The 50,980-nt window shown below is 43.0% G+C and carries 50 protein-coding genes, 1 riboswitch and 1 other annotated feature; of the genes, 39 read left to right on the top strand and 11 right to left on the bottom strand.

The window, feature by feature from the left end; translation table 11 throughout:
* Positions 1–124 precede the first annotated feature (124 nt).
* The 8 genes from GJU40_RS21375 (at position 125) to GJU40_RS14045 (ending at position 6,709) form a co-directional block, all read left to right on the top strand.
* Positions 125–628, top strand: a complete 504-nt coding sequence (locus GJU40_RS21375; protein WP_343031561.1) for a DUF3231 family protein — start codon at positions 125–127, stop codon at positions 626–628.
* A 9-nt stretch (positions 629–637) separates the two neighbouring features.
* Positions 638–1,144, top strand: a complete 507-nt coding sequence (locus GJU40_RS21380; RefSeq protein WP_343031562.1) for a DUF3231 family protein — start codon at positions 638–640, stop codon at positions 1,142–1,144.
* Positions 1,145–1,219: 75 nt separating this feature from the next.
* Positions 1,220–1,903, top strand: a complete 684-nt coding sequence (locus tag GJU40_RS14020) for a response regulator transcription factor (protein ID WP_154308697.1) — start codon at positions 1,220–1,222, stop codon at positions 1,901–1,903.
* The gene (locus tag GJU40_RS14025) at positions 1,900–2,952 is read left to right on the top strand and encodes a sensor histidine kinase (RefSeq protein WP_154308699.1); all 1,053 of its coding nucleotides are present in this window, start codon (positions 1,900–1,902) and stop codon (positions 2,950–2,952) included. Before GJU40_RS14020 ends, GJU40_RS14025 begins: the two co-directional genes overlap by 4 nt.
* A complete protein-coding gene (locus GJU40_RS14030) occupies positions 2,953–3,789 on the top strand; it encodes a TVP38/TMEM64 family protein (RefSeq protein ID WP_154308701.1) in 837 nt (278 codons plus the stop codon).
* A 90-nt stretch (positions 3,790–3,879) separates the two neighbouring features.
* Positions 3,880–4,692 (top strand): STAS domain-containing protein, encoded by an 813-nt coding sequence (locus GJU40_RS14035; RefSeq protein ID WP_154308702.1) that lies wholly within the window; start codon positions 3,880–3,882, stop codon positions 4,690–4,692.
* Positions 4,693–5,483: 791 nt separating this feature from the next.
* A complete protein-coding gene (locus GJU40_RS14040) occupies positions 5,484–5,816 on the top strand; it encodes an antibiotic biosynthesis monooxygenase family protein (protein WP_154308703.1) in 333 nt (110 codons plus the stop codon).
* Positions 5,817–5,926: 110 nt separating this feature from the next.
* A complete protein-coding gene (locus tag GJU40_RS14045; protein ID WP_154308704.1) occupies positions 5,927–6,709 on the top strand; it encodes a PhzF family phenazine biosynthesis protein in 783 nt (260 codons plus the stop codon).
* A gap of 126 nt (positions 6,710–6,835) precedes the next feature.
* Here GJU40_RS14045 and GJU40_RS14050 read toward each other — a convergent pair whose 3' ends face one another.
* The 3 genes from GJU40_RS14050 to GJU40_RS14060 form a co-directional block, all read right to left on the bottom strand.
* A complete protein-coding gene (locus tag GJU40_RS14050) occupies positions 6,836–7,063 on the bottom strand; it encodes a hypothetical protein (protein ID WP_154308705.1) in 228 nt (75 codons plus the stop codon).
* A 144-nt stretch (positions 7,064–7,207) separates the two neighbouring features.
* On the bottom strand, positions 7,208–8,242 hold the full coding sequence (locus tag GJU40_RS14055; protein ID WP_154308706.1) for a FecCD family ABC transporter permease: 1,035 nt from the start codon (positions 8,240–8,242) through the stop codon (positions 7,208–7,210).
* Positions 8,242–9,258 (bottom strand): FecCD family ABC transporter permease, encoded by a 1,017-nt coding sequence (locus GJU40_RS14060; RefSeq protein WP_154308707.1) that lies wholly within the window; start codon positions 9,256–9,258, stop codon positions 8,242–8,244. The genes GJU40_RS14055 and GJU40_RS14060 overlap by 1 nt, the downstream gene beginning before the upstream one ends.
* Positions 9,259–9,381: 123 nt before the next feature.
* Between GJU40_RS14060 and GJU40_RS14065 the strand changes: the two genes are divergently transcribed.
* The 8 genes from GJU40_RS14065 to GJU40_RS14100 all read left to right on the top strand — a co-directional run bounded on the left by GJU40_RS14065 (position 9,382) and on the right by GJU40_RS14100 (position 18,929).
* The gene (locus GJU40_RS14065) at positions 9,382–10,926 is read left to right on the top strand and encodes an AraC family transcriptional regulator (protein WP_154308708.1); all 1,545 of its coding nucleotides are present in this window, start codon (positions 9,382–9,384) and stop codon (positions 10,924–10,926) included.
* Positions 10,927–11,034: 108 nt separating this feature from the next.
* Positions 11,035–12,021 carry an ABC transporter substrate-binding protein gene (locus GJU40_RS14070; RefSeq protein ID WP_154308709.1) on the top strand — a complete coding sequence of 329 codons (987 nt, stop codon included), beginning with the start codon at positions 11,035–11,037 and terminating at the stop codon, positions 12,019–12,021.
* A gap of 99 nt (positions 12,022–12,120) precedes the next feature.
* Entirely contained in the window at positions 12,121–13,962 is a 1,842-nt protein-coding gene (locus GJU40_RS14075; protein ID WP_154308710.1) for an IucA/IucC family protein, read from the top strand.
* Entirely contained in the window at positions 13,907–15,622 is a 1,716-nt protein-coding gene (locus GJU40_RS14080) for an IucA/IucC family protein (protein WP_170289417.1), read from the top strand. Before GJU40_RS14075 ends, GJU40_RS14080 begins: the two co-directional genes overlap by 56 nt.
* A complete protein-coding gene (locus GJU40_RS14085) occupies positions 15,619–16,854 on the top strand; it encodes an AMP-binding protein (protein WP_154308744.1) in 1,236 nt (411 codons plus the stop codon). Before GJU40_RS14080 ends, GJU40_RS14085 begins: the two co-directional genes overlap by 4 nt.
* A complete protein-coding gene (locus tag GJU40_RS14090; RefSeq protein ID WP_170289418.1) occupies positions 16,851–17,117 on the top strand; it encodes a phosphopantetheine-binding protein in 267 nt (88 codons plus the stop codon). Before GJU40_RS14085 ends, GJU40_RS14090 begins: the two co-directional genes overlap by 4 nt.
* The gene (locus GJU40_RS14095; protein ID WP_154308712.1) at positions 17,118–18,077 is read left to right on the top strand and encodes a DUF6005 family protein; all 960 of its coding nucleotides are present in this window, start codon (positions 17,118–17,120) and stop codon (positions 18,075–18,077) included.
* Positions 18,078–18,095: 18 nt separating this feature from the next.
* On the top strand, positions 18,096–18,929 hold the full coding sequence (locus GJU40_RS14100; RefSeq protein WP_154308713.1) for a sugar phosphate isomerase/epimerase family protein: 834 nt from the start codon (positions 18,096–18,098) through the stop codon (positions 18,927–18,929).
* A 118-nt stretch (positions 18,930–19,047) separates the two neighbouring features.
* Here the strand turns inward: GJU40_RS14100 and GJU40_RS14105 are convergent, their stop codons facing one another.
* A complete protein-coding gene (locus tag GJU40_RS14105) occupies positions 19,048–20,700 on the bottom strand; it encodes a nucleoside recognition domain-containing protein (protein WP_154308714.1) in 1,653 nt (550 codons plus the stop codon).
* On the bottom strand, positions 20,694–21,818 hold the full coding sequence (locus GJU40_RS14110; protein WP_154308715.1) for an NAD(P)/FAD-dependent oxidoreductase: 1,125 nt from the start codon (positions 21,816–21,818) through the stop codon (positions 20,694–20,696). The genes GJU40_RS14105 and GJU40_RS14110 overlap by 7 nt, the downstream gene beginning before the upstream one ends.
* 141 nt (positions 21,819–21,959) lie before the next feature.
* Between GJU40_RS14110 and GJU40_RS14115 the strand changes: the two genes are divergently transcribed.
* The 7 genes from GJU40_RS14115 (at position 21,960) to GJU40_RS14145 (ending at position 27,839) form a co-directional block, all read left to right on the top strand.
* Positions 21,960–23,153: a GTP-binding protein gene (locus tag GJU40_RS14115; protein WP_154308716.1), complete on the top strand. Its 1,194-nt coding sequence runs from the start codon at positions 21,960–21,962 to the stop codon at positions 23,151–23,153.
* A gap of 23 nt (positions 23,154–23,176) precedes the next feature.
* The gene (locus GJU40_RS14120; RefSeq protein ID WP_154308717.1) at positions 23,177–24,130 is read left to right on the top strand and encodes a CobW family GTP-binding protein; all 954 of its coding nucleotides are present in this window, start codon (positions 23,177–23,179) and stop codon (positions 24,128–24,130) included.
* An 85-nt stretch (positions 24,131–24,215) separates the two neighbouring features.
* A complete protein-coding gene (locus GJU40_RS14125; RefSeq protein WP_154308718.1) occupies positions 24,216–25,187 on the top strand; it encodes a CobW family GTP-binding protein in 972 nt (323 codons plus the stop codon).
* Positions 25,188–25,369: 182 nt separating this feature from the next.
* Positions 25,370–26,326: a permease gene (locus GJU40_RS14130; protein ID WP_246188372.1), complete on the top strand. Its 957-nt coding sequence runs from the start codon at positions 25,370–25,372 to the stop codon at positions 26,324–26,326.
* A gap of 12 nt (positions 26,327–26,338) precedes the next feature.
* Positions 26,339–27,103, top strand: coding sequence for a TIGR03943 family putative permease subunit (locus GJU40_RS14135; protein ID WP_154308720.1), 765 nt, complete (start codon positions 26,339–26,341; stop codon positions 27,101–27,103).
* Between the two features lie 94 nt (positions 27,104–27,197).
* A complete protein-coding gene (gene rpsN / locus GJU40_RS14140) occupies positions 27,198–27,467 on the top strand; it encodes a 30S ribosomal protein S14 (RefSeq protein WP_154308721.1) in 270 nt (89 codons plus the stop codon).
* Positions 27,468–27,506: 39 nt separating this feature from the next.
* Positions 27,507–27,839: a hypothetical protein gene (locus GJU40_RS14145; RefSeq protein WP_154308722.1), complete on the top strand. Its 333-nt coding sequence runs from the start codon at positions 27,507–27,509 to the stop codon at positions 27,837–27,839.
* 481 nt (positions 27,840–28,320) lie between these two features.
* Here GJU40_RS14145 and GJU40_RS14150 read toward each other — a convergent pair whose 3' ends face one another.
* From GJU40_RS14150 to GJU40_RS14160, 3 genes are all read right to left on the bottom strand, one after another.
* Entirely contained in the window at positions 28,321–28,746 is a 426-nt protein-coding gene (locus GJU40_RS14150) for a GNAT family N-acetyltransferase (RefSeq protein WP_154308723.1), read from the bottom strand.
* A gap of 3 nt (positions 28,747–28,749) precedes the next feature.
* Positions 28,750–29,268, bottom strand: a complete 519-nt coding sequence (locus tag GJU40_RS14155; RefSeq protein WP_154308724.1) for a YjcG family protein — start codon at positions 29,266–29,268, stop codon at positions 28,750–28,752.
* Positions 29,269–29,334: 66 nt separating this feature from the next.
* Positions 29,335–30,057, bottom strand: coding sequence for an alpha/beta hydrolase (locus GJU40_RS14160; RefSeq protein WP_154308725.1), 723 nt, complete (start codon positions 30,055–30,057; stop codon positions 29,335–29,337).
* Between the two features lie 168 nt (positions 30,058–30,225).
* On the opposite strand from GJU40_RS14160, the gene GJU40_RS14165 reads away from it, so the two are divergent.
* The gene (locus tag GJU40_RS14165; protein WP_154308726.1) at positions 30,226–31,029 is read left to right on the top strand and encodes a nucleotidyltransferase domain-containing protein; all 804 of its coding nucleotides are present in this window, start codon (positions 30,226–30,228) and stop codon (positions 31,027–31,029) included.
* 4 nt (positions 31,030–31,033) lie between these two features.
* On the opposite strand, the gene GJU40_RS14170 is transcribed toward GJU40_RS14165, so the two are convergent.
* Entirely contained in the window at positions 31,034–31,195 is a 162-nt protein-coding gene (locus GJU40_RS14170) for a hypothetical protein (RefSeq protein WP_154308727.1), read from the bottom strand.
* Between the two features lie 237 nt (positions 31,196–31,432).
* Here GJU40_RS14170 and ltaS point away from each other — a divergent pair, with 237 nt between their 5' ends.
* Both ltaS and GJU40_RS14180 read left to right on the top strand, forming a co-directional pair.
* Positions 31,433–33,385: a lipoteichoic acid synthase gene (gene ltaS / locus GJU40_RS14175; protein ID WP_154308728.1), complete on the top strand. Its 1,953-nt coding sequence runs from the start codon at positions 31,433–31,435 to the stop codon at positions 33,383–33,385.
* Positions 33,386–33,538: 153 nt separating this feature from the next.
* A complete protein-coding gene (locus tag GJU40_RS14180; protein WP_154308729.1) occupies positions 33,539–34,201 on the top strand; it encodes a type 1 glutamine amidotransferase domain-containing protein in 663 nt (220 codons plus the stop codon).
* A gap of 126 nt (positions 34,202–34,327) precedes the next feature.
* On the opposite strand, the gene GJU40_RS14185 is transcribed toward GJU40_RS14180, so the two are convergent.
* Positions 34,328–35,155 carry a collagen-like domain-containing protein gene (locus tag GJU40_RS14185; protein ID WP_154308730.1) on the bottom strand — a complete coding sequence of 276 codons (828 nt, stop codon included), beginning with the start codon at positions 35,153–35,155 and terminating at the stop codon, positions 34,328–34,330.
* A gap of 963 nt (positions 35,156–36,118) precedes the next feature.
* Between GJU40_RS14185 and GJU40_RS14190 the strand changes: the two genes are divergently transcribed.
* The 8 genes from GJU40_RS14190 to GJU40_RS14225 all read left to right on the top strand — a co-directional run bounded on the left by GJU40_RS14190 (position 36,119) and on the right by GJU40_RS14225 (position 44,780).
* On the top strand, positions 36,119–37,396 hold the full coding sequence (locus GJU40_RS14190; protein ID WP_154308731.1) for an ABC transporter substrate-binding protein: 1,278 nt from the start codon (positions 36,119–36,121) through the stop codon (positions 37,394–37,396).
* Positions 37,397–37,462: 66 nt separating this feature from the next.
* Complete coding sequence (locus GJU40_RS14195) at positions 37,463–38,401, top strand: carbohydrate ABC transporter permease (protein ID WP_154308732.1); 939 nt, start codon at positions 37,463–37,465, stop codon at positions 38,399–38,401.
* A gap of 16 nt (positions 38,402–38,417) precedes the next feature.
* Positions 38,418–39,254 (top strand): carbohydrate ABC transporter permease, encoded by an 837-nt coding sequence (locus GJU40_RS14200; protein WP_154308733.1) that lies wholly within the window; start codon positions 38,418–38,420, stop codon positions 39,252–39,254.
* 42 nt (positions 39,255–39,296) lie between these two features.
* Positions 39,297–39,920, top strand: coding sequence for a YesL family protein (locus tag GJU40_RS14205; protein WP_154308734.1), 624 nt, complete (start codon positions 39,297–39,299; stop codon positions 39,918–39,920).
* Positions 39,921–39,931: 11 nt separating this feature from the next.
* Positions 39,932–41,275, top strand: a complete 1,344-nt coding sequence (locus GJU40_RS14210) for a GH1 family beta-glucosidase (protein ID WP_154308735.1) — start codon at positions 39,932–39,934, stop codon at positions 41,273–41,275.
* A gap of 265 nt (positions 41,276–41,540) precedes the next feature.
* Positions 41,541–42,578 carry a LacI family DNA-binding transcriptional regulator gene (locus GJU40_RS14215; protein ID WP_154308736.1) on the top strand — a complete coding sequence of 346 codons (1,038 nt, stop codon included), beginning with the start codon at positions 41,541–41,543 and terminating at the stop codon, positions 42,576–42,578.
* Positions 42,579–42,711: 133 nt separating this feature from the next.
* A complete protein-coding gene (locus GJU40_RS14220) occupies positions 42,712–43,416 on the top strand; it encodes an SDR family NAD(P)-dependent oxidoreductase (protein WP_154308737.1) in 705 nt (234 codons plus the stop codon).
* Positions 43,413–44,780 carry a GH1 family beta-glucosidase gene (locus GJU40_RS14225; RefSeq protein ID WP_212029844.1) on the top strand — a complete coding sequence of 456 codons (1,368 nt, stop codon included), beginning with the start codon at positions 43,413–43,415 and terminating at the stop codon, positions 44,778–44,780. The genes GJU40_RS14220 and GJU40_RS14225 overlap by 4 nt, the downstream gene beginning before the upstream one ends.
* 397 nt (positions 44,781–45,177) lie before the next feature.
* Here GJU40_RS14225 and GJU40_RS14230 read toward each other — a convergent pair whose 3' ends face one another.
* The gene (locus tag GJU40_RS14230) at positions 45,178–46,416 is read right to left on the bottom strand and encodes an MFS transporter (protein WP_154308739.1); all 1,239 of its coding nucleotides are present in this window, start codon (positions 46,414–46,416) and stop codon (positions 45,178–45,180) included.
* Positions 46,417–46,497: 81 nt separating this feature from the next.
* Positions 46,498–46,752, bottom strand: a binding site (T-box leader).
* 514 nt (positions 46,753–47,266) lie between these two features.
* Between GJU40_RS14230 and glpK the strand changes: the two genes are divergently transcribed.
* The 5 genes from glpK to GJU40_RS14255 form a co-directional block, all read left to right on the top strand.
* Positions 47,267–48,757, top strand: coding sequence for a glycerol kinase GlpK (gene glpK / locus GJU40_RS14235; protein WP_154308740.1), 1,491 nt, complete (start codon positions 47,267–47,269; stop codon positions 48,755–48,757).
* Positions 48,758–48,869: 112 nt separating this feature from the next.
* A riboswitch (SAM riboswitch) is annotated at positions 48,870–48,979 on the top strand.
* A 160-nt stretch (positions 48,980–49,139) separates the two neighbouring features.
* Positions 49,140–49,307 (top strand): Fur-regulated basic protein FbpA, encoded by a 168-nt coding sequence (locus tag GJU40_RS14240; protein WP_154308741.1) that lies wholly within the window; start codon positions 49,140–49,142, stop codon positions 49,305–49,307.
* Between the two features lie 104 nt (positions 49,308–49,411).
* Complete coding sequence (locus GJU40_RS14245; RefSeq protein WP_154308742.1) at positions 49,412–50,368, top strand: DMT family transporter; 957 nt, start codon at positions 49,412–49,414, stop codon at positions 50,366–50,368.
* Positions 50,365–50,559 (top strand): hypothetical protein, encoded by a 195-nt coding sequence (locus GJU40_RS14250; RefSeq protein ID WP_154308743.1) that lies wholly within the window; start codon positions 50,365–50,367, stop codon positions 50,557–50,559. The genes GJU40_RS14245 and GJU40_RS14250 overlap by 4 nt, the downstream gene beginning before the upstream one ends.
* Positions 50,560–50,908: 349 nt before the next feature.
* Positions 50,909–50,980 (top strand): helix-turn-helix domain-containing protein (locus GJU40_RS14255; protein WP_154306416.1); only part of this gene is annotated, 72 nt, incomplete at its 3' end.

Consider the following 50,980-nt stretch of genomic DNA (forward strand, 5'->3'; position numbering starts at 1 on the left):
TAAGGCTTCTAACCGTCGGTGCAACGGGATAGCCTAATCCATAACTAGCGGTTACGCTGGTGTTCTTAGGAATCCCCCACTTCAAACAGCTCGCAAGAGCAGTTAAGTGGCGGGTAGTTCAAGGATGACCTTTCAGCAGAAAACCTTAACGAAAAGGGTACTGGAATATTTAATAAACGTGGCTGATCATCCTCAAGCTAAGGAAATAATGACTTCTGCAAAGAATGAAATAGATGGTTATATCATACTGATTGAAAGTATTCTTTTGGAGGAAGGGGCAGCAGTGCCTGTCGGCTTTACGGAGCAGGATGTTCATATTGGGGCGGAAAAATTATATGATTTTCATTTTGATATCCTGTTTCTTCGCTTATTAAAAGAAATAAGCATGGGCCTGCACACACTTCATCTAAATATGTCCTATAGGTCGGATATGATAGAGCTTTACAAGGATTTGTCACGTTTTACACAAGGGGTTTTTACAGATTGCATGGATTATTTGTCAGAGCACAGCGCCCTTTCAAGACCGCCTTTGGTCACTCCGGAATACAGTGTTGAATTTGTGGACAGTACCAAATATTTGAGCGGCCTAAATCCTTTTAATCAAAAAAGAGTTCTTAATACTGTGTAAGTTGCGCATCTGTACTATGCAATAGAAACAAATATCTTCGGCATGCAGCTTATGACGGGATTTGCACAGTGTGCCAAAGATCCAGATGTAAAAAAGTACTTTGTGAAAGGCAAGAAGCTCTCTAAAAAAATTGTCTCCGACTACAGCAAGATCCTACTCGAAAGCGATATCTCGGTCCCTTCCAGTATCAGCGCCAAACCAACAGCATCCACAGCGGCTCCATTCTCTGATAAGCTGATGATGTACTGCACCAGCCTTTTTTGCAGCTTTGGACTTGGAAGCAATGCACTCGGGACCGCATTCAGCCTGCGCACCGATCTTCCGCTCTCATTGATTTCAACAGCAAAAGACATCCTGACATACGGACAGGAAGGCGGAAAGATAATGGCAGAAAAAGGTTGGATGGAGGAGCCCCCTCAAATGGAAGACAGGGTAAATCTAATACAAAAGTTTATATTCGCAGCCCTCGAGCATGTACGAGGGTTTTTTCTATCGGATAAAATTAAGGATTCTTAAGAAAATCTTTATAAATTCATTAGAATTTTCGTGTATGCTATTACCATTAGCTTAAGAAAAAAGGAGGCTGCTGCCATGACCAGCATACTGATAGTGGATGATGATGAGCAGATCCGCAACTTAATTTCTATTTACCTTCATAATGACGGCTATCGTTCCCTGCAGGCAGGCAGCGGCTTTGAAGCATTGGCAGTGCTGGAAAAAGAGAGTGTTGACTTGATTATCTTGGATATCATGATGCCCAAAATGGACGGAATACAAGCTTGCCTGAAGATTCGAGAAGAGCGGGAAATGCCGATTATTATGCTCTCCGCTAAGTCGGAAGATATGGATAAAATACAGGGGCTTGCTGCAGGTGCTGATGATTATCTCAGCAAACCTTTTAATCCATTGGAGCTGATGGCAAGGGTAAAGTCACAGCTGCGAAGGTATAAAAAGTATAATCCATCGGCAGGTGAGCAGCAGGCTGTTTTTGAAATTGGCGCGCTGAAAATCAATGCCCAGACACGGCAGGTTTGGTCTGATGGAAACGAAGTCAGACTGACGCCAAAGGAGTTTGATATTCTGGAACTTCTGGCGAAAAACAGAGGAAATGTGTTAAGTATACAAAGAATATATGAAAGCATTTGGAAAGAGAGATACTTTCAATCTGATAATACCGTGATGGTTCATATTACAAAAATCAGAGAAAAGATTGAACCTGTGCCTAAGCAGCCCATCTACATTAAAACCATTTGGGGAGCAGGCTATAAAATATGAAAAAGCTGAGCTTTAAGCTGCTGGCCGTAATTACCCTTAGTTTTTTTCTCTCTTTCGGTGTTATGGCCGCTTTGGTAAGAATGATCGTTGAATATTACAGGCTGGATGAAGGCGTTACTGTATGGCAGTACAACACGTTAACTTTTTTATTTTTATTTTCAGTCATTGCTACTTTTATCGTCAGCTTTCTTCTGTTAATTCGGCATCGCTTGAAATATTTACAGCAAATGACAGAGGCCGTACGCAGCATTGCTGAAGGAGATCTTGGTTTTCAGGTGCCGGTAAAAGGACAGGACGAGCTTGCACAGCTATCGGGCAGCATTAATATCATGTCACAAAAGCTGAAGGAGCAGTTTGAAAGCGAAAGAAAGCTTCAACAGTCAAAGAATGAATTAATCACAAATGTATCACATGATGTTCGTACACCCTTAACCTCCATTATCGGGTATTTGGAACTGCTGCGAAATCAGGAATATCATCATGAAGAGCAGCTGGCTGAGTATATTGAAACAACATATGGAAAAACAATAGAGTTAAAAAACCTTGTGAATGAATTATTCGAATATACAAGACTCAGCAGTCCTGATATGGTTTTGAATCAATCCATGGTAGACGTTTCAGGGATTCTAACTCAAATGAGCGGAGAGTATGTGCCTATTTTTGAAAACAGAAACATTTCTATTGAGCTTTCACTCTCGGAAGGTCTGAATTTGTTTATTGATGTGGAGAAACTCGTCAGGGTATTTGATCAGTTATTCTCAAACGCCCTTAAATACAGTGATGCTCCATCAAACTTGAAAATCAGTGCATATCGTGACGCAGCTTATGTTCACATAGCCTTTACCAATTCCGCAGCGGATTTTTCTGAAAGAGACCCTAACATCCTGTTTGAACGTTTTTACAGGACGGATACTTCAAGGCATTCGGAAGGGGCGGGACTCGGCCTTGCTATATCTAAAAGAATAATTGAACTGCACAATGGCAGAATGCATGCTGACTATCAACATAAATTACTGACCATTCATATTGAACTACTGGCAGGTGATTAAATGGGAAAACAAATGTTAAAATTAGCAGGATTCGCCATGATGATCACACTGTTGATCATCTGTCTGGCGAGTCTGCCGGATCTACTCACGGTGCCGCTGAGTGCTGTGGGAATATCGCTGGCTTTGCTATCGCTTTTAATGGTATCCGGCATGTATTCACCGAAAAAAACATTACCAGTATCCAAATTCAAGAAACTGATTTTCAGCTACTTTATTTTCGCGTTTGCCAGCGCAGGTGTTTTAAAGGTAGTGGAGTTTGCTGCAGCTATCAGGGAGACTGGCCTGCAGGCTTTCCTGGAACAAAACGGTGCGGCAGCCCACTATATTTTTTTTGCAATCTGCTTTCTTCAGCCCATAGCTCTTCCTTTTCCAGAAGCAATAACTGTTATAGCAGGCAGTGCAGTGCTCGGGCCCTTAGCGGCTTCCATCCTTTCCTTAACAGGTACAACATTGGGAATTATCGTTATGTTTTATGCAGCCCGGTTTGGAGGAGAGCCTCTTATAAGGAAAATTGTTGAGAAGGAAAAGATAGAGCGCTATCATTATTATGTGAGAAAGAACGAAACGCTGATTTTAATTTTGCTATTTATTTTTCCTCTGCTGCCGGATGAAGTCATTTGCATTGGAGCTGGTTTGAGCGGCATATCTGCTTCAAAGCTTATTCCGATTGCCTTTCTTTCTAAAGTGGTCACATCATTTTCATTAGCTTATTCTACTATTCTCGCATCTGTATTTAACATAGGGACAACTGAATTGCTGCTTCTGGTATTTGTCGTCTTTTCAGCGGGATACCTGGGCACAACCTACTATAAGAGAAACTTCAGGTCCCAAGGATAGAGCCTAAAATATGCTTGTCTGGTTGTTTTTTTCAAGATAAAATAGAATGGGAGAATAAAGAAAAAGAAATGATGAATGGGGCAGTGTTAAATGACAGCTTTGTCAAAGGTAGCATCCTATTTGATTGAACATTGTGAGATATTAGCGGGGGATGTAACAGAAGAGATTGTCGAGCGGTTTCCTTTTGAAGTTCCGCAGGCAGAAGTAGAATCAGCAAAGAGAATGTATAGTGAATTTTTATTTTTTCTTGGAGAATCTATAAATTGTACTGAAAATTCTGTGCCTGAAACGCTTCAAAGATGGAGCAAAGGCAACGGAGAACGGGCTGCTGCGTCCAATGCCAAAATTTCTGATATATTTATAAGATACCCGGATACAAGAATGGTTTTTTCCGATTTTGTCCTTAATCTTGGCAAGCAGTTTGATCTCACGTCAGATGAAATTGTGTTGATCCTGAAAAGAATCAATCATTTGCTTGACCTCAGTATAAATGAAACTGTTTTTGCATATGAAGCCAGAACAGATTTCAACCTGAAAGAGGCTCAGGAAAAAATTCGCGAGCTTGCCTCACCAGTCGTGCCCATTCAGGAAGGAATCGCAATACTGCCGCTGATTGGGAAAATTGACACTGATCGGGCTGAGCATTTGCTGAATAAAGTGGTGCCTGAGCTGCCTCACCTTGAAGTGAACTGCTTAATCCTTGATTTCTCAGGAATTGTCACGATTGATACAGATGTAGCTAGTCATATATTTAATTTATATAATGTACTGCGTCTCTTGGGCATTAACGTGATCTTTACAGGAATCAGACCTGAGCTGGCGACAAAAGTGATTCATGGAGGAATCGACTTTTCCAGCCATAAAATATATGCAAATGTTCGAGAAGCCATTAAGGCGTTATAAATGATGAAGGTGTCCGAAAGCTGTGCTTTCGGGCATTTTTTTGGTGTGGGTGGCTGGTGAACGGTGGAGAGGGGCGAACAGTGCCAGGCACCACCCGGAAAGGCGAACAGTGCCAGGCACCACCCGAAAAATCTTGTTTCACAGGGCGAACAGTGCCAGGCACCACCCGAAGAATCTTGTTTCACGACCTGTTTCACGGTAGAGAGGGGCGAACAGTGCCAGGCACCACCCGAAGAATCTTGTTTCACAGCCTGTTTCACGGTGGAGATAAAGCGAACAGTGCCAGGCACCACCCGAAAAATCTCGTTACACGGCTTGTTTCAGTAAAGAGGGGCGAACAGTGCCAGGCACCACCCGAAAAATCTCGTTTCACAGCTTTTTTCACGGTGGAGAGGGGCGAACAGTGCCAGGCACCACCCGAAAGATCTTGTTTCACGGTTTGTTTCACGGTGGAGAGGGGCGAACAGTGCCAGGCACCACCCGAAGAATCTTGTTTCACGACCTGTTTCACGGTGGAGAGGTGCGAACAGTGCCAGGCACCACCCGAATAATCTTGTTTCACGGCTTGTTTCACGGTGGAGAGGGGCGAACAGTGCCAGGCACCACCCGAAGAATCTTGTTTCACACTTCGTTTCACGGGAAGAGTGTCAGGCAATTTAAATGCTAGCCCCCAAAAGCTCTTTCAAACCAGCATTCGGGTAACCATTTCTTAGAAAATGACAGAAACTATAATTGAAATTAATTCTCATTATCAATTATAATATATGGGAGTAACAAAAGGAGGAGAGTACATGTTTATACAGCTGAAAACCATTACTGTTTTAGAAGGACATGCAGAGAGAATGACAGAAAGATTTGCAGGGGAAGGAATCATTGAACAGCAGCTCGGCTTTGTTGATTTACATGTTATGAAGAAGAAACAGAGACGTGGAGATGAGGAAGTCGTTGTGATGATTCGCTGGGAATCAGAAGAGGCGTGGAAAGCATGGGAAACGAGTGATGTTCATCTGGCAGGGCATAAAGCCAGAAGAGGCGTTCCACAGCCGGAGTTCATCCTGGACAGCAAGCAGGATACATATCATGTGATGGGTTCGAAAACATTTAAGGGTAGTGAAATAATATAGAAAAGAGTTCAGCTTCCACAAAACAAGGAAAAGATACAAGAAATTACTACTGGAAAGCGCTTTTGCAGGCCTAACCTTAAAGGCTGCCTGACATAAGGGGGTGAAAAAGAATGAAGTACTATGTGGTGGATGCATTCGCTGAGAGAATTTTTGAAGGAAATCCAGCAGGGGTTATGATTTTGGAAGATTGGATTTCTGAGCAATTGATGCAGAACATAGCGATTGAGAATAATCTTTCCGAAACAGCATTCGCGGTAAGGGAAGGAGAAAGATATGGACTCAGGTGGTTTACTCCCGGCGGTGAAATAGATTTGTGCGGTCATGCGACACTGGCAGCTGCTTTTGTTATCTTGAATTTTATAGAAGGTGAAAAAGAGACTGTAGAATTTTTGACCAAAAGCGGAATATTGATTGTGAACAAAAGAGGAGAACTGTATGAGCTGGACTTTCCGGCCATGAGCTCCAAGGAAGTTCCGATTACAGATGTTATGGAGAAAGCGCTTGGAGTTAGGCCGGAAGAGGCATACCTGAATAGAGATCTGATTCTTGTACTGAAGTCAGAGGATGCTGTGAAGAATCTTTGTCCTGATTTTGATCAATTAAAGAAGCTGCCGGATGGGCTTGGAGTCTGTGTGACTGCAGCAGGAAACGAAGTTGATTTTGTATCGCGTGCTTACTTTCCAAAACTGAATATTAATGAGGATCCCGTAACCGGTTCCCTGCACTGCAGCCTGATTCCATATTGGTCAAACCAGCTTGGTAAGAAGGAGTTATCTGCCAGACAGCTGTCTACACGAGGAGGCAGGCTATTCTGCAGCCTTCAAGGGGAAAGGGTTAAAATTGCCGGAAAAGCTGCTTTGTATTCTGTAGGAGAAATTATGATAGAGAGCTGACATTTATATTTGAATCATCCCCTTTCAGCAGCTGCTGAAAGGGATTTTTTGTGTGTAATTTTAAGCCAAATAAAATTAATATTCTCTGCAGGGCTTTTTATTTTATCATGACAATTGCGCAGCACATCAACCTTCATTTCCATGCTTAAAATGCCCTGTTGCTTTGGCGAGAAGCAGCTGTACTTCCTTTTCATCAGCGGCAGTACTTATGCGGGATACAAGTTTCCCAGCTTCACTGCCTTTCAAAATCTTAATCTGCTTGTTCTTATAAAAAAGAAAAACAGATTGATTTTTAGCAACTTTGTAACTGAAGGGCTGTTCATCCAGCCGGTTTCTTTTGTCTATATTCCCCATAACGTTCCCCCTTTTTGATATGTCTATTCGCTGCCCGAGATTCAATTCCTCTTAATCAGCCTGCTGCAAACTAACATTCATCCCGAAAAAATCCCCTACAGCCGCTGCTGAGGGGGATTTTTTGTGTATTTCTAAAAATATGCTTTAAGCATCAAGACCGTGACCTTTTCTCGTTAGCAGCATGTAAATAAAGTAAGGTGCTCCTATCACAGATACCACAATGCCGATGGGTATGTCGGCCGGTGCAAGCAGGTTTCTTCCAATCATATCTGAAAAAAGAAGAATGGCTGCTCCAATCATGGCTGACATGGGCAGCAGGCTGAAATAATTGGGTCCTGTCAGTCTTCTGGCGAGATGGGGAGCCAATAGGCCAATAAAGGAGATTCCTCCGCCTACTGATACACAAGAACCTGCCAGTGCGGCTGACAGGCACAGGAGCGTCCGGCGCTGTCTTTCAACATGAAGGCCCAAAGCAGCTGGAAGCGGTTCTTTTAGCTGCAATACATTCAAGGCTCTTCCTTTAAAAAACACAAGAGGCAGCAAAATGGCGATCCACGGTAGGAGCGCCCATACATATTTCCATTGAGTTCCCCAGATGCTGCCTGTCAGCCAGATGGCAGCCTGCTGAAAATCTCTCGGGTCCATCTTTAGCTGAAGGATGATAAGAAGTGCACCGCAAAGCGCGTTAAAACCAAGCCCCATCAGGAGCAGCCGATTTGGTTCAATTCCGTTTTTCCATGAAAATGCATAAATCAGGCCGGCAATCAGCAAAGCACCTCCAAAAGCAAAAACTGGCAGAAGAAATGGGCTGAGCAGAAGGCCTGAGCCGCTTCCTCCCTGTGTGATAAATATGATGAAAACGACGGCCAGCCCGGCACCCGCATTGATGCCGATAATTCCGGGATCAGCCAGAGAATTTCTTGATATTCCCTGAAGGATAGCCCCCGATACAGCAAGTCCCGCCCCAATCAGCATTGCAATGACCATTCTGGGCAGGCGGAGCTGATATAAGACAAGCTCCTGCTTAGCTGTGCCGCTGCCTTGCAGTACCGCCAGAATTTCGCTGGGACCTACAGGCATCACGCCTGTAGAAAGGCTGATTATGAAAATCGTAAAGATAAATAACAAAAAACCAATAAGCCAATATTTTGCAGAAATCAGTGCTTGTTTCCATTCCATTATAAGCTCCTCCCTCCCCGGCGAGATAACCAAAGAAAGAACGGTACACCTATTAAAGCGGTAATGGCGCTGACAGGTGTTTCAAATGGCGGATTGATCATTCGCGCACCTATGTCGGCCAGCAGCAGCAGAAAAGCGCCTGCCACTGCACTAAAAGGAAGAAGAATTCTGTAATCTGCACCAACTATGGAACGGACAATATGAGGGACCACCAAGCCGATAAAGCCGATAGCACCAGCAATGGCTACTGCGGCGCCTGAGAGAAGAATGACTGCTATCAAACCGATGATCCGCGTGTTTTTCTTGGATTCGCCCAGGCCGGCAGCAATTTCGTCTCCTAAAGAAAGGATGGTCAGTGATCTGCTGATGATAAGGGAGAGCCCAAGCCCCAGCATTGTGACAGGAAAAAGTATGTATACATGCTGCCACTTTACTCCTGACAGCCCTCCGGCAAACCAAAAGCTAATATCCTGGGAGACTTGAAAATACAGGGCAATCCCTGTGGAAAGAGCAGAAAACAGGGTCCCAAGAGCAGCTCCTGCAAGGGTGAGTGAGACAGGAGAAAGCTGGTCCTTAGACAGGACAGTAAAGGCCATGATCGCAGATGCGGCTGCAGCAGAACCAAGAAAAGACCATGCGAGAAGAATCCAGTAGGATCCGGACGAAAAGAATGCAAGATAAATTGCGATCGCAAGTCCAGCTCCCTGCGTAATGCCGATGATGGAAGGATCAGCCAGCGGATTTCTGGTCATGCCCTGCATGATTGTGCCTGTGACAGCGAGGGCTGCTCCTGTTAATGCTGCCGATAATGCCCGCGGAAGGCGAACCTCCTTTATAAGCTGATGCTCCATAAGCTGGGGATTAAAGCTGTAAAAAGCTTCAGCGATGACCTGAAGAGGGACAGGCACAGCACCAAGGCTGATGGAAAGAGCAAAACACAGGAAAACGGCAGCTAGTGAGGAAGATGCCCAAATGAACAAGCTGCCTTTTCTTTTTATATGAGATAAAACAACCATGACTACTTCATCCTTTAATATTATAATAGATAATGAGAATCATTTTCACTTTTTAAATCTACCTCTGAAGAAGAGGCTTTGTCAACTCAATTTCTGTACATAAACTAGAAAAGGTGGAAAAAGATGATAGACCAACTTGTGAAAACCTCCAAATTCACTTTGCATGAAGGAAGAGGAGAACATGTGAACAGCCACAGTGAATACAGTTTACTATATATTTCTGCCGGATCAGGACATCTGGAAATGGCAGACAAGAGAACTAGACTGAGAGAAGGGGAGGGGAAATGGGTGACGGGGAAAGCTTTTCTCTTCCCTGGCTCCGCTCAGCCGCTGCAAGGCTACGTACTCAGCTGGCAGGGTGATGTTCCAGCTCTGGAATCACTGACAGCTCTGGCAGGAGTTCCCCTCAGCAGCTGCCCTCCAGCAAAAACGACACCGTATTGGGAAGAGATGCTCCGCAAAAGTGGAGCAGGGGATATTTGCCATTCCTGCTCTTTTCAAGCAGCTCTCTGGGCTCTCCTTGCAATGTTAACAGCAAGTCCCCAAATATCGGATATGGAAGAAGTTCTGGATTATATGGAGAGAGACATGACTGCTCCCAGTTCTGTCGCGGAGCTTGCAGAGCGGTTTGGAATGACACCTACTTCTTTTTCCAGGGCGTTTAAAAAGAAGACGGGCATGTCTCCTAAGGATTATATGAACAATGTGAGGATTGCCGCTGCAAAAACGATGCTGCTGCAGGAAAAAGATATTACTGCAAAAGAGGTTGCGTACCGGATCGGATTGCAGGATGAGTTTTATTTCAGCAGATTGTTTAAAAAGAGAGAAGGAACACCTCCTTCTGTTTTTATGAAACGGGCTCAGCCCCGCATAGCCGTTGTGAGCCAGCTGTTTCTGCAGGATCACCTTCTGTCATTGGGTATCCAGCCCGTCGCAGCACCTGCTTATCCAAGTATCTATCCCGGCGGCAAAGGGCTTCCAGGTCATCTTGCCGAACACATGGAGGGATCCTTGCTTTTGAATGCAGAAAGAGCCTTCTGCTTAAAGCAGGTAGCTGGAACAAGTCCTGATCTTGTTATCAAAACGGACGCCCATCTGGAGCGGGAGCAGTCGCCGGTCTGGAGCCACAGAAATGAAGTATATACTATGCCTTTTCACACATCATGGAAGGGATATTTAAGAGAGATCAGCATTTTAACGGGACGAAAAGAAAAAGTGGCAGAAATAGAGTTTGAGATAGAAGCGTTGGAGAGAAAGCTGAAGAACAGGCTTCTTCACCAAAAGCAGAGGGAGGGCTGGGCAGTCATCTGGGCAAGACGTGATGAACTGCGTCTCTATGGGACCAGGAATCATGCTCTTCTGGAATTGCTCTTTGATGGTCTTGGCCTTCAGCCTGCAGAAAACCTTCCTGAGGAAACATATAAAGCTGTTTCAATTGAGGAGTTAGCCTCCATCAACCCTGAAAATATTTTGTTTCTCTGGAGCAATGAAAGTGACATCCTAAAAGCCGGGAATCATCTTCTGTGGAAAGAGATCAGCGCGGTACGCAATGGGAACCTTTATATGCCTAGTAGCCATTGCTGGGATCCATGGGGACCACTTGGCCGAAAGGTAATGATCAGGGATCTTGAGCAATATTTTCAAGGCAGGGAATTGCTGAAGGTATAAAAAAGATAAATTTGTCCATGCAAAAGGGAAGAAAAAGCCATGTTCTGTACAATGTATCACCGCTATCATTGAGAATGAGTTTCATTACTAATTAAGGAGAGATAAAATATGAAAAAGTTACTTGCTCCTTTGATACTATTACTTCTTCTGCTGATGGTATCAGCATGCGGTAATACAACAAACAGCGGTACAGAAGAAAGTGGAGAGGAACAGCAAGCTGCAACTGAAGAACAGGGCGGGGAAGAGCCGGCAGCAACAGAAGAAGAAACAGAGGAAACAAGAACAGTAGAGCATTTATTTGGCAAAGCAGAAGTGCCTGCAGAACCGAAGAAAGTTGTATTGCTCTCCCATGTATCATGGGAAGGCTCACTTGTATCAGTCGGCGTAAAGCCATATGCAGTTATGGCTTATGATAATGAATTTCCTCCTCATCTGACTGAAGAGCTTCAAGGAGTGACAGCTCTTCCATATGCAGATGAAATAAATTCTGAAGAAATTTTAAAGCTTGACCCTGATCTTTTAATCATAAGCGACCGCTATAAGCCGCTTTATGATCAGCTTTCCAAAACCATTCCAACAGTAGTTGTTGAAGTGGGAGGAGATTGGAAGGAAGATCACCTCAAAGTGGCAGAAGCTGTAGGAAAACTTGATGAAGGTGAAAAGGTTATAGAAGATCTGGAAAAAGAAGCAGAAGAGATAGGTGCTTCCATCCGTGAAAAGGTCGGAGAAGAAACATTTATGGCAGTGTCAATTAACAAAAAAGATATCAGAGTGTATGGAAGAAACAACCACGCAACCAATGCGCTGTTATTTGATGATATCGGGCTGAAGCCTGCTGAAAATATTCCTGAGGATTTTGGAGAAAACATTTCAATAGAAGGTCTGGCAAATTATAATCCAGATCACATCATTGATGTAACGTACTTCAACAGCGGTGAGTTTTATGACTCTGTTACAAGCGGTGAAGTATGGAACAGCCTGAATGCGGTGAAAAACGGAAATGTCCATACGTTAACAACAACATGGGGCTTCTGGGATCCGATCGAGCGTCAAAAAGGTCTTGAGGAAATCAAAGAGCTGCTAGTAAAAAACTGAACCATTAGGAAAAAACGAGGAGAACTCGTTTTTTTCTTATTCATGAATGAGAATGGTTCTCATTTACTAAGCACAAAGTTCTAGAAAGGAAGAAAAAATGTGCTGCTTTCTAAACAAATTGCAGAAAATGCTGCTTTCGAGGCATTTTTAAACAGTTATATCAGAGAGATTAATAGAGGAGAATGGTTTGCCAGAAATGAGTGGTTATTGAAAAACAAACCATCTGCCCTCATATCTGGAGAAGAAATTCTACAGCTGTTCCTTCCTCTTCAAGAAAAGGTGTTCGCGGTTTCAGTTTCCTATAAATCGCTCACAGGCTGCAGCAGATTTGCTAGCGTGTTTCAGTACGATTGTAAGGAGGAAGTATGGCATCAGAGTAATAAACTGTGTGTAATTGTCTCACTGATACAAGAACTGCAGCTTGGACAAAGTGGTGAAGATTTGCAAGGTAGCAGAGGGGAAGCTTACAGTGATCTGCTGTCAAGGGTGCTGGACAGCAGCAGATGTATTGAAAAATATGTTGAGCAAAGAGAAAAAGATGCATTCAGACTGTATTCCCCAAAGGCAAGCTTTATTGAAACAGAGCAATCTCTGCTGTTCGGACACTGGATGCATCCTTCTCCCAAAAGCCGGCAGGGTATGGCTGATTGGCAGCAGGAACGTTTTGCTCCTGAACTTCAAGGCAGTTTTCAGCTCCATTTCTTTTTGGCAGAGAATTCTTCTGTGAAGGAAGTATCTCTGCTGCAAGGTCGGCCAACATCATGGTTCCAGGAAAATATGGGTTCTGCATGCCCGAGCGGCTATTGTGCAGTTCCGGTCCATCCCCTTCAGGCACAATGGCTGCTGCAGCAGGAGTACGTGAAAAATGCATTGAGGGAGGGAACGCTCATAAACATAGGGCCGCAGGGAAGAGAGTTTTTCCCTACTTCATCAGTCAGGACCGTATACGCAGAAGATAAAGACTTTATGCTGAAGTTTTCTATACCTGTAAAACTTACGAATTCTCTTAGAAACAATAAGCTTTCAGAATGCTATGCAGGATTAGCAATGACAAAGCTCAGGAAGAAGATCCCTTTTTTATCAAGCCATCCTTCGTTCAAAATGATGGATGATCCCGCCTTTCTTACAATCATGTTTCCGGGAATGAAAGAATCCGGATTTGAAGTAATTATCAGGGAAAACCCATTTCGCCACTCACACGTGAACAGTGTCTGCTGTGTCGCTGCACTGGTACAGCAGCCGCTTCCGGGCCATAAATCCAGGCTGTATCAAACAGTGCAGCTTCTGGCTGAAAAAAGGCACCTATCCCTCAAAGAGGCGGGCATGCTTTGGTTTCAATCCTACTTTGACCGCTGTGTGAAGCCGCTGCTGGAGCTTTACGACTGCTGGGGTATTGCACTCGAAGCTCATCAGCAAAACAGCGTGATTGAATGCAGGGATTACCTGCCGCATACCTTTTACTACAGGGATAATCAGGGATACTACCTGTCTGAGCGCTGCAGGAACAAGCTTGTGGCAATGGAGCCTTCGTTAGCGGAACTTCAGGAGTTGTTTTACAACGAGTCTGTGATTAAAGAAAGGTTTTCATACTATTTATTCTTTAACCAGATTTTTTCAATACTTCACCGGCTCGGAGCTGAAGATGTCATAGAGGAAGAGGTCCTGATATCCTGGCTGCAATGCAGACTGGATAAACTGAGTACAGTCTTGAAGGCAAGCGGAAAAGATGTTGTTGCATATGTGCTGAATCAGCCAAAGCTTCGGGTGAAAGCCAATTTATTGACGAGTTTTTATGAGATAGATGAATTGGAGGCTGAGCTGGAGCAGGCAGTTTACAGGGAAGTGAATAACCCCCTGTATAGGAATGAAAAGGAGGCTTTGCTGCATGAAAAAAAACATCTCCTCTCAAGCAGAGAGCAGGGTGCGCAGACAGCTGGCTGAAGCACTGCTGTTTGAGGAACTTCTCCCTTATGAGGAGCGGGGGGAAGAATTTATTCTCTATGGAAAGCACACGTATCTCTTTACAGGTAAAAGATCGGCATGGGACAGGATCAGGCTGGATGAGAAAGGGATTTTTGTTGTAAAGAAAGGCAAGAAGGAAGAGGCTGATATTCATGATCTGCTGAAGGAGATATCAGGAAATGATGAAATCTATTCAGAAGTGGCAGCAGAATTGGAGCAAACAGTCAAATTCACGAATCACACCCTTCAACTAGAAAGAAAACACAGAAGCACCTTGAGTTATGAAGAGCTGGAAGCAGAAATAGATGAGGGTCATCGCTATCATCCCTGCTTTAAATCTCGAAGTGGCTTCTCGCTTGAGGATTCTGTTATGTATGGACCTGAACATAAAAGCAGCTTTGCACTTGGATGGCTGGCTGTTAGAAGAGATCAGTGCCACCTGGCTCTCCCTTGTGAAGAAACAGCTTTTTGGAAGAAAGAGCTCGGCAGCGAGCTGTACCAGATGCTGACCGGCAAGCTGTCAGCGCTGACAAAAGATACTGAGAAATACACTTTACTGCCCGTGCATCCATGGCAGTGGGAAAATATCAAGTATTCTTTGTTAAAAGAAGCTCTGGAGAAAAAACATATTCTTTGGCTGGGTGAAGCAGGTCCATTATACAGGGCCACAACTTCTGTCAGAACATTATTCTGCGTGGAAAATCCGGAACGAGCACATATCAAACTGTCTATGAATATGAGAAATACGTCTTCACTGCGTACGCTGCCTGTACATTCTGTTTATACAGCTCCTGAAGTGTCAGACTGGCTTCAAAATCTGGTAAATTCTGATCCTTATTTAAAGAAAAGAATGCTCCTTCTCCGCGAATATGCCGGTGCTGTATACTGCCCTTACAATCGGGGAACGGAGAGGGAAGCAGAGGGGCAGCTGGGTGTTATCTGGAGGGAGAGTGTCAGGGCAAAGCTGCAAGAAAAACAGTCTGCAGCACCCTTCACAGCTTTGTACTCAAGGGAACGGGATGAGAGCTTATTTTTAAAAGACTGGCTGACTATGTACGGTACAGAAGAATGGATGATGCAATTTATCAAAACAGCTGTCCTGCCAGTGTGGCATCTGCTGGCTGCACATGGAGCTGCCGTGGAAGCACATGCTCAAAATATGGTGCTTATCCATGAAAACGGCTGGCCTGCCGGTGTCATTTTAAGAGATTTTCATGAAAGTGTAGAGTATACAGCGGAATTTTTAGCAAATGGAGTACTGCCGGAATTTGAGACAAGTAACAGTTACTACAGGCATGCACCTGACGGCAAGTATTACCGCATGGCAAATGTTGAAGCACTTCGGGAACTGGTGATGGATACCTTGTTTGTTTTCCATTTAAGTGAGCTGTCTTATGTGCTGGAAGCTGAAGGCTGTATGAGTGAAAATCGTTTTTGGAACATGGTTTCCGACCTGATTGAAGAACACGTGGAATACTATGATTTAAAAAGCCGCCATGAATTGCTGGAATTTGACAAGGAAAAAATCTTTGCAGAATCTCTGCTGAAAAAAAGGCTGTGCGGCAAAAAGGAGGAAGAATGCCGCCACCTTGTTAACAACCCGTTTTTTTCATGGAAGAAAGGAAGGCAGAAAAGATGATGTTTATAAATGATACTTACTATAATCTTGAAGATTTTGAAACGCAGTTTGAAATTCTGGAGGAAAACTCATTCTGGAGAGATTGCGGGAGTAAAAGACTGGCAGTCTGTCTGGAGGACGCTTTCCTGTTTCTTGCCGCTGCCTTTTTTATTAGAAGCAAGGGAGGAACGCTGATTCCCATCCCGGCTTCCTCGCCTCCTGAAGCAGCAGTCCGGCTCGCTGACCGTGCTTCTGCGGATTTGTTATTCTATCAATCACAGATTTCTCCAACAGAATTTCAGCAAAAGAAGAAGGGGAAAAGCGGTCAGCTTGTGGGCTTTAGTTCAGGTACAACAGGTGAACCAAAATGTATTGAAAGAAGCTGGAATGCGATAGAGACGGAAATTGACAGCTACAATGAACATTTTCCGCTGAAAGAAAATCTTCAGCCTGTTATTGCCTGTCCTGTCACCCATTCTTTCGGTTTAATCAGCGGTGTCTTTTCTGCACTCCGCAGAGGATCTCAGCCCCTGATTATTACTGAGAAAAATCCAAAGTATTTACTGAAAAAGCTGAAGGAGCAGCGTGAACATTTACTCTATGCATCTCCCGTGCTGCTCTTTACTGTAGTCAGGCTGTTAAAGAGCACTGAGAGTCTATATGCAGTTATGTCTTCGGGTGCGATGCTGACTGAGCGGCAGCTGAAGCTGTTAAAAGAAAAAACGCACCTTGTACTTCAGCAATATGGATGTTCAGAAGCAGGGTGCATTGCTGCAGGAATTGCCTGCTCTGCAGAAGAAATGGGTCTGCCTCTTCCCCACCTTGCTGTATCAGCTGGGAAGAGTATGGAAGAGCCGGGTGAAATCCTGGTGGAAAGCAGCGGGAGCATCTTGCATACGAGAGATTGGGGATATGTAAGAGAAGACGGCGTACTTTGCTTTCTTTCAAGAATGGACGACATGATTAATGTAGCGGGATTGAATGTTTACCCGCAGGAAGTGGAAGCAATTCTTCTTGAAGCAGAAGGGATCGTAGAGGCGGCAGTTTATAAAAAGGCAGACAAGCTGGCAGGGGAAAGGGTTTGTGCACAAGTTGTGGTAAACGGCCCCCTGCAAGAGGAAAAACTGCGGGAATGGTGCCGCCAAAACCTTCAAGCTCATCAGATTCCTGTTGACATACATATTGTAGAAGCCATTCAAACATCAGCGAACGGAAAGCTTAACAGAAAACGTCTGGGGGAAATGGTGTTATGAACAGAGCGGAAATCAATGAAGCCATATTTGCTATGATGAAAGAGGAGCTTGAGCTGAACACGCTGGAAAATTACTCCGTGGACAGCAGGCTGAATGAGGACTTGTATATAGACTCAGTGATGCTGCTTGAGCTGATACTGGCACTGGAACTGCAATACGGCTTTTCCATACCTGATGACAGATTGCATCCTGAGAATTTTAAAACTGTAGGTTCCCTCATCCTGTTTTTGGAATCATTGAAAGTACATGAAGGGGACATGTAAATGATTAAAGTCCACTGTTTTGTGAGCTGCGTATGTGAAGCCATTAAAAGAGACAGAAATGCGGATCATCGTCCCTACTATTTTGGCGTATGGGATTCAGATTTTTATGTTACCGATAATTACAGACTGAATTATCATTCCGAATTCATCACTCATCAATTTTTCAGGGATTGGTATGAACTTTTATACGGAATAAAGCTTGAAGAATGGTACCGAAAAAATGAGTCTAAGAAAGAAAATATGACCCGCTTGGAGCAGCTTGTAAAATATAAGCCAGATCAACGCTGGATCATGGTTATGCTGGATTTGGCCATGCTGCCACAACGGGAGAATAAATTTCATCAAGCTCCTTTTCCTCATTATGTCATGCTGGAAAGAACGGAAAAAGAAGATACATGGCTGATGCTGGATCCCGATTTTCGCTGGGAAGGGGAATTGAAGAAAACCGAGATACTTGAAGCCGCTGCTTCTCACGCGGTTTCAGGAGGATTTTACTTTGATACTGAGAACATTCAGGTTCCTTCTGTTCAAACAGTGGAAGCCTACTTTAGAACCTGTTTTAAAAGGGACCACAACCCTTTTACCGAGGGAATTGGGAGGATTTTTAAGGCTTTCTCTTCAGATAACGGTGTACTGGAAAGAAAAGAACTGAAAGAAGCCCTGAAACAAATTCCTGTCCTCGCCATTCGAAAATATGCCTATGAGCATGCATTTGCTTATTTTTGGGATCATATGAGGTGGGAGGAAAGCGAATTTGAAGACTGGTGTACTGAAATAGAAAAGCTTGTTAAAAACTATTCTGTTATTCAGTATAAAGCGATGAAATTTGCCCAGACAGGGCTTAGGGCTGACAAGGAAGCTGTGGAAGCTTTGCTGGATCTGCAGCATCAGCTTGAGAAGAAAATAAAGGGAGCACTTTCTGCAGCTTTTGAGCAATGGTGCACCATTCATACTGCTTAAACGGAGGAAAAAAGCATCATGAACTTATCACTTTGTACCATTTCATTCCGGCATCATTTAACTTCACTGGAGGACATCAGCAATTTCGCTGTAAGAAACCAATTTCAGGGAATTGAATTGTGGGGTGCTCATGCAAAACAGCTTGCTGAAACCTCAGGCTGTCATATGAGCATGCTGAAAGAAAAAGGGCTGAGCGTTTCTATGCTCAGCCATTACCTTCCCCTTCACACACCGTATGATAATGTACACAAAGCATTTCAGTCTCTTTCTAATTTGGGTAGAAATTATGAAACCAATAAGCTCCGCATCTTTGCCGGTCATTGCGGGAGCGGTCATATCAGCCGTGAAGAAAGAACTGAGATTATCAGCACGCTGAAGCTGCTCTGCCGGCATGCAGAAGAAGCAGGTCAGCAGCTGCTGATTGAAACTCATCCCAATACCTTAGCAGATTCACTGTCTTCAACGCTTCAGCTGTTAGAAGAGGTGAATCATGATACATTGAAAATCAATTTTGATGTTCTGCATGTTTGGGAGGGAGGAGCAGAACCTGCAGAGGCAGCACGCCTGCTGCTGCCCTGCATTCAACACTATCATTTTAAGAACATAGCAGGCAGAGAACAGCTGCATGTTTTTCATCCGCAAAATGTGTATGCCCCTTCCGGCAGCAGGGAAGGTATGGTGCCGCTGTTTGAAGGAGCTGTGGACTACCAAGGGTTTCTGTATGACATGCTGCCTGCTGTAAAGGGAACAGATATCTCTCTTGAATGGTTTGGCGCAGATGTAGAGAACGTACTGGCAAATGATGCAAAGCTGTTCCATAAGCTTTCCGAAAGTGTTTATTTCAACAGCTGAATGCCGCGATTAAAAAAGGTGCTTCAAAGAACGCGTGACACATGTTCTTTGAAGCACCTTTTCTGTTTTCGTAAAAGAAAACAAGTACTCTCCACCGCAGCAAAAGATGAAAGCATGATCATCCGAAAAGGCTCCACACTCCATATATCAATACCGTGCATAATAGAGAGGTTGCAAGCTGACGAAGGATCATCATGACCGCGGTTCTCCAGCCAAGCTCTTTCGCTATTGTCCATAATGTGACAGAGCAGGCAGAAAGTGTTGATGCGAGAAAGACCAATAAAAGTATTTGAATTCCCGTCATGGAGGCCAGCAAAGAGCCGCTCCCTTCATTAAAGAGCAGAATGCCATCCTTTCGTATGGCTGAAAAGATGATCCCCGCAGCCCCTTCTGCAGGAAGTCCCAATAGTCCAAGTAGCGGAGCAACGAAGTATGACAAAGATTCTAAGATACCAAGATAGTTTAAAAAGCCTGCAGCAAGGCATATCATCAAAAACACAGGCATGGCCTGCTGAAGAAACTGCTTAATCTCCATAACAAGCTTGTAGCAGATTCCCCTGAAAGTAGGAAACTGGATAAAACTTTTTCTATGGAGAAAGGGCGGGAGCTGCTGATGAGCATTTCTGTACCAGAGCCTGGAATGAATGATGCTTCCAAATAAAAGAAGCAGCAGATAGGGAAAAAACATCCATGGTTTTTGGGCAGCGTTAAAAACGGATAATGTCGCACCAATCTGGTAGCTGCAGGCCGAACCAAATGATATGAGAGAAACACATTGTTTTCTTGTACAGAAACTGCACCCTCTGCTTTGAAACACCGCAACCACATTGCAGCCGAAACCTGACAAAATAGGGATGAGGTCTCTGCCTTGCAGCCCTGCCTTTCTTAAAACAGGGTCGAGAGTATCTGCAATTCTGTCTTTTATACCCATATCTTCGGTAATGCTTGAGCTTACGCTAATCAATAAAACAACAGGAAACGCCCAAATAAAAGAGTACAAACCGAGAGACAGCAAACCGTAGTCACCGAGCATCATCTCGGTAAAAATGAAAGGAGAGCCGCTCATTACTCTTGATAAGGGATCCAGGATATATCTTTCCGCCGGCTCCTCAATGAAACTGGATAGCTGGAATGCTGCAGCCACGGGCAAAAGGTACATGAGGATAAGAAAGCATAATGCAAACATTGGGCCGCTGATTTTTTTCTCAAAAAACAAAGCAGCAGGTTCCACCCTGCTTATATTCAGCTTCAACAGTGATTGAAGCATGCTGCTGTTTAGAGAAGGAGCTGTAAACAGAGACTGCTCTATCCTGTTTAAAAGTGAGCTTGAAGCTTGTCTGCTGTCAACAAGGTATACAGGCAAATTTCCTGAAGAAGATGCTCTTTTAATCGCTTTTATATCTTCCGTCCTCATTTTATCAGCATGTGTAACAATCAAAGCGCCCTTTTTATTTGCTGAATCAAGCAAAGGGGAAAGCCTTTCAAGCTCTTCTGTAAAAGAAGTGCCCCGAATCACAAGAATCAAGCTGTCTGCTTTACTCAGTTCATTGCTTGTTATCTTGCTTGCAAGAGAGGGATCTTCCTGCAAACCGGGGGCATCTATGAAGATGAAATGATCCTTGCGGTATTCGTTCACAGAATAAGTGGAGCCTTTGACATTTGTCTGATGAGAGACAGGGCGGCCGGCCAGTCTTGAAAATAAGGTGCTTTTGCCTGAAGATTCAAACCCCAGCAGAAGTATTCTGCCGGGGCTGGAAGGATTCGTCAGCATTCGCACTTGACCTCACAGCACGATAAATCCTCAAGAAGCATGTTGTTTCGGCTGTAGATTTCCAGTACAGCAGAGTCGATCGGTATTTGTGCCCGCTCTGATATTTCCTTGGCAACAACAGCAAAACGCTGGCGGAATTTATAAATGAAACAAAATATCACATTTTTGTGCTTTACATTTGGGCCTGCTAGAAATAAATTATCTGTGATAGAAGATTCATCTTTATCAGTTAAACGAGGGACGTTTTCGCCATCCCATTCGAACATGTCCTTTAGCTGCATTGCTCCTGATTGAAAGCCTGTTGCAAGAATCGGCTTGGCAGCAGCTGTATAAACATCTCCTGAAGTTAACCTGATATGATAGCCCTCTTCGTTCTCCTTTTCTACTTCTGCCACTTCTGCACCGTCAACCAAACGTAAAAGCGTAGAATTTTCTATAGTTTGTAACCTCTCTTTTGTATAAGGTGACAAACTCCGGCTCGGATCAGCATCAGAAGAACTCCAGGAAGCAGAACGGGACAGCAGAGTCACTCTTTTCCCATTATTGACGAGGTGATAAGCCGCATCTATGCCGCTTTCATATCCTCCTATGATTACAAATTCCTCTCCTTTAAGTTCCTTCCATGATGAAATCTTACTACTATGAATACAATGGTTGCTTCCCCTAATGCCCGCTGCTGAAGGAAATTGAAATTCTCCTGCAGCCCAAATGAGAAAGGTGGAAGAAATGGTTTCTTCACCATTAATAGTCAGCTGAAAGCTTTCCCTTTGCTTCAGTACACTGGTGACCATAGCTTCTTCATAGATTGGCAGTTCATAATGATCAGCCAGCATTTCAAGGTATTCTCCGTACTCTTTACCTGACAAGTGCTCTTTTTGGTATGTATAAGCAGGTGAAGTTTCCGGGGCAATTGCATTCAAATCCAGCAAGCCAAAGCCGTGTCCTGTAAAAGAGGGGGTAATGAGTTTCATTTCATCGGGCCACTGATAAAACGTTGAGCCGACCTGATTTCCTTCAAGTATAAGAAAATCATCGATACCCAGCTTTTTAAGAAGGATACCCATTCCGATACCAGCAGGGCCGGCACCGACAATTGTAATAGTTGTGTGCTGTTTCATATAACATCTTTCCTTTATCTATAAATAATTGCTTCCAGGAAGCATGTCTTGCATTTTCAACCTTCTGTGTATACAATCTTAATCGTAAAGGTTACGATTTGTAAAGTATTAAATCATTTTTAAAAGATAGGGGATAGTGGAATGAAAGCGAAAATCCCGGTGACAGTTCTTAGCGGTTATCTTGGTTCTGGTAAAACTACCTTGTTAAATCATGTACTCAATTCTGCAGGAAATCTTAAAGCTGCGGTTATTGTAAATGACATGAGTGAGATTAATATTGATGGAGCTCTGGTGAAGCATGGCTCTAACTTGTCAAGAACAGATGAAAAGCTTGTGGAAATGTCAAATGGATGCATATGCTGTACATTGCGTGAAGATTTATTAATTGAGGTAAAAAAACTGGCCGAAAAGGGAGATATTGATTACATCCTGATAGAATCGACGGGCATCAGTGAACCTGTTCCGGTTGCCCAGACTTTTTCTTATATAGATGAAGAGCTGGGAATAGACCTGACTGAGATTTGCAGGCTGGATACGATGGTTACAGTAGTGGATGCCAATCGTTTCTGGCATGATTTTCAATCAGGGGATTCCCTTTTACAGCGTAAAGAGGCCGCGGGAGAAGAAGATGACAGGGATATTGCAGATTTGTTAATCGATCAGATAGAGTTCTGCAATGTATTAATTTTAAACAAATGCGATTTGGTATCGGAAAAAGAACTGAATCAGCTTGAAAATGTGCTGAAGAAGCTGCAGCCGGAGGCACAGATTTTTCGCGCCGTTTACAGTAAAGTGAATCCGGGTCTGCTTCTCAACACTCAGCTGTTTGATTTTGATTCAGCAAGTTCTTCTGCCGGATGGCTGAAAGAGCTAAAACAGGGAGAGCATACTCCGGAAACAGAAGAATATGGCATTAGTTCGTTTGTATATGCTCGCCGCTACCCTTTTCATGCCGAGAGGCTGTTTCAATTCCTGCATACTCTTCCTGATCAAGTTGTTCGCGCGAAAGGGATTGCCTGGTGTGCTTCCAGAAACGATACAGCTCTACTATTCTCCCAGGCTGGCCCGTCAGTGTCACTTGAACCAATTACTTATTGGGTTGCAGCACTTCCCAAAGCAGAACAAAAAGCTATACTTTTAGAAAATCCTGAGCTGGCGAATGAATGGAACCCGGATTTTGGCGACAGACATACGAAACTGGTTTTTATAGGAAGAGACATGGACAAAGAAGAGCTTTTATATGAGCTTGACAGCTGTTTGTTGACAGACTCTGAGTTTTCAGAGGACTGGGACATGCTGCCTGATCCGTTCCGCTGGAATCTGCAGAGAAAATAAGGGAAGTAAGAAGGGTGTTGAATATGAAAGAAATGGAGATTTATATTTTAACAGGCTTTCTTGGAAGCGGGAAAACAACACTATTACAAAAATTGCTGGAAAAGGAAAAGAACAGAGACAGGAAAGTAGCCGTGATCATGAATGAACTCGGGAGCTACTCTGTGGACTCTAAACTTCTAGGCAAAGAAGCCACACTGCGCGAGCTGTTAAAGGGATGCATCTGCTGCACGCTGAAAGATGAAATGGAAAATGAAATTCTTTCACTCTATCAGAGCAGTCAGCCTGACGTAATCTACATTGAAGCGACGGGAATTGCCCACCCGCTGGAAATATTGGATGCGTGCACGTCTCCTATTATTGCTCCCTATGTTCAGATAAAGGCAATTTATTGTGTAGTGGATGCAGCCCGCTGGCTGAACAGGAAGCTTTTGAATGCCAATATCCGCTTGCTCCTTGAAGAACAAGTAATGTACAGCTCAAACATTATAATCAATAAAATAGATATAGTGACAGACGATGAAAGGACTAGGGTGAGAGAGGAGATTGCAGGGAAGAATCCTGGTGCTGCTATCCTTGAAACCACCTTTTCTAACGGGGAATTTGACGAATATGGAAAACCCTTGTGCCGTCCTGCAGCTGCTGAACACACACCTGCACATGCAGCACACCAACTAAAGATGCTCACAATGACCTACCAATTTTCTGTAGAATTAAATAAGCAGGCATTTCTTTCCTGGCTGAGCGATTTGCCGGGAAATGTGCTCCGCGTAAAAGGATTTGTCCGCTTTCACGGGGAAAAGTCTACATACCTGATTCAATATGCTTACGGTATTCCTGTAATCGAAAAAATGCCCCTTTCCCTTCGAGATACCATCGTCATAATTGGGTCAAATCTGCAAAAAGATGTTCACAAAATAGAATTGAAGAAGTTGGAAAAAAAGAGCTTGGACATAAGGGGAAATGACAGAAGAATATAGGTCTTTTCATAAACTAGTTGGCATGTTTATGATTTCTCACCATAAAATAAAACGTAATCATTTTGATTTGTAAAGAGGTGACAGAATGAGAAGAAAAATACCTGTATATGTAATCAGCGGATTCTTGGGAAGCGGGAAAACAACTGTTTTACTCAGACTAATTCAAGAATACGAGAAAATGAAAAAAACTCCGGGAATTATACTGAATGAGCTCGGTGAAACAAACATGGAAGCTCATTATTTTCATTCTCACAAAATAAAAGAACTGTTGAATGGCTGTATTTGCTGTTCAATTCAGGATGATTTAAAAGAAACACTACGACACTTTTCTGTTTTAGATGCAGACGTACTGTTTATTGAGGGAACAGGAGTCGCAAACCCAAATGAAATCAAGGACCTTCTCTTAAGCCCGGAGTTTCTCGAAATCTATGATCTTCAGTCTGTTATAGGTATGGCTGACGCTGGAAACTTTCTCGAATATAACAGCTGGTTATCAAGCACATCTCAAGTTCGGAAACTACTGGCAGAACAAGTTGCATGTTCAGATTTGCTGATTTTAAACAAAACAGATCTTGTGGATGAAAGGAAGCTTAAAAAGATTGAAGGAAAGATACACGGAATGCTTCCAGATACAGTTCCAGTTTTCCGTACTGAATACGCAAAAATTCCCGCGGACATTCTGCTGAGGAAGAGGCATAAAACAGCAGCCCATATTCAAAATGATGGCGGAGGAACAGTCAAGCAGGCGCATCACCATCACCATCACCATCATTCTGAGATTAATGCTTTAAAAATAGAGGCACGGGCTCCAGTAAACAGAACTCTTTTTGAAAAGTGGTTCGAAAGGCTTCCTGAAGAAGTGCTGCGGGCAAAAGGAGTCATTACATTTAAAGGTACACCAGGTACGTATGAATTTCAGTATGCATCCGGAAAGCTCAGTTTAAAAAGAATGAAAGAGCCCCATCAATACAATCCGGCAATGATTGTGATAGGAGAAAAGTTGAAACACGATGAACTGTTAACATCATTTCATTCTATTTGTTTAAACGCGGGCTGAATCAAATCGAACCAAGGGAAACCTTGGTTTTTTTGTGTAAATAACCAGCAGCACAACCGGTTATTGTTTTACAGAGTCAGAAAAAAATGACAGTGGAATCATTCTAGCATGGTAAGGCCAAGCATACATATTTAGTAATGATTTCGATTTACAAGAGGAAGGAGGAAAATCATATAAAGAGGTTGACAGGCGAAGCTTTTGGTCTTGTGCTGCTGATTATGTTGCTGATACTATTCTTGTTTAGTGAAGAGATAGCGGCAGATAGGTTTATTCCGCATATTGCAGTGGACACAGGAATTATTTTTCTCAGTATTATATTAGAAGCTATCCCTTTTGTGATTTTAGGAGTCTTTGTTTCTTCGCTCATTCAGGTGTATATCTCTGAAGAAAGACTTAAGAATTTGATTCCTTCAAGGCCGATTGCAGCCATCATCCCTGCTGCACTTTTAGGGGCTCTTCTCCCCATTTGCGAATGTGCCATTATTCCGGTAGTCAGACGTTTGATCAGCAAGGGAATGCCGGTTCATATTGGTATGGTTCTGCTAATGACTGCTCCGGTTTTAAATCCCATTACAGCATTATCAACGTACTACGCATTTAGACCAGATCTGTCTGTTCTGTACGGCAGGCTCGGAATCACTTTCCTATGTTCAATTATCATTGGTTTACTAATCTTTTTAAGATATCGGTATACTTCCCCGTTAAAAGTTCAGCTGCAGCCCCATATTCACCAGAAGGTAGACTCTTCGCGGGTACTAAAGGTATGTTATCATACCACCCAGGAATTTTTTGATATGGGAAGATATTTAATCATGGGAGCACTTGCAGCAGGTCTATTTCAAACAATGGTGAACAGAGACCTGCTGAATTCATTAGGCCAGAATACTTTATTGGCTCCTGTATTGATGATGGCTTTAGCCTTTTTGCTGTCATTATGTTCTGAAGCAGATGCTTTTGTTGCAGCAACCTTCAGTCAGTCGTTTACAACTGGATCTATTGTAGCATTTTTAGTCTATGGACCTGCTATTGATTTCAAAAACATGCTGATGATGCTTGCTTATTTTCGGTTTACATTTGTTATGTTCTTTTTTACATCTGTCACCTTGGTTATATATGGAACGATTATCTTACTTCAATAAAAGGGGCAAGAAATGATTGCTACTCATGATTTTATAAGAGGAATTATATTGGCAGGATATGCTTTGTTGTTTTACAAGCTTCTCATACATGCTAAACTGGATCATTTTATTGCGCCAAAAATGTTTATTTATATCTACTTTGCTTTTTTTGCATTTTTATTATTGAGTTCATTATTGATAGCCGGATCAAGAAGGAATTCTGTGGAACAGGCCAGACAGGATTGTGACTGCGAGGGAGGTCATTATTATCCTTCTTCACTGCTTGCTTCTATTTCGGTTTATGCTTTGTTTACAATTCCTTTGGCAGTCGGTTTTCTCTTTTCAGATCATGTCCTTCATAGTGACAGTGCGGAAAACAGATCCATTCAGCTTTCTTATAACAAGCCTCCTGAAAGCTCACAGCTGCTGCTGGGAGAAAGCAGAGAGATCATTTTGCATGATGATCATTTCCTCGGTTCACTCTATCTTATCAATCAGCATCAGCAGAAATTGCAAGGAAGTGTTATAGAGGTGAAGGGTTTTATTTATCGAGATAGTCATATAAAAGGGGATTTTGCTGCCATAGCAAGATTTGGGCTAAGCTGCTGTACTGCAGATGCTTCCGTCTATGGGATACTTATTGCAGATCCGGAAATAGAAAGTATAGAAAGAGACACATGGGTAATAGCCAAAGGAACACTCTCACAGGCAAATGTATCAGGGAAGCTGGTTCCCTTGCTGATTCACCCTGTTATTCATGTGATTGAAATGCCCAAAAGACCCTATGTTTCAGAATGAGCATTTTCAGTTGCAGAACACTTCAGAATATGTTTTAATACTAAAGTGACACTTAATCGTAATCATTACGAATTATATAGAAGGAGTGATATCATTGGCTAAAAAATCAAAAGTTGTCCGGGAAAAGCAGCGCCAAGAAATGGTTGCAAAATATGCAGAGATCAGAAGAGAACTAAAGGAAAAAGGCGATTATGAAGCGTTGAACAAGCTGCCTAAAAACTCGTCGCCAACCCGCTTGAAAAGCCGTTGTGAAGTAACAGGCAGACCAAGAGGATATATGAGGAAATTTGGTATGTCCAGAATCGTATTTAGAGAACTGGCTCATAAAGGTCAGATTCCCGGTGTGAAAAAGGCAAGCTGGTAATTTTTAAATCGTAATAATAACGTTTTGGGAGTGCTGAGAATGAACCAACACAAACAGGATTATCTTTTAAAAACTGCAGTGAACAAACTGCCTGAGGCTCAAAAAAAGCTGTATCAATACGTCGTTGAACTGGAGAATGAGCTTGCCGAAGCTGCCGAAACAGCTGATCAGTTTATGAATCTTCTCGTAAAGCACTCCCCGCATGGGCAGGCAGCCATAACCTTCAATATGACATTTCAGGAAGTATACGAAGAAATGGAGAATATTGAGCGCTGTTTGGCGCTGGAGCTACAGAATATGAAGAACCATGCAAAATGGCTGCATTTGATGGAGAGGGATCGGTTTAACAAGACATTTTTGTTTCTTTGTTAGGGGAACAGAGGGGAACAGAGGGAAACAGTGCCAGGCACCACCCGAAAAATCTTGTTTCACGTCTTGTTTCACGGTGGAGAAAAGGGGAACAGTGCCAGGCACCACCCGAAAATTCTTGTTTCACGGGTTGTTTCACGGTGGAGAAGGGTAACAGTGCCAGGCACCACCCGAAAAATCTTGTTTCACGGGTTGTTTCACGGTGGAGAAAGGGGAACAGTGCCAGGCACCACCCGAAAATTCTTGTTTCACGAGTTGTTTCACGGTGGAGAAGGGGAACAGTGCCAGGCACCACCCGAAAAATCTTGTTTCACGGGTTGTTTCATGGTGGAGAAAAGGGGAACAGTGCCAGGCACCACCCGAAAAATCTTGTTTCACGGGTTGTTTCACGGTGGAGAAAAGGGGAACAGTGCCAGGCACCACCCGAAAAATCTTGTTTCACGTCTCGTTTCACAAAAAGAAAAAGCGCCGGCTGCGGCGCTTTTTAAATTGATTTTTTTGTCATTGTTACGTGGGGGATGCCTGCATCGAGAAATTCTTCTGAAACTACGCTGTAGCCAAGCTTTTCATAGAAAGGTACTGCGTGGGTTTGGGCGTTGAGCTTGAATGTTTGCGGCCCTTTTTCGAGTGCAGCTGATTCAATACGATCCATGATGGTTTTGCCGGCACCTTTTCCCCGGTATTGGGCCATGATGCAGATTCTTTCAACTTTCGCATACCCGTCTACAAAGCGGAACCGGCCGGCACCAGCCGGGACTGTTCCGTCATAAAGTACAACATGTACTGCTTCGTCTTCGAATTGATCTATTTCTTCTTCCTCGGGAACTTTCTGTTCATCTACGAATACCTTAAAACGGACAGAAAAGGCATCCTGAAGTTCTTCTTTTGTTCCTACTATTTTTGCTTTCAACTCTTATTCTTCCCTTCCGAGGTGAAAAGTCTCATACACTGTCCAAGAGCCGTTTTCCAGCTGATAGAGCAAGTGAAAACGATCTATAACTTCTTCATGATCAATTGATGTCATGCGCAGTTGTCCCAGGACATCGGAGTGTTCATCATCAGACAGCTTTTGGCCGATTGTAATATGAGGGACAAAAGCGTACTCCGGTTCACCAGTGCTGAGGTCATTCTGATTCAATGCTGTTTGCAGCTGATCCAGCTCTTCCGTTGCTTGAACTTTTAAGTAAATGGCATTATTCACAGGAGAAAAAGAGCTGAATTTGGCAATATTCAGGCTTACAGGCTTGGTTCTGCCTGCAATGTCGCGAAGAAGTGCTGAAACTGCCGGAATTTGTTCTTCATTCAATTCAAACGGGGCCTTTAAGGTTAAATGCGGCGGAATCAGTGCGTAATGAGGATCATACCGCTTGCGGTAGGAATTGGCGAGATCCTGCAATTTTTTTGATGGAAAAAGAACGATACCAAACTTCATAATTATCCCTCCTGATTCTCTAAGGTACACATAGTATACCAAAATATTTACTCTATCGTTTGAGAATTAAAACATATCTTTTAAGGCTTTCTTTAAAAGCGGCTGCCAGTATGTCCAAGTGTGGTCACCGTCAAATTCTTCATATGTATAGGTGACTCCTTTTTGGCTCAGCAATTCTTTTAAGTGAAGATTCGGCTGAACAAAATCTTTTACTCTTCCATCCGTCAGCTTAACCTCTGTTTCCCGCAGGCCAATCTGATGATAAACTGTCAAGAGCGGCTGCGAAGAAAGGCTGTTCAATGCGTCAACCACCTCATCATTTACATATGGAGACTGCAGGATGACCTTTCCGAATATATTTGGATAATCAAGTGCTGTCATGAGAGACACTGTTGCAGCAAGCGAATCTCCAATCAAGCCGCGACCTTCTCCCATTTGATAGGTAGGATATTCCCGATCCAGATAGGGCACGAGTTCATGAGCCAGAAATCTCTTGTAAGCCTCAAACTTGGAGCCTTTTGGATGGTATTTTTCACGGCGGTCTTCTACATCTTTATAAGGAACGCCAACAAGAATGATGTTTTCAATTTCTTTTTCCTGCAGCAGCGCTTCCGCCTGCCGCGCCATTCTTCCAAGCCGGAAATAATCCTGTCCATCCTGAGCAATTAAAATGCTGTACTTATATAATGGAGAGAAGGATTGCGGCAGATACGTCAGAACAGTGAGCTCTTCCTGCAGCTGCTCCGAATAAAACTGCATTTCCTTTACAATTCCAGTTTGTTTACTCATAAATGCTGCCCTCCCAAGTATGTATAAAGCGTTTCCATCTATTTTAGCATGTTTTAACTGGAAAAGCCTGTTTTCAGTTTCAAAGCAGGGAGAAACTATTAGCGTTACTTCTGTCAGCGTACAGCTCCTGTATGGTATAATCAGGGAAAATCATCAGGGTGTGAAAATATGGAACAGCATATTATTGAGGTATTATATAAAATCGAAAAAGAGTATCACATCAAGATTCTATATGCGTGCGAATCGGGCAGCAGGGCCTGGGGTTATTTTTCATCCAACAGTGATTATGATGTCAGATTTATTTATATACATAAGAAAGAGTGGTACCTGTCCATCGATCAACAGCGGGATGTGATTGAGATTCCTGTCGATGATGCACCCCTTCATGAACAGCTGGACATACACGGCTGGGAATTTACCAAGGCATTAAGGCTGTTCAGAAAATCCAACCCTGGATTATTGGAATGGCTGGGTTCTCCAATTATATATATGGATTACCTTCATGCTGCTGACAAAATGAGAGAGATGGAGAAGGATGTATTTTCTCCGGCAGCTTGTCTGCATCATTATTTAAACACGGCAAAAAGTAATTACCGGCATTTTTTGCACCATGAGGAGATGAAGGTGAAAAGTTATTTCAATATGCTTCGTCCGATACTGGCGGGGAACTGGATAGAAAAGTATGGCAGCTTTCCTCCTGCTTCCTTTCAAGATCTGGCCGAAGACATTCTTTTGAAAGGATCACTTCTTGAAGAGATAAATACCTTGCTGAAGAAAAAGCTATCTGGAGAAGAAGAGAACGTAGGATTCAGGACAGAAATTTTGAATGCTTTTATGGAAGAAGAGATTTCCCGCTTGGAGGAGACTGCTAAAAAACTTCAGTATCGTGGGGAAGATCCAACATTCATGCTGAATCAGCTGTTTCGAGAAACACTCGATGCAGCGTGGGATATTAGTAAAAAGGAACGCTGAATCTTCAGCGTTCTTCGTCATCTTTAGTACGTTCATCCAGGTATTCATTTTCAGTTGTAGCGAAATTTGCAGATGAAAGTGAGACAACATCATTGATCATTTCAAATCCATGATTTTGTATTTCTTTAATTCCTTCTTCATACGCATCTTGCTTATCTTTTTCCAAGTATCAGCCCTCTTTTCTTTTATCCATAAAACAATAGCCTGTTCCATTAGTATCATTCTTTTTGCAGCAAGGTATTCGCGGGCGGGCATATCTGAGGGAAATTGTGTTGGTCTATACCTGAAGTCCGGGCTTCAGTTGAAGGTTTTTTCTATTCATGGTAAACTACATTTTATTCTTTTGCTCAATTATAAAGATTACTGAAAAAATAGAAAAAGAGAAAAGAAGGAAGGGTAACGTATGAAAGAGGAAAGACAAAAAATAAGTTTGCAACATTCTTTTGCGGTTTTTTTCTTGATTGCAACTGTCCTTCTGTGGACAAAAACATATGTGATTCAATTAACTCAATTTAATCTTGGAGCTGAAGGGGCTTATCAGCAGTTCCTTTTATGGATGAATCCGCTTGGATCAACACTGCTTTTCCTTGGGCTGGCATTTTTGGCAAAAGGGAGAAGGAAGTTTGTTGCTGTTATCATCATTGACGCATTACTCTCGTTTTTGCTGTATGCGAATGTTTTGTACTACAGGTTTTTTAATGACTTTATTACTCTTCCCACACTGACCCAGACTCAAAATTTCGGGGAAGTTGGGGGAAGCGTTGTAACACTTCTGCATCCTGCAGATATCCTGTTTTTTGCTGATGTTGCTTTGCTGGCTGTTTTATTTGCAGTAAGGGGCAAGGAGATACAAGCGCCCGATTACAGCAGAAAAAGCATTGCAGCCGTATTGAGTGGTGCCATTGCGATTTCAGCGCTGAATCTTGCCATGGCTGAAGCAGACCGCCCTGAACTTTTGACCAGGGGATTTGACCGAAATTATATTGTGAAATATCTTGGAATGTATAACTATACCATCTATGATGCTGTTCAAAGTACAAGAGCTTCGGCTCAGCGGGTTATGGCTGACAGCGACGATATCACAGAGATTGTCAATTTTACAAGATCCCACTATGCCAAGCCTGATCCTGCCTATTTTGGCGCTGGCAAGGGCATGAATGTCATCTATGTTCATCTGGAATCTATTCAAAGCTTTTTAATAGACTATCAGCTTCATGGTGAAGAGGTTACGCCATTTCTGAACTCGATGACACGCGATGAAAACACTCTCTACTTTGATAACTTTTTCCATCAAACAGCCCAGGGCAAGACGGCAGACGCTGAATATATGATAGAAAATTCATTGTTTGGCCTTTCACAGGGAGCTGCGTTTACAACAAAAGGGATGAATACCTATCAAAGTGCTCCTGCCATTCTTGGACAAAAACAGGGCTATACGTCCGCTGTTTTTCATGGAAACAAAGGGAGCTTTTGGAACAGGGATGAAATTTACAAGTCTTTCGGATTTGACAGATTCTATGATTCCAGCTATTACGATATGAATCCGGAAGATCTAGCTCAGTACGGGCTGAATGATAAGCCGTTCTTCCAACAGTCTGTGGAACATTTAAAAACATTGCCGCAGCCGTTTTACAGTAAATTCATCACTGTCACACATCATCATCCTTTTACACTGACCGGGGCTGAAGCAACGATTGAGCCCCACACTACAGGAAACAAAACTGTCGATTATTATTTTCAGACAGCCCGATATGCCGATGAAGCGCTGAAACAGTTTTTTCAGCAGCTGAAGGAAGAAGGTTTGTATGACAACTCCATGATCATTATGTATGGAGATCATTATGGAATCTCCAAAAATCATAACAGAGCCATGAGCCAAGTGATTGGCAGGGAAGTTACTCCTTTTGAAAGTGCAGGCTTGCAGCGGACGCCGCTGATGATCCGTGTGCCTGGCATGGAAGGCGGAATGAAACATGAATACACGGGCCAAATCGATCTTTTGCCGACTATGATGCACCTGCTTGGGATAGAGTCGAAAAATTATATTCATTTTGGTACTGACATGCTATCGAAAGAGCACGATGATATTATTCCATTCCGTAAAGGTGATTTTGTAAGTGGAAAATACACGTATACGGAAGGAACGTATTATGATTCCCGCAGCGGGGAAGAAATTTCAGAAGAAGATCTTCCGGAAGCTGAAAAATATAAGGAAATGGCAGAGAGGAAGCTGGCTCTTTCAGACAGAGTAGTCAACGGAGATTTGCTGCGCTTTTACACGCCTGATGATTTTCAGCAGGTTGACCGCTCTCAATACAGATACAACCATAGAGATGCTACAGAAGACGCTGAATAAGTAGAAGAAAGCTGCCTGAAGAAGGGCGGCTTTTTTCATGGCTAAAAGGTGAAAAAAAGACCTGAGCAAAAGTCAGCCAAGCTTTATTTTTTGAAGGAAGGGTATAGTTAGAGTAATGTAACATATACACATTTCAATCAGGAGGTCATCATCATGGCTAAACATATTCTAATAGTTGTCACAACAGCAGATAAAATGAATGAAGAACACAGCACAGGCTTGTGGCTGTCAGAGTTTGGAGAAGCTTATGCAGAATTTCATCAATCCGGCTATGAAGTGACTGTGGCGAGTCCCTTGGGAGGGAAAGTTCCATTGGATGAGCGCAGCCTTCAAGGGGATGTTCCTCAGGACATTCTTGATACTGCGCCGCTTTTGGAAGATACCATTAAGCTGGATAAAATAGAAGATATAGCTCTCTTTGATGCTATTTTCCTTCCTGGCGGACATGGGACAATGTTCGATTTTCCCAACAATGAGAAACTTCAATTGCTGGTCCGGAATATGTATGAAACCAATAAAGTGGTGGCAGCGGTGTGCCATGGTCCCGCAGGGCTTGTGAACGTCACACTGTCTGACGGATCCCTGCTTGTTGCTGGAAAAAAAGTAACAGCTTTCACTGATGAAGAAGAAAGGGAAACAACACTGGATCAATATATGCCATTCCTATTGGAAACGCGTTTGAGAGAGCTTGGTGCAGAATTCTCTGCAGCCCAAAATTGGAGCGATCATATTCAAAGGGACGGCATGCTGATTACCGGTCAAAATCCGCAATCTACGGTCAGTGTTGCAAAAGAAGTTATTAAACTGCTGTCATAATAAAGTTTAAAGCCTGCCGAGAGATTTTTGGCAGGCTTTTGTATAATAATGAAGAATTTTTTGTGAGGTAGAATACATAGCTTTTATTAAAAAACCCTGCCTGTGAGAGGCAGGGCCAAATTTTCGTTAGAAAAATTTGATTAAGTTGAGGTTTCTGTTAATTGCTTCCGCCGTAAGGATGTTGGTTTGGGCAGTAATAATGACTCTGACTGAATAAACAACAGTTGCGGTTGCTGGAGCAGTATCTACATAAGTGTTAGCGATAACAAACCTCTGTATCCCTGCAGAAGCAAGGCTTCGGTTCAAGGTTCGGCTAGTAATAAGCGTGCCGTCTCTGTAAGTTCGAATTTCCGTAACAATATTATTGTTTGCTGTTGCATTGGTTTCTATAGCAAGTGCTTGATCAATCTTAACCCGCTGTCCGGCTATAACATTTGTCGTAACGCTCACAACGATAACCTCTGTTGGAGGAGTGACTGGAACAGCTATAGATCCAGGTACATTATTAAATGCCAGTTCAATGCTGGTTCCTGTCGGTCCGGTGGCTCCAGTAGGTCCGGTAGGTCCAGTGGCTCCAGTAGGTCCAGTAGCACCAGTCAGTCCAGTATCTCCAGTAGGTCCGGTAGCTCCAGTAGGTCCGGTAGCTCCTGTTGGTCCAGTTGCCCCAGTATCACCAGTAGCACCAGTAGCTCCGGTAGGTCCGGTAGGTCCGGTAGGTCCGGTAGGTCCAGTGTCGCCAGTAGGTCCGGTAGCGCCAGTAGGTCCAGTTGCCCCAGTAGCTCCAATAGGTCCAGTAGGTCCAGTGTCGCCAGTAGCCCCAGTGTCGCCAGTAGCTCCGGTAGGTCCAGTGTCGCCAGTAGCACCTGTTGCCCCGGTAGGTCCAGTTGCCCCAATAGCTCCAGTAGGTCCGGTTGCCCCGGTGTCGCCCAGAGGCAGTCGAACTTTGATTATCAATTTTCACTGTTACCTGTTGAGAGGCTCTCACGCCTCCTGCTCCAGGACTATTTTCTATTGGGCCTGTTGTATAAAATGCTATGATCATACCCTCCTTGCCATAAGTAGTCTATTAAAACTGGCAACATAAATGAACAAGCTGCTACTTTAACTTATTCAAGTAAAGGTAAAGGGTTTGTGCTTACGGAACCTAATTTTTAACTTGATTCTCTACTCCAGTTCCAGCCCTCCCTGGTTATATTCAAATGCTGGAGGAAGGGTTAATGTGCTGCCAAGGGGCTATCCACAATTGGAGTTTATATGAGGTTGGAGGTGCCTAAAATGGTATTTTTATCAAATCTAACCTAGTGAAAACCATTCTTTATATAAAAATCTCTTTTAGTAGAAACCGGTTTCCGTAATAAGTTGAAAAATCTCGTAAAAACCGGGTATTTAATCTGTAAGCAATTGCGTCAATGATAAAAACCAACTACAGTGTTATATAGAAAGTTAAAAAACAAACTATACATATTGAAAGTTTTATTTCGTCAAAATATGACATAGTCTTGATGTTATTAAAGAGGAAGAAGAGTAATATGGTAAATAGCCCAGAATTCTAAAAAAAAGGTATTTGTTGTTTTAATAGGGTTTTCAGAGTGAATCATAAAGTTTCACAGAACTTAATAAGCATATTTTACTAGGTAAAACTACACTAATTTGAAAATTTAAAAAATAATAATTTTTCAAAAAAAGGTGTTGATTTAATTATTTTTCAGGTGTATATTACAATTACGAAAACGCTTTCCTAAATTAAAAGACAAACCTCAAATTTTAAACGCATTATGAAAATATGAAACGATTTCAATATTTTTTTACCCTTTATGGAAATCGGTTTCGTAGTCATCGATTATTAGAATCAGGAAAGTCTTTTGGCTGGATAGCGGAGGAGTAAGCAAGAATAAATGAATCGGGGGTAATCTTACTATGAAAAAGCTGTTATCTATGTTTCTTGTTGCTTTGATGATCTTTACTGTGGCAGCCTGCAGCAATAATGAAAACGCTTCATCTGAAGAAGGAGGAGGCGGAGGCCAGGTTACTTTAAATTTTTGGGTGTTTGGAAGTACCGGATACCAAAAGCTGATTGATGAGTATCAAAAAGAAAATCCAAATGTAAAAATTAAGCTGACAGAAGGCGAAATGACCGATATCCACAACAACTTGTTTACATCTGTTTCCTCAGGCAGCGGAGCACCCGATATTTCCATGATTGAAGTGAGTGTAATGGAAAAGTTTAAAGATGCAAGCGACCGCTTCTACAACCTTCAGGAATATGGATCAGATGATGTAGCAGGGAATTTCCTAGAATGGAAATGGAAGCAAGCTCAAGCTGTGGATGGATCATTTCAGATGGGACTTCCTACTGATATTGGACCAACTGCTATGTTTTACCGTTCAGATGTAGTAGAAGCAGCGGGTCTTCCGACTGACAGTGATGAACTGGCAGCGGCAATAGATTCCTGGGATGCATTCTACGAAACTGCCAAAACAGTAAAAGAAAAAACGGGGAAGCCAATCTCCGACAGCCCCGAACTGGTTTTCAATGCGATCCGCGATCAGCAGGAACAGCAATATTTTAACGAGAAAGATGAACTAATCATTGAAGATACTGTTAAGAAATCATATGACTTTACAACAAAAATGATCAAAGAAGGATATATAGGGCAAAACGTGCTTTGGACTCCTGAATGGGGAAGCGCGATGGCTGCCGGCTCATACGCATTTATGCCTGGTGCTCCTGCCTGGATGATGGGTGTTGTAAAAGGAAACGCACCTGATGCAGGCGGAAAGTGGGCTGTAACAGCTATTCCTGAAGGCGCAGGAAACTGGGGAGGATCTTTCCTGACAATCCCTAAAGAGTCAAAGCATCCGCAGGAAGCATTTGACTTTATTTCCTGGTTAACTTCACCTGACAATCAATTAAAATCATTCCTGGATATGGGGCTTTTTCCTTCCACTCCGGATGTATATGAAAATGAAGAATTCCTCGCAACAACAGATGAATATTTCAGCGGCCAGGAGACAGCTAAAATCTTTGCTGAAGCTGCAAAGAGTGTTAAACCGATTTATATGGGCAAAAACTATGCGATCGTAAATTCTGAATTGGTTACCGCACTCACAAACGTTGCCACGGCGAAAGCAGATCCTGAAAAAGAGTGGAAAGCAGCTGTGAAGCGCATAGAGCAGCAGCTTGGAAGACAATAACGGTGATTTTGTAGCGGTCTATGGTGCTGATCATAGGCCGCTTCCATTAGAGAAAGGAGCAGAAGCATGAGTGAAATCAATATTAAGCAAACACCGTTGAATGTAAATCAGCCGGAACCAAAACAATTTTTCGACGAGAAGAAGAAGGAAGCGCTGGCCGGCTATCTCTATATATCGCCATTTTTTATATTGTTCGCCATCTTTGGAGTCTTTCCGATTCTTTTCAGTTTTTATCTTGGTTTTCAAAAATGGAATGGCTTTGGGGAAATGGAATTTGTTGGTTTTAGGAACTTCTCCTTAATTTTATCCGATCCCCTATTTTGGAAGTCACTGTCTAATACGCTCATCATCTGGGTAATGGGTACCCTTCCACAGCTTATTATCGGAATTATACTTGCCTATGCTCTGAATTCGGCCATCATAAGGTTCAAGGGAATTTTCAGGGTCGGTATATTCATGCCTTATGTTACATCTACAGTAGCGGTGGCCATTGTGTTTGGAATTATGTTCAACGATCAGCCGTTTGGATTATTCAATATCATCGCAGGGTGGTTTGGCGTTAATCCGATTAACTGGACCACGAATGAATGGGGAGTAAAAATTGCGATCTCTACGATGGTTTTCTGGAGATGGATTGGCTATAACACGATCATTTATTTAGCCGGCCTTCAGGCGATACCAAATGAATTGTATGAGGCAGCCACAATCGACGGCGCAACGACAAGGCAGAAGATACAGTATATAACGATACCGCTGCTAAGACCGATTATTATCCTGACTGTTTTTACTTCTACAATCGGGGCGCTTCAGCTGTTTACCGAACCATTGATCTTAATTGGCAGGACATTCAGGGAAGAAGGGCTGACTGTCGTGTTGTATCTGTATCGTGAGGCATTTACAAATATGGCATTCGGAACTGCTTCTGCCACTGCCATTATCCTGTTTTTAATTATTATTATGATTTCTTCCATCAACGTATTTATTGCAAATAGAATTGGAAGATAGGGGAGGGGAGTCTAGCATGAATTCTCATAAAAAAAGCTTGTTAATATCAAAAACGTTTCTCTATAGTATTCTAGCCATTGCAGCTCTTCTGTCAATCTTCCCATTCTATTGGATGTTTGTCATGGCAACAAATACGAACGAAGTGATTAACCGGATACCGCCTGCAGTATTTCCGGGAGAAGCACTTGTGAGCAACTTTACCAAAGTGGTCAATACCATTGATTTCTTTGGTGCAATGTGGAATTCCTTTGTAGTCTCTTCTATTACAACAATTGGCGTGTTGTTTCTTTGTTCTTTGGCCGGCTTTGCATTTGCGAAGCTTGAGTTTAAAGGTAAAAATATTTTGTTTGTCGCAATCCTTGTTACGATGATGATACCGCCGCAGTTAGGGCTTATTCCTCAATACATCATTATCACGAAACTGAACTGGCTGAATGATTTAAAAGCCATTATCATTCCCGGCTTAATTGATGCTTTCGGGATTTTCTGGATGAGGCAGTATATTAGCAGCAACGTTCCAGACGAAATTGTCGATGCGGCTAAAATTGACGGCTGCTCGATCTTCAGGGTGTATTGGAATATTACTGTTCCAATTATTATCCCGGCCTTTGCTACTTTGGCAATTATCAAGTTTATGTATATGTGGAATGATTTCCTCTGGCCGCTTGTGGTATTGCGTGAAACAGAAACACATACCATTCAGGTTGCCCTAAGGGGACTGATCGACAACTATGTAAGGGATAACGGAATGATTCTTTCCGGAACGTTCTGGGCAACTGTTCCTTTAGTGATCATCTTCCTGCTGTTAAACCGCTTGTTTATTTCGAGTCTGACAGAGGGCGCAGTTAAGTAAGTTTGCAGAATAACAGAACGGCATGAAAGAGAGTGAAGCGGAATGGCTGATAAAAACAATGTTTTTTACCATATTCTCCATGTGTTTACATCGTTCTTCCTGCTGAATCTTCTGTGGTTTCTCTGCTGTTTGCCGGTGGTGACGATTTTCCCGGCTACGGCAGCCATGTTTGGTACGGCAAGAGTATGGATAAAATCGGGAATTGACACAGGAGTAGTAAAAGTGTTTTTCAGCGAGTTTAGAATGAATGTCAAAAAAAGCATGATACTGGGCATTTTATGGACTGCAGGGTTTCTCGTCCTGTATATGAACTATTCCATTATGTTGCAAAGTGATTTTGCCTTAAGTAAACTGCTGCTGATTCTGCTGATTTTTGTTTCACTTCTGTTTTGTTTTATTACACTATATTCTTTTTTTCTGCTCGTAAACTATGAATTATCCATCATTCATATCATTAAGAATTCGCTGCTGCTGGCTCTCAGCCAAATGAATTATACTCTACTATTCTTTGGTATGATCCTGCTCACCATAATGATAGTCTACTATATTCCGTTTTTGCTGATCGTCAGCGGAAGTTTGCTCTCTTTCAGCATGTATGGTTTGTTTCAAAGGCTGTCAGCCAGGATTGAGCAGGAACGGAGTAAATTGCAGCCCAACATCACTTAGGAGGTATTATTATGGCAATCATTCAATTTCCAGAAAATATAAAATGGGGAACAGCGACTGCTTCCTATCAAATTGAGGGAGCTGTAAAGGAAGACGGAAGAGGTCCGTCAATCTGGGACACTTTCTGTGAAACGCCTGGCAAAGTTCTAAACGGGGACAGCGGCGAGATTGCCTGTGACAGCTATCATAGAGTAGAGGAAGACGTTAGCATAATGAAGGACCTCGGGATAGACCTTTACCGTTTTTCAGTTGCCTGGCCGCGTATTTTTCCTGAGGGTACAGGGGAAGTCAATTCAAAGGGATTGAATTATTACCACAGGCTTGTAGATGCATTGATCGAAAATGGCATTGAGCCAATGGTGACCCTGTATCACTGGGATTTGCCCCAGGCCCTTCAGGATAAAGGCGGCTGGGACAACAGAGAAACCATTGATGCGTTTGTACATTATGCGGAGGTCATGTTCAAGGAGTTTTCCGGCAAGGTGAAAAAGTGGATCACGTTTAATGAACCTTGGTGTGTGTCCTTCCTATCCAACTTCCTTGGTGCTCATGCACCGGGAAACAGAGATTTACAGCTGGCAGTCAATGTAGCGCACCATTTGCACGTTGCTCACGGCCGGACGGTTCAAAAGTTCAGGGCATATGGTTATGAAGGTGAAATCGGATATGCGCCAAACACAACTTGGCTGGAGCCGTTCAGCAATAAAGAGGAAGATATGAAAGCCTGCCGGCGCGGGGTGGGAGAATTTGTTGAATGGTTCTTTGACCCGGTATTTAAAGGAAGCTACCCTGGGTTTCTTGTAGACTGGTTTGAACAAAAGGGTGTTTCTGTTCCGATACTTGAAGGTGATATGAATGATATTCATCAGCCTGTCGATTTTGTAGGAGTCAACTACTATACAGGCAGTGTCGCCAGATTTAAAGAGAACGAAGGACTACTTGATGTAGAACAAGTGGATATGGGCTACGAAAAAACAGATATTGGCTGGAACATCTATCCCGAGGGATTTTATAAGGTGTTGACATATATTACAGAGCAATATGGAAATATTCCCATCTATATTACCGAAAACGGATCTTGCTATAATGACGAGCCTGAAAAAGGAAGAGTCAGGGATATCCGCCGTATAGATTATTTAAAACAGCATTTAACTGCTTTGAAAAGAAGCATGGACTCCGGCGTAAATATTAAAGGCTATATTACATGGTCATTAATGGATAACTTTGAGTGGGCGGAAGGCTACAGCAAGAGGTTTGGAATTGTTTATGTGAATTACCGTACACTTCAACGCATAAAAAAAGACAGCTTTTACTGGTATAAGCAGACAATTCGAAATAACTGGTTCCAAGTTTAAAGTTATGGTGATGATAGTTGGCAGATAGCCCTTCTTCAGCGGTCTATCTGCGGGTTGAAAAACCTGGGCGGCTGCAGAGTTCTCAGTATTCACTTCTGTTTTTTTCTTAAAGCCGTCCATCTGTCTCTGCCTAAGCTCCAGATGAGTTTCCATCTCCTTTTAATAGATATTTCGGGTGGAATTCGTTATGCTGTTAGTGACTGAAAATGAGAAAGTATACAAGAAAATAAGTAACCTAACAAGCTTAGGAGTTGGAAGATAAGCCATGAAATTGACAATACGCGAAATTGCGAAAATGGCAGGTGTTTCGCCGGCTACTGTATCAAAAATTATGAATAATTATGCCGGAATCAGCAATGAAACAAAGCAAAAAGTGATGAATATAATAGAAACAACCGGTTATCAGCCAACATTTTCTGCAAAATCACTGGCAACAAAGAAATCCAATCTGATTGGCCTTATTTATGCCGGAAAAATCAATGTAGAACTGAATCATCCTTTTTTTAATGAAGTGATTAATTCATTTAAAAAGACAGTTGGCAGTCATGGCTATGATATATTAATTTTCAGCAATGAAAAGTTCAACAAAGAACGGGGAGATGATTATCTCCCGCGGTCAAGGCATTATCAGGTGGATGGATGTCTGCTCATTGCCGGAGAGGAAATTGAATCGGCTGTTTATGAGCTGGATCAAAGTGATATTCCCTGTGTTGGCGTAGATATAGAGCTGAAAGGCCAGAAATCAAGTTTTGTTCTGACAGATAATCATAAGGTTTCCTCCAATGTGGTAGAACATTTATATTTAAACTCTGTTCGTGATATTGGCTATATAGGCGGTATGAAGGACTCTATCATCTCCAAGCTGCGGACAGAGGGGTTTATAAAAACGATGAACCAATTCGGTCTTTCCGTTAAAGAAGATTGGATGGCTTTTGGGGATTTTCATGAAGGAAGCGGCTATGAAGCAATGAAGAAAATACTAGCGAAAAAACCATATCCAAGAGCCGTTTTCGCTGCTTCAGATATGATGGCGCTTGGAGCAATGAGTGCAATCAGAGAGCATGGATTAAGAGTTCCTGAAGATATTGCGCTCATCGGCTGTGATGATATTGAAGCATGCCGGTACAGCGACCCCAAGCTGACAACTGTAAAGCAGGATAAAGAAAAGCTCGGTAAACTTGCGGCATACATGCTGATGGACATTATCAATGGAGACCATGAGTCCAAATCTGTTTTAGTTGATCCCGAATTAATTGTCCGGGAATCATGCGGAGTGCACAATATAAAAAAATTAAGAGCATAACCATCCTTACGGATAAAGTTTGAAGTACTCATCAAATTTTATCCTTTTTATTAAGAGGTATAGAAACCGCTTTCTTAAACTGGGGAACAAACTATGCATAGTAGTCTTTTGATAGAAATGGAGCGAGGTTTTTATGGGGAATTTATCAGGAAAATGGGCATTTGTCACAGGGTCGAGCAGAGGAATTGGCCAGCAGATTGCCATTGCTCTCGCAGAAGAAGGCTGCAATATCATCGTTCACGGCAGGAAGAAGGAACATACGAAAGCCACACAGGAGCTCCTAAAACCTTTTTCTGTTGACTTGATGATAGTGGAAGGGGATCTGGCAACTGAAGAGGGAGTAAAGAATGTCATTCGTCAGGTTCAATCCAATGAGGGTAAAGTCGATATCCTTTACAACAATGCTGCAATTCAAAGTCCCTCCAAGCTCATATGGGACTTTACAATAGAAGATTTCAGTTCAGTGCTGGCTGTAAATTTCTACAGCATCGTTCTGCTTTGCCAGGCTTTTGCTCCTGCAATGAAGGAAAACGGCTATGGAAGGATCATTAATATATCATCAGGTATAAAAGATCAGCCTGATTTGAGTCCTTACGGTGTTTCAAAGGCTGCAGTTGATAAGTTCACTCAGGATTTTGCTTTTGAGTTGAGAAATACAGGCGTCCTTGTGAATGCTCTTGATCCCGGCTGGCTAAAAACCGATCTTGGCGGTCCGAACGCCTGGGACGAGGTTGAAACAGTTAAACCTGGTGCTATCACGCTTGCTTTATTTGAAAATGACGGCCCTACCGGACAATGGCTGAGCGCACAGGAAATCCGAAAGGAAGAGAAACTATGAAATTTCCTGAGCAGTTTATCTGGGGAACGGCCACATCTTCTTATCAAATAGAAGGCGCAGTGAAAGAAGACGGCCGCGGAGAATCAATTTGGGACAGATTCTGCAGAATTCCGGGCAAAGTAAGAAATAAGGAAAATGGAGATATTGCCTGCAACCATTATTTTTTATATGAAGAAGATATAAAGCTTATGAAATCACTCAACATCCAGTCTTACCGCTTTTCAACTGCTTGGTCCAGGATTTTTCCGGAAGGAACCGGGAAGCCAAACAGTAAAGGGCTGGATTTTTACAAGAGACTAATCGACTGCCTTCTTGAACATGAAATAGAACCGCTGCTGACTTTATATCATTGGGATCTGCCACAGCTTCTTCAGGACAAAGGAGGCTGGACTAACCGGTATACTGCTGAGTACTTTACGGAATACAGCACGTTTCTGTACAGGGAACTCGGGGACAGGGTGAAAAAATGGGGTACACATAATGAACCATGGGTGGTTTCCTATAAAGGATACGCGCTTGGAAACGCTGCTCCGGGATATCTTGATTTTCGCTCGCATTTGAAGGCTTCACACCATCTCTTGCTGTCACATGGAAGGGCCGTTTCGGCATTTCGGGAGCTTGGGCCGAAGGATGGGCAGATTGGCATCACGCTTAACATTGAGCCGACATACCCCTTTGAGGATGATGAAGAGTGCAGAACTGCAGCAAAAATAAAAGACGGCTTCTCCAACAGGTGGTTTCTCGATCCTGTTCTAAAAGGACAGTACCCGGCAGATATTATGGAGCTTTACTCAAAATTTGAAACCTTTGACTATATAAAGCAAAACGACCTCCATGTTATGTCTTCTTCAATTGATTATCTCGGTATCAATTATTATTCCATTTCTACGAACAAGCCCGGGCCTGAGGGAGAACTTGGTTTTCTCGGAGTGGAGTCAGTTAAAACCGGCAGGCCTGTTACATATATGAACTGGGAAATTGAGCCGCAGGGATTATATGATATCCTTCTTCGCATGAAAAATGAATATGGAGACATCCCTTTGTATATCACCGAAAATGGTGCTGCTTATGATGATACGGTGGATGAGGACGGTTCAGTTTCTGATGAAGACCGAAGACTCTTTATAGAAATGCATCTCCAAGCATGCAGAGAAGCAATAGATGCAGGTGTGAACCTGAAAGGATATTATCTGTGGTCATTCATGGATAATTTTGAATGGAGATACGGATACTCCAAGCGGTTTGGAATGGTCCATGTCGACTATAATACCCAAAAACGAACTCCGAAGAAAAGTGCGCTCTGGTATAAAAAAGTAATTGAAACCAACTCTATCCCGGGAAAAGAGAATAGTACAGTGAGTTAACCTTGAGCAGGACAACTTGTATCCGAGTACAGTTGATCCGCCATCAAAAGAAATAAGCGGAGCTTTTCCGTTTACGTGCAGGGAATAGCTTTTTTTCAGGGAAATAAGAGAAGGATTTCCGGTTATGGTGATGAAAAACCCTTATTTTCACGTTATTTTAGATGGTAGCCGGAATGTCTCCGGCTATTTCCGGCTTTTTCTATGCTATTTTTAAAATAAGCGGAAATGATACGTCTATTTTACCGGAACAGCTTAACCCATCCTGCAACTTACGTAAGAAAGCCGGCTTCTTTAAAAGAAACCGGCTGTTTATAGTTCCCGTGCCGTAACAAGTGAAATAACTGCTGCAAAATCTATAAAGGCAAACAAGCAAATGGAGCTCCAGGTGGTATTATCGTCAACGGCTTTCGTTTATACTCGACTTTATGTTATGAAAACTCTCTGAAGGCAGCAGGCATATTCCGCACAGAAACAAGGCAGCACAGAGCATGACCACCGAACCCGCCAGCACGGCAGCTGCCGTTGACACCAGTTGTGCAGCTGCTCCGAGAGTAAAGACTGCAATCACGATTAACCCCGCTTCCAGCAGCCCGTAGGCACTTGTAATTCTTCCCATGTATTCGGAAGGAATGTTGAATTGGTAAAAGGTCATAAAACCTGTATTTGCAAAAGCAATGGAAAACGCCAGAAAGAAGAATGACAGTGCTGCTGCAGGAAAAGAGCCTGACAGGCTGTATCCCATATAGCCTAAAGCCATCACAACAGCACCTAGACCAATTGATAGGGAAGTCGGTATCTTTTTGACAAACAGAGCATTAACAGCTGCTCCTGCTATGATGCCTGCTCCAGCAGCACTCACGAGAAACCCATATTCCTCATTGGAGAGAGAAAGGACTTCTTTTGCAAACACTGCCTCCAATGAATCAAGTGCGCTGGCCATGACTATCATGATAAAGCTGAATAAAAGATAAACCACCATTACATATTTATGATGTCTGCTGAAGAAAATTACTGTTTTCCAATCTTCTATTAATGTGCTGTATGCAGATTTTTTCACTGCAGCTCCTGTAACCTCTCCTTTTTCCACATCCGGCATGAGGACTGTTAGAAGTCCGGATAAAAGGAATGCCGCAGCATTGATATAAATGGCGAAGGAAGGTGTCCCCATCATAAACAGCAGACCTGCAATTGCCGGGCCGATAAGAAATGCGCCCGATTGAATGAAGCTTAACAGTGAGTTGAAGCGCTTTCTGTCACCCTTCGGAATCAGCTTTGCAATATAGACCATGGACGAAGGGCGGAACAAGGAATTGGCGATGTTCACAAGAAACACAATGCTGTAAATCTGCCACATTGAAGAGCAGAATGGAAGAAAGAGAAGAATGAAAGCTCTGACTAAATCCAAACCAATCATGATTCTCCTTTTATTGCTCCTGTCGATCAGGCTGCCTGCCCACCAATTTGTAAACAGAGCAGAAATTGGACTGATCATATAAAGTGCTGCAACAGCCAGTGCAGAGCCCGTTTTATCCAGTACAATCAGGTTTAAAGCGATCAAGTAAATCCAGGCACCGATATTGGATAAGCCGATGCCGAACAAAAGGATGAAAGAGTATTTCCAGGTTTTCGAATTCATAATGAATGCCCCCCGCGATATGTTCACGAATGTTTTCAAAACATCCGCGCATAAAAAAATCCCACCCCCAAGAACAGTTGTCTTGGGGGCGAGATTTGTATTCGCGGTGCCACCCCAGTTTGCTGCTTCGTCGCCTCTGCAGCCTCATTCAGTACGGCAGCATGCTGCTGCGATACTATAGCCCGTTAACGGGGGCTTCCGGAACACCATCACATGTTAGATCCGATGCACAGCTCAGAGGCTTGTTTCAATAAAGGCTTCCCAGCTCCTTCTCAGCGTATCGGAGCTCTCTGTATGGGATAGTGCTTTATTTACTCTTCTCATCATCGCTTTTTATTATCATTATCCTAACACATGGATGAAAAGAGAAAAAGAAAAAATTAAAAGAATTTTACAAAAATTATTGATAGCGCTTTCAGATTTGTGTTATGATTTACCTACAAGTTAATGTAACGTGATGGAGAATTGGAGATCACACAGTCATTCCTGCCGCCTGGCGGCAGGAATGACTGTGTGATCTTTTCTTGCTCCAAATAGCATGTATTACCAGAGTAATTCAATTTAAAGAGTGGTTAAATCCGATAGCCGTTGGGTTATTAATAGTAGTAATAGGAAAGCGTCTATGAGGAACGACCAGCTAAGTAATCAACCATGCGCTTAATGTCCAATTGCGTAAAGACTTAAGCCTTGATTTCGGCAGTGGTGCTGATGCTTTGAGATGCTATTGAAGCAGTTTTATATGCACACTGCTGTGACGGCGGCTGTATCCGCTTTTTGCTTATATTCAGCACAAATCGTTCAGAATCTGTAAAAACCGGATTTTATGTTTCTTAAAAAGGGGGATTTTCAAATGGAAAACTATATACTATCTCTGGATCAGGGTACGACAAGCTCAAGAGCGATCTTATTTAATAAGAAGGGCGAAATTGTTCATACTGCTCAAAAGGAATTTACACAATACTTTCCGAAGCCGGGCTGGGTGGAGCATAATGCCAATGAGATTTGGGGCTCAATTTTGTCTGTTATTGCAAGTGCGTTATCAGAATCAGGTATAAAACCGCAGCAGGTTTCCGCAATTGGCATTACGAATCAGCGTGAAACGGCAGTAGTGTGGGACAAAGAAACCGGCCAGCCTGTCTACAATGCCATCGTATGGCAATCGAGGCAGACGAGCCAGATTTGCGAAGAGCTGAAGGCTGAGGGACTGAACGATACATTCCGCGAAAAAACGGGACTGCTGATTGACGCTTATTTCTCAGGTACAAAAGTGAAATGGATTTTGGATAACGTGGAGGGAGCGCGCGAAGAAGCAGAGGCTGGAAAGCTGCTGTTTGGAACAATAGATACGTGGCTGATCTGGAAGCTGTCTGGAGGCGCAGCTCACGTGACAGACTATAGCAACGCGTCAAGAACGCTGATGTTTAACATTTATGACTTAAAATGGGATGAAGAGCTTTTGGAAATCCTGGGAGTGCCTGCGAGCATGCTTCCTGAGGTAAAAGGATCTTCAGAGGTATATGCCCATACGGTTGATTATCATTTCTTTGGCCAAAATGTACCGATTGCCGGAGCAGCGGGCGATCAGCAGGCTGCATTGTTCGGCCAGGCCTGCTTTGAAAAAGGAATGGCTAAAAACACGTATGGCACAGGCTGTTTCATGCTGATGAACACTGGTGAGAAAGCAGTTCGTTCCGATAATGGCCTGCTGACAACTCTTGCATGGGGAATTGATGGAAAAATAGAGTATGCGCTTGAGGGAAGTATCTTTGTTGCCGGTTCTGCCATTCAATGGCTCCGTGACGGCTTAAGAATGTTGAAACATGCCAAGGACTCTGAGGAATATGCCGCCAGAGTAGAATCTACAGATGGTGTTTATGTAGTACCTGCATTTGTAGGTCTCGGTACACCCTATTGGGACAGTGACGTAAGAGGAGCTGTTTTTGGAATAACAAGGGGAACAGACAAAGAGCATTTTGTTCGTGCAACGTTGGAGTCTCTGGCATATCAGACGAAAGATGTGCTTGCGGCAATGGAGGCAGACTCCGGCATACAGCTGAAAACACTTCGAGTAGACGGCGGAGCAGTGGCCAATAACCTGTTGATGGAATTTCAAAGCGACTTGCTGGATGTGCCGGTTGAACGGCCTGTCATCAATGAAACAACTGCACTTGGTGCTGCCTATCTAGCAGGGCTTGCAGTCGGCTACTGGAGCAGTCAGGAAGAAATTGCAAAACAATGGGCCGTTGACACCACCTTCGAACCGAAGATGGATGCGCAAACGAGAGACGAAAGATACGGCGGCTGGAAAAAAGCTGTTAAAGCAGCGCAGGCATTTAAATAATAAGGAGAATGGCATTTCACCGATAACGAAATAGGGAAAAGGAATCAAACGAACATATATAGTTGACGGCAGGGTTTATTGATTGTAAAATATAACCAATTGAATAGCGTTCTTCTTATGAAGAGAGATGGAGGGATTGGCCCTTTGAAGTCTCAGCAGCAGGTTCTGCTTGGCAGAATACTGTGCTAAATCCAGCAAGCCCGGCGGCTTGGAAGATGAGAAGAGGTTACCGTTCGGTTTATCCAGCCTCTTCCTGTTTTTAGGGAGAGGTTTTTATGTGCAATATTTTTTTAGTGCAGAAATTTTAGACGAACCAGGGGTCGCAGCAGCCGCCAAAGTGTTTTGAGCAATTGGTAATGATGGAAAGATAGGAGGAATAAGGATGGGAGAATTGATACGCAGGGCAATTGAAATCAGGAGAGAAGAGCTTATCCGCATGCTGCTGGATCACGGGGTGTTTAAAAAAAATGATTTGCATTTATTTCAGCTTACTTTGACAGAACTGGAAGAAGAATTCCGGCAGATACTGAGCAGCCCAAAAGCACAGTGAAGGGGATGGAGGAGAGTCCTGTACTCTCCTCATTCTTTTGCAGGTATCTGGTTATCTGAAGTAGAAGAGATACATAGAATGAGATACAAAAGAGGTCGATAGAGTTGAAAGAAATTTCCCTGGGAATGTTGGCATCAGTCTTTTTTGCAGTAACGTTTGTGCTCAATCGTTCAATGGAGCTTTCAGGTGGAAGCTGGTTATGGAGTTCGTCACTGCGCTTTTTCTTTATGCTTCCGTTTTTATTTTTGATTGTCGCACTGAGAGGCAATCTTAAGGAACTGATAACAGAAATGAAAAGCGCTCCTTTTCAGTGGCTGATCTGGAGCTTTTTTGGATTTCTTCTTTTTTATGCCCCGATTACCTTTGCAGCAGCATACGGACCCGGCTGGCTTGTTGCGGGAACCTGGCAGACAACGATTGTAGCCGGAACATTGCTGAGTCCGCTGTTTTTTTATAGTAAAAAAACAGGTAACGGGGAAGAATGGATAAGGCATAAAATTCCTAAAAGAGAGTTAGGTATATCCGTTTTTATATTGGCAGGAGTTGTGCTGATTCAGGTGCAGAGGGGAGGGAGTGCATCAGGAACAGAGCTTGCAGCAGGCATGCTTCCTGTAGTGGTCGCTGCCTTTGCCTATCCTCTGGGAAACCGGAAGATGATGGAGTTTTGCAAAGGAAAAATCGATACGTTTCAGAGAATACTCGGCATGACGATAAGCAGTCTTCCATTCTGGATTGTGATTGCTGCAGCAGGTTATGCAGCAGCCGGCCCTCCGCAGCCAAGCCAGCTGGCTCAGTCATTTATTGTTGCTGTTTGTTCGGGCGTAATTGCCACAATTCTGTTTTTTATGGCCACTGACAGGGTAAGAGACAATCAAAGCCGCCTGGCTTCCGTTGAAGCCACGCAATCTGCACAGGTGGTGTTCGTACTACTGGGAGAAATTCTTCTTTTATCCTCACCGCTTCCGAATCAGCTGGCACTGGCAGGGATGGGAGTGATTGTGGCGGGTGTAATTTTGCACAGCTTGCAAAAAAATAAGAAGGAGAGGAGAGAGTATACTTGAAGCACTCGGGCTTTAGTATTTATCTATGGATTCTTCTGTTTTGCAGCCTAGTTGGACTGGGAATGCGATTTTATGCCATGGACTTTTATGGCGGCACATTATTTTCAACAGGAAATGCAGATATTCTCATTCTGCTAATGGTAATTGGACTCAGCATCTTTATGCTGATAAAACCAAGACGAAGTAAATAAAAAACCAAGTGAGCCGGCAATGACTACTGCCGGTTCATCGTTTACGAAGGCTCATGGCAAGAAAATAGCAATCCTTCACTAAACCTTTTTATAAATGCCTCGAAATTCTGCCGGAAATAACAATACCTTCATTTTAGCTCAATCTTTCCTACCACTTCCAAACACCAAGGAGCACCAAAACCAGCCTTTCAAACCTTTTTATCTTTATCCTCCAGAAGACTCCCTCTTCAAGCGCGTGATGAGATTTAGCTCAGCGATAAGGGGGAGATGAATGGAGGTTGGCGATAGCCAAAACACTCACTGTCATGGTAAAATTAGAACGTGCGTTCCTATATAGCAAGGTGAAATCATGTTAGTTAAAAAGGCGTTTAAGTTTCGTATCTTCCCTAATCAAAAACAAATGGAGTTAATCAATAAGACG

Source organism: Metabacillus lacus, assembly GCF_009674805.1.
Taxonomy (GTDB): Bacteria; Bacillota; Bacilli; order Bacillales; family Bacillaceae; genus Metabacillus_C; species Metabacillus_C lacus.

Bases quoted from the DNA above. Each gene is read 5' to 3' on its own strand.
- GJU40_RS21375 (WP_343031561.1), top strand. From the start codon at position 125: ATGACCTTTCAGCAGAAAACCTTAACGAAAAGGGTACTGGAATATTTA.
- GJU40_RS14020 (WP_154308697.1), top strand. From the start codon at position 1,220: ATGACCAGCATACTGATAGTGGATGATGATGAGCAGATCCGCAACTTA.
- GJU40_RS14025 (WP_154308699.1), top strand. From the start codon at position 1,900: ATGAAAAAGCTGAGCTTTAAGCTGCTGGCCGTAATTACCCTTAGTTTT.
- GJU40_RS14030 (WP_154308701.1), top strand. From the start codon at position 2,953: ATGGGAAAACAAATGTTAAAATTAGCAGGATTCGCCATGATGATCACA.
- GJU40_RS14035 (WP_154308702.1), top strand. From the start codon at position 3,880: ATGACAGCTTTGTCAAAGGTAGCATCCTATTTGATTGAACATTGTGAG.
- GJU40_RS14040 (WP_154308703.1), top strand. From the start codon at position 5,484: ATGTTTATACAGCTGAAAACCATTACTGTTTTAGAAGGACATGCAGAG.
- GJU40_RS14045 (WP_154308704.1), top strand. From the start codon at position 5,927: ATGAAGTACTATGTGGTGGATGCATTCGCTGAGAGAATTTTTGAAGGA.
- GJU40_RS14050 (WP_154308705.1), bottom strand. From the start codon at position 7,063: ATGGGGAATATAGACAAAAGAAACCGGCTGGATGAACAGCCCTTCAGT.
- GJU40_RS14055 (WP_154308706.1), bottom strand. From the start codon at position 8,242: ATGGAATGGAAACAAGCACTGATTTCTGCAAAATATTGGCTTATTGGT.
- GJU40_RS14060 (WP_154308707.1), bottom strand. From the start codon at position 9,258: ATGGTTGTTTTATCTCATATAAAAAGAAAAGGCAGCTTGTTCATTTGG.
- GJU40_RS14065 (WP_154308708.1), top strand. From the start codon at position 9,382: ATGATAGACCAACTTGTGAAAACCTCCAAATTCACTTTGCATGAAGGA.
- GJU40_RS14070 (WP_154308709.1), top strand. From the start codon at position 11,035: ATGAAAAAGTTACTTGCTCCTTTGATACTATTACTTCTTCTGCTGATG.
- GJU40_RS14080 (WP_170289417.1), top strand. From the start codon at position 13,907: ATGAAAAAAAACATCTCCTCTCAAGCAGAGAGCAGGGTGCGCAGACAG.
- GJU40_RS14085 (WP_154308744.1), top strand. From the start codon at position 15,619: ATGATGTTTATAAATGATACTTACTATAATCTTGAAGATTTTGAAACG.
- GJU40_RS14090 (WP_170289418.1), top strand. From the start codon at position 16,851: ATGAACAGAGCGGAAATCAATGAAGCCATATTTGCTATGATGAAAGAG.
- GJU40_RS14095 (WP_154308712.1), top strand. From the start codon at position 17,118: ATGATTAAAGTCCACTGTTTTGTGAGCTGCGTATGTGAAGCCATTAAA.
- GJU40_RS14100 (WP_154308713.1), top strand. From the start codon at position 18,096: ATGAACTTATCACTTTGTACCATTTCATTCCGGCATCATTTAACTTCA.
- GJU40_RS14105 (WP_154308714.1), bottom strand. From the start codon at position 20,700: ATGCTGACGAATCCTTCCAGCCCCGGCAGAATACTTCTGCTGGGGTTT.
- GJU40_RS14110 (WP_154308715.1), bottom strand. From the start codon at position 21,818: ATGAAACAGCACACAACTATTACAATTGTCGGTGCCGGCCCTGCTGGT.
- GJU40_RS14115 (WP_154308716.1), top strand. From the start codon at position 21,960: ATGAAAGCGAAAATCCCGGTGACAGTTCTTAGCGGTTATCTTGGTTCT.
- GJU40_RS14120 (WP_154308717.1), top strand. From the start codon at position 23,177: ATGAAAGAAATGGAGATTTATATTTTAACAGGCTTTCTTGGAAGCGGG.
- GJU40_RS14125 (WP_154308718.1), top strand. From the start codon at position 24,216: ATGAGAAGAAAAATACCTGTATATGTAATCAGCGGATTCTTGGGAAGC.
- GJU40_RS14135 (WP_154308720.1), top strand. From the start codon at position 26,339: ATGATTGCTACTCATGATTTTATAAGAGGAATTATATTGGCAGGATAT.
- GJU40_RS14145 (WP_154308722.1), top strand. From the start codon at position 27,507: ATGAACCAACACAAACAGGATTATCTTTTAAAAACTGCAGTGAACAAA.
- GJU40_RS14155 (WP_154308724.1), bottom strand. From the start codon at position 29,268: ATGAAGTTTGGTATCGTTCTTTTTCCATCAAAAAAATTGCAGGATCTC.
- GJU40_RS14160 (WP_154308725.1), bottom strand. From the start codon at position 30,057: ATGAGTAAACAAACTGGAATTGTAAAGGAAATGCAGTTTTATTCGGAG.
- GJU40_RS14165 (WP_154308726.1), top strand. From the start codon at position 30,226: ATGGAACAGCATATTATTGAGGTATTATATAAAATCGAAAAAGAGTAT.
- ltaS (WP_154308728.1), top strand. From the start codon at position 31,433: ATGAAAGAGGAAAGACAAAAAATAAGTTTGCAACATTCTTTTGCGGTT.
- GJU40_RS14180 (WP_154308729.1), top strand. From the start codon at position 33,539: ATGGCTAAACATATTCTAATAGTTGTCACAACAGCAGATAAAATGAAT.
- GJU40_RS14190 (WP_154308731.1), top strand. From the start codon at position 36,119: ATGAAAAAGCTGTTATCTATGTTTCTTGTTGCTTTGATGATCTTTACT.
- GJU40_RS14195 (WP_154308732.1), top strand. From the start codon at position 37,463: ATGAGTGAAATCAATATTAAGCAAACACCGTTGAATGTAAATCAGCCG.
- GJU40_RS14200 (WP_154308733.1), top strand. From the start codon at position 38,418: ATGAATTCTCATAAAAAAAGCTTGTTAATATCAAAAACGTTTCTCTAT.
- GJU40_RS14205 (WP_154308734.1), top strand. From the start codon at position 39,297: ATGGCTGATAAAAACAATGTTTTTTACCATATTCTCCATGTGTTTACA.
- GJU40_RS14210 (WP_154308735.1), top strand. From the start codon at position 39,932: ATGGCAATCATTCAATTTCCAGAAAATATAAAATGGGGAACAGCGACT.
- GJU40_RS14215 (WP_154308736.1), top strand. From the start codon at position 41,541: ATGAAATTGACAATACGCGAAATTGCGAAAATGGCAGGTGTTTCGCCG.
- GJU40_RS14220 (WP_154308737.1), top strand. From the start codon at position 42,712: ATGGGGAATTTATCAGGAAAATGGGCATTTGTCACAGGGTCGAGCAGA.
- GJU40_RS14225 (WP_212029844.1), top strand. From the start codon at position 43,413: ATGAAATTTCCTGAGCAGTTTATCTGGGGAACGGCCACATCTTCTTAT.
- GJU40_RS14230 (WP_154308739.1), bottom strand. From the start codon at position 46,416: ATGAATTCGAAAACCTGGAAATACTCTTTCATCCTTTTGTTCGGCATC.
- glpK (WP_154308740.1), top strand. From the start codon at position 47,267: ATGGAAAACTATATACTATCTCTGGATCAGGGTACGACAAGCTCAAGA.
- GJU40_RS14240 (WP_154308741.1), top strand. From the start codon at position 49,140: ATGGGAGAATTGATACGCAGGGCAATTGAAATCAGGAGAGAAGAGCTT.